Annotated in this window: 42 protein-coding genes and 1 tRNA gene; 20 read left to right on the top strand and 23 right to left on the bottom strand. The window is 43.0% G+C overall.

Going from position 1 to position 42403, the window contains the following annotated elements; all coding sequences use genetic code 11:
* Nucleotides 1-20: 20 nt before the first annotated feature.
* The 3 genes from M917_RS05425 to M917_RS05415 form a co-directional block, all read right to left on the bottom strand.
* On the bottom strand, nucleotides 21-734 hold the full coding sequence (locus M917_RS05425) for a LysE family translocator (protein ID WP_021813779.1): 714 nt from the start codon (nucleotides 732-734) through the stop codon (nucleotides 21-23).
* A gap of 191 nt (nucleotides 735-925) precedes the next feature.
* Entirely contained in the window at nucleotides 926-2149 is a 1224-nt protein-coding gene (gene argE, locus M917_RS05420) for an acetylornithine deacetylase (protein WP_021813778.1), read from the bottom strand.
* A gap of 12 nt (nucleotides 2150-2161) precedes the next feature.
* Nucleotides 2162-2815 (bottom strand): UPF0149 family protein, encoded by a 654-nt coding sequence (locus M917_RS05415; RefSeq protein WP_021813777.1) that lies wholly within the window; start codon nucleotides 2813-2815, stop codon nucleotides 2162-2164.
* Nucleotides 2816-3027: 212 nt separating this feature from the next.
* Between M917_RS05415 and M917_RS05410 the strand changes: the two genes are divergently transcribed.
* Nucleotides 3028-3468 (top strand): hypothetical protein, encoded by a 441-nt coding sequence (locus M917_RS05410; protein ID WP_021813776.1) that lies wholly within the window; start codon nucleotides 3028-3030, stop codon nucleotides 3466-3468.
* Between the two features lie 99 nt (nucleotides 3469-3567).
* Nucleotides 3568-4029: a cell division protein ZapA gene (locus M917_RS05405; RefSeq protein ID WP_021813775.1), complete on the top strand. Its 462-nt coding sequence runs from the start codon at nucleotides 3568-3570 to the stop codon at nucleotides 4027-4029.
* Nucleotides 4030-4111: 82 nt separating this feature from the next.
* On the opposite strand, the gene M917_RS05400 is transcribed toward M917_RS05405, so the two are convergent.
* The 4 genes from M917_RS05400 to M917_RS05385 form a co-directional block, all read right to left on the bottom strand.
* The gene (locus M917_RS05400; RefSeq protein WP_040642033.1) at nucleotides 4112-4408 is read right to left on the bottom strand and encodes a hypothetical protein; all 297 of its coding nucleotides are present in this window, start codon (nucleotides 4406-4408) and stop codon (nucleotides 4112-4114) included.
* A gap of 138 nt (nucleotides 4409-4546) precedes the next feature.
* The gene (glyS, locus tag M917_RS05395) at nucleotides 4547-6640 is read right to left on the bottom strand and encodes a glycine--tRNA ligase subunit beta (protein WP_021813773.1); all 2094 of its coding nucleotides are present in this window, start codon (nucleotides 6638-6640) and stop codon (nucleotides 4547-4549) included.
* A 9-nt stretch (nucleotides 6641-6649) separates the two neighbouring features.
* A complete protein-coding gene (gene glyQ, locus M917_RS05390) occupies nucleotides 6650-7636 on the bottom strand; it encodes a glycine--tRNA ligase subunit alpha (protein WP_200861740.1) in 987 nt (328 codons plus the stop codon).
* Nucleotides 7637-8074: 438 nt separating this feature from the next.
* Complete coding sequence (locus M917_RS05385; RefSeq protein ID WP_021813771.1) at nucleotides 8075-8287, bottom strand: PspC domain-containing protein; 213 nt, start codon at nucleotides 8285-8287, stop codon at nucleotides 8075-8077.
* A 520-nt stretch (nucleotides 8288-8807) separates the two neighbouring features.
* On the opposite strand from M917_RS05385, the gene nadR reads away from it, so the two are divergent.
* The 3 genes from nadR (at nucleotide 8808) to M917_RS05370 (ending at nucleotide 11437) form a co-directional block, all read left to right on the top strand.
* On the top strand, nucleotides 8808-9914 hold the full coding sequence (gene nadR, locus M917_RS05380) for a multifunctional transcriptional regulator/nicotinamide-nucleotide adenylyltransferase/ribosylnicotinamide kinase NadR (protein WP_264629453.1): 1107 nt from the start codon (nucleotides 8808-8810) through the stop codon (nucleotides 9912-9914).
* A gap of 129 nt (nucleotides 9915-10043) precedes the next feature.
* Nucleotides 10044-10775 carry a nicotinamide riboside transporter PnuC gene (pnuC, locus tag M917_RS05375; RefSeq protein ID WP_021813769.1) on the top strand — a complete coding sequence of 244 codons (732 nt, stop codon included), beginning with the start codon at nucleotides 10044-10046 and terminating at the stop codon, nucleotides 10773-10775.
* A gap of 209 nt (nucleotides 10776-10984) precedes the next feature.
* Nucleotides 10985-11437, top strand: coding sequence for an Mpo1 family 2-hydroxy fatty acid dioxygenase (locus tag M917_RS05370; RefSeq protein ID WP_021813768.1), 453 nt, complete (start codon nucleotides 10985-10987; stop codon nucleotides 11435-11437).
* Nucleotides 11438-11635: 198 nt separating this feature from the next.
* Here the strand turns inward: M917_RS05370 and M917_RS05365 are convergent, their stop codons facing one another.
* Together M917_RS05365 and M917_RS05360 are read right to left on the bottom strand one after the other, a co-directional pair.
* Complete coding sequence (locus M917_RS05365) at nucleotides 11636-12247, bottom strand: nitroreductase family protein (protein ID WP_021813767.1); 612 nt, start codon at nucleotides 12245-12247, stop codon at nucleotides 11636-11638.
* 218 nt (nucleotides 12248-12465) lie between these two features.
* A complete protein-coding gene (locus M917_RS05360; RefSeq protein WP_021813766.1) occupies nucleotides 12466-13179 on the bottom strand; it encodes a pirin family protein in 714 nt (237 codons plus the stop codon).
* Between the two features lie 396 nt (nucleotides 13180-13575).
* On the opposite strand from M917_RS05360, the gene M917_RS05355 reads away from it, so the two are divergent.
* On the top strand, nucleotides 13576-14232 hold the full coding sequence (locus tag M917_RS05355) for an IS1595 family transposase (RefSeq protein WP_021813765.1): 657 nt from the start codon (nucleotides 13576-13578) through the stop codon (nucleotides 14230-14232).
* 133 nt (nucleotides 14233-14365) lie between these two features.
* Here the strand turns inward: M917_RS05355 and M917_RS05350 are convergent.
* Nucleotides 14366-14440 (bottom strand) — tRNA-Gly (locus M917_RS05350).
* Between the two features lie 431 nt (nucleotides 14441-14871).
* Here M917_RS05350 and M917_RS05345 point away from each other — a divergent pair.
* From M917_RS05345 to M917_RS13700, 5 genes are all read left to right on the top strand, one after another.
* On the top strand, nucleotides 14872-15684 hold the full coding sequence (locus M917_RS05345) for a M48 family metallopeptidase (protein WP_021813764.1): 813 nt from the start codon (nucleotides 14872-14874) through the stop codon (nucleotides 15682-15684).
* A gap of 367 nt (nucleotides 15685-16051) precedes the next feature.
* A complete protein-coding gene (locus tag M917_RS05340) occupies nucleotides 16052-16372 on the top strand; it encodes a BolA family protein (protein ID WP_021813762.1) in 321 nt (106 codons plus the stop codon).
* 60 nt (nucleotides 16373-16432) lie between these two features.
* Entirely contained in the window at nucleotides 16433-16792 is a 360-nt protein-coding gene (locus M917_RS05335) for a SirB2 family protein (protein WP_021813761.1), read from the top strand.
* A gap of 165 nt (nucleotides 16793-16957) precedes the next feature.
* A complete protein-coding gene (locus M917_RS05330; RefSeq protein ID WP_021813760.1) occupies nucleotides 16958-17359 on the top strand; it encodes a hypothetical protein in 402 nt (133 codons plus the stop codon).
* A 48-nt stretch (nucleotides 17360-17407) separates the two neighbouring features.
* Entirely contained in the window at nucleotides 17408-18496 is a 1089-nt protein-coding gene (locus M917_RS13700) for a J domain-containing protein (RefSeq protein WP_021813759.1), read from the top strand.
* Between the two features lie 132 nt (nucleotides 18497-18628).
* Here the strand turns inward: M917_RS13700 and trxC are convergent, their stop codons facing one another.
* Together trxC and M917_RS05315 are read right to left on the bottom strand one after the other, a co-directional pair.
* Entirely contained in the window at nucleotides 18629-19069 is a 441-nt protein-coding gene (gene trxC / locus M917_RS05320) for a thioredoxin TrxC (RefSeq protein WP_021813758.1), read from the bottom strand.
* A 129-nt stretch (nucleotides 19070-19198) separates the two neighbouring features.
* Nucleotides 19199-20071 carry an MBL fold metallo-hydrolase gene (locus M917_RS05315; RefSeq protein WP_021813757.1) on the bottom strand — a complete coding sequence of 291 codons (873 nt, stop codon included), beginning with the start codon at nucleotides 20069-20071 and terminating at the stop codon, nucleotides 19199-19201.
* A gap of 266 nt (nucleotides 20072-20337) precedes the next feature.
* Between M917_RS05315 and M917_RS05310 the strand changes: the two genes are divergently transcribed.
* The 4 genes from M917_RS05310 to M917_RS05295 all read left to right on the top strand — a co-directional run bounded on the left by M917_RS05310 (nucleotide 20338) and on the right by M917_RS05295 (nucleotide 23615).
* Nucleotides 20338-20739 carry an ArsR/SmtB family transcription factor gene (locus tag M917_RS05310; protein ID WP_264629452.1) on the top strand — a complete coding sequence of 134 codons (402 nt, stop codon included), beginning with the start codon at nucleotides 20338-20340 and terminating at the stop codon, nucleotides 20737-20739.
* 51 nt (nucleotides 20740-20790) lie between these two features.
* Nucleotides 20791-22515: a SulP family inorganic anion transporter gene (locus tag M917_RS05305; RefSeq protein ID WP_021813755.1), complete on the top strand. Its 1725-nt coding sequence runs from the start codon at nucleotides 20791-20793 to the stop codon at nucleotides 22513-22515.
* Nucleotides 22516-22662: 147 nt separating this feature from the next.
* A complete protein-coding gene (locus M917_RS05300) occupies nucleotides 22663-22989 on the top strand; it encodes a beta-lactamase hydrolase domain-containing protein (RefSeq protein WP_021813754.1) in 327 nt (108 codons plus the stop codon).
* Between the two features lie 293 nt (nucleotides 22990-23282).
* Nucleotides 23283-23615, top strand: coding sequence for a TIGR01244 family sulfur transferase (locus M917_RS05295; protein WP_021813753.1), 333 nt, complete (start codon nucleotides 23283-23285; stop codon nucleotides 23613-23615).
* 9 nt (nucleotides 23616-23624) lie between these two features.
* On the opposite strand, the gene M917_RS05290 is transcribed toward M917_RS05295, so the two are convergent.
* Entirely contained in the window at nucleotides 23625-24545 is a 921-nt protein-coding gene (locus M917_RS05290; protein WP_161626692.1) for a LysR family transcriptional regulator, read from the bottom strand.
* Between the two features lie 130 nt (nucleotides 24546-24675).
* Here M917_RS05290 and M917_RS05285 point away from each other — a divergent pair, with 130 nt between their 5' ends.
* On the top strand, nucleotides 24676-25422 hold the full coding sequence (locus M917_RS05285; protein WP_021813751.1) for a glutathione S-transferase family protein: 747 nt from the start codon (nucleotides 24676-24678) through the stop codon (nucleotides 25420-25422).
* 67 nt (nucleotides 25423-25489) lie between these two features.
* Here M917_RS05285 and M917_RS05280 read toward each other — a convergent pair whose 3' ends face one another.
* Nucleotides 25490-26938, bottom strand: coding sequence for an alanine/glycine:cation symporter family protein (locus M917_RS05280; protein WP_021813750.1), 1449 nt, complete (start codon nucleotides 26936-26938; stop codon nucleotides 25490-25492).
* Nucleotides 26939-27195: 257 nt separating this feature from the next.
* Nucleotides 27196-28776: an alkyl hydroperoxide reductase subunit F gene (gene ahpF / locus M917_RS05275; protein ID WP_021813748.1), complete on the bottom strand. Its 1581-nt coding sequence runs from the start codon at nucleotides 28774-28776 to the stop codon at nucleotides 27196-27198.
* A 385-nt stretch (nucleotides 28777-29161) separates the two neighbouring features.
* Between ahpF and M917_RS05270 the strand changes: the two genes are divergently transcribed.
* Complete coding sequence (locus tag M917_RS05270; RefSeq protein WP_021813747.1) at nucleotides 29162-29410, top strand: YdcH family protein; 249 nt, start codon at nucleotides 29162-29164, stop codon at nucleotides 29408-29410.
* A gap of 108 nt (nucleotides 29411-29518) precedes the next feature.
* Here the strand turns inward: M917_RS05270 and ahpC are convergent, their stop codons facing one another.
* Entirely contained in the window at nucleotides 29519-30085 is a 567-nt protein-coding gene (ahpC, locus tag M917_RS05265) for an alkyl hydroperoxide reductase subunit C (RefSeq protein ID WP_021813746.1), read from the bottom strand.
* Between the two features lie 305 nt (nucleotides 30086-30390).
* Between ahpC and M917_RS05260 the strand changes: the two genes are divergently transcribed.
* Complete coding sequence (locus M917_RS05260; protein ID WP_021813745.1) at nucleotides 30391-31299, top strand: hydrogen peroxide-inducible genes activator; 909 nt, start codon at nucleotides 30391-30393, stop codon at nucleotides 31297-31299.
* Between the two features lie 215 nt (nucleotides 31300-31514).
* Complete coding sequence (locus M917_RS05255; protein ID WP_021813743.1) at nucleotides 31515-32189, top strand: HD domain-containing protein; 675 nt, start codon at nucleotides 31515-31517, stop codon at nucleotides 32187-32189.
* Here the strand turns inward: M917_RS05255 and M917_RS05250 are convergent.
* From M917_RS05250 to M917_RS05220, 7 genes are all read right to left on the bottom strand, one after another.
* Nucleotides 32164-32769, bottom strand: coding sequence for a methyltransferase domain-containing protein (locus M917_RS05250; RefSeq protein ID WP_021813742.1), 606 nt, complete (start codon nucleotides 32767-32769; stop codon nucleotides 32164-32166). The two genes, M917_RS05255 and M917_RS05250, sit on opposite strands and share 26 nt — an antisense overlap.
* A 79-nt stretch (nucleotides 32770-32848) precedes the next feature.
* On the bottom strand, nucleotides 32849-33517 hold the full coding sequence (locus M917_RS05245) for a M48 family metallopeptidase (protein ID WP_021813741.1): 669 nt from the start codon (nucleotides 33515-33517) through the stop codon (nucleotides 32849-32851).
* A gap of 2 nt (nucleotides 33518-33519) precedes the next feature.
* A complete protein-coding gene (locus M917_RS05240) occupies nucleotides 33520-35118 on the bottom strand; it encodes a DUF1513 domain-containing protein (protein WP_021813740.1) in 1599 nt (532 codons plus the stop codon).
* Between the two features lie 3 nt (nucleotides 35119-35121).
* Nucleotides 35122-36273 (bottom strand): imelysin family protein, encoded by a 1152-nt coding sequence (locus tag M917_RS05235; RefSeq protein ID WP_040642031.1) that lies wholly within the window; start codon nucleotides 36271-36273, stop codon nucleotides 35122-35124.
* Nucleotides 36274-36379: 106 nt separating this feature from the next.
* The gene (locus M917_RS05230; protein WP_021813738.1) at nucleotides 36380-38023 is read right to left on the bottom strand and encodes a di-heme oxidoreductase family protein; all 1644 of its coding nucleotides are present in this window, start codon (nucleotides 38021-38023) and stop codon (nucleotides 36380-36382) included.
* A 260-nt stretch (nucleotides 38024-38283) separates the two neighbouring features.
* The gene (locus M917_RS05225) at nucleotides 38284-39744 is read right to left on the bottom strand and encodes an imelysin family protein (RefSeq protein ID WP_021813737.1); all 1461 of its coding nucleotides are present in this window, start codon (nucleotides 39742-39744) and stop codon (nucleotides 38284-38286) included.
* A gap of 366 nt (nucleotides 39745-40110) precedes the next feature.
* Nucleotides 40111-40767 carry an OmpA family protein gene (locus M917_RS05220; protein ID WP_021813736.1) on the bottom strand — a complete coding sequence of 219 codons (657 nt, stop codon included), beginning with the start codon at nucleotides 40765-40767 and terminating at the stop codon, nucleotides 40111-40113.
* A gap of 418 nt (nucleotides 40768-41185) precedes the next feature.
* Between M917_RS05220 and M917_RS05215 the strand changes: the two genes are divergently transcribed.
* Nucleotides 41186-42148 carry an acyltransferase gene (locus tag M917_RS05215; RefSeq protein ID WP_040642030.1) on the top strand — a complete coding sequence of 321 codons (963 nt, stop codon included), beginning with the start codon at nucleotides 41186-41188 and terminating at the stop codon, nucleotides 42146-42148.
* Nucleotides 42149-42403 lie beyond the last annotated feature (255 nt).

Below are 42403 nucleotides of genomic sequence, written 5' to 3'. Positions count from 1 at the left end.
TTATAACAACCAGAAATAATTTATGCCATAAAACCTTTTATGACGTCAGTCAATAAAGCAGCAGCGATTACTATAAATATGACGCCGCAAATACGATTGAGCCATGCCAAGCGATGCCCTACCTCTAGCCAGCCTGCTAATTTTTTGCCACCCATCATGTATATCATTTGCCAAATCGTCTCACTCATGAATAGACCAACCGTCAACAAGATATATTGTGGCCATAGCGGCGCACTAAAATTAATAAATTTAGGGAAGAAAGCCGCAAAAAATAAAATAGCTTTGGGGTTCGATAAAGACACCCAAACACCAGCACGAAATAACTTGATATTACTTGGTGCCATGATAACTGCCGCACTCGATAATGAACGTGCATCTGGATAGCTGCGATCCAAAGCTTCAGCTGCGGCGCTCACCTCTTTAGCGTCTTGCATCAAGCTGCTATTGTTGTCAGCATCACGCCACGTAGTCACACCCAAGTAAACCAAATAAGACGCACCAACAGCTTTGACAATCTCAAGCAACCAAGGCGATTCGCGACTGATAACATCAATACCAAGCAATGTCGATAACAGCAGTATAAATAATCCTAAGCTCAGTCCTGCTAGCGTCCATAAGGTACGTTTAACGCCGTAATTAAGCCCGTACTGAAAGGCCAATAGCATATTTGGACCAGGAGTGGCTGATATCAAAAAAACACTGGCAAAATATACCATAAAAAGCTGAATAGACATTGTATTGCCCCTATGCCATGAGGTAAATACCTATACTTAAGCACTTTAATCTAAAATATGGAGTAGAATTGAAGGCAGAATGGGTAGTTTATAAGAAGATTGCCCCATACAATAAAAAATAAACACCGTCATTTAGACGGTGTGTTTTATAGTAACTTATATTAAGAACAAATGTCTAGTTATTCTAGATGCTATTTCACCGCACAGCTTTTTAACAGCTTCTGTAAAAATCTATCACAGCGTTCCATTTCGCTAATAGCCACATACTCATCCGCTTTATGTGCCTGTTCGATACTCCCAGGGCCGCAGATAATCGTTGGAATGCCGCTATTTGTGAATTGACCGCCCTCAGTCGCGTAAGCCACTTTATGGCGTTCATCATCGCCGGTTAGCACGGCTATCAACGCTTGTAATTCAGCACTGTCATTATCAGTCATCGCAGGCACGCTTTCTTCTTGCACGAGCTCAATACCCGTCTCTGGTGCGCGCGCTTGCATTTGACCATTTAGCTCTGCAACCTTCGCTTGAATTGGCACAAGTACATCTTCTTGCGTCATGTGCGGTAAGTTACGATAATCAAAGGTAAATTCACACAGATTTGGCACAATATTGGTCGCTGTACCGCCATGGATAGTGCCCACAGACAAGGTTGAATAAGGCACATCAAACAAACCATCGTTATCATCGCGACCGCTTATTTCTTCTGCCAAGGTATCGACATAACCGATTAAACGGCTGGCATAGCTAATAGCGTTGACACCCTGCGCCGTCAGTGATGAATGCGCAGACTTACCATGGACGCGGCACCGATAGACTGCAATGCCTTTATGTGCGACCACCATCGCCATATTGGTCGGCTCACCAACGATACAATAATCAGGCGTGATACCGCGCGCTTTTAGGTCTGCTAATATCAATGGCGCGCCTAAGCAGCCCACTTCTTCATCGAATGATAAAGCCAAATGCAAGGGACGACGTAGCTGCCCGCTGTTCGATAGTTGTACGGCCTGTGGCAATATCGTCAACGCACAAGCAATAAAGCCTTTCATGTCGCAAGCGCCGCGACCGTAAAGCTTGTCGCCGCGAATCGTTGCCGTAAATGGTTCAGACGTCCACTCTTGCCCATCGACTGGTACGACATCCGTGTGTCCTGACAGCACCAGACCATTATTTACCTGATCCGCCTGCTCGCCTGCTGGTACCGTTACAAATAGATTGGCTTTATTTTTGGCATCATTAAAGGTCAAATCTACCGCGAGACCCAATTGCTCACAATACGCTTTTACATCGTCAATCAGTGCGAGATTCGAGTGGCGACTGACCGTATCGAAACCAATCAAGCGGGTTAGCCAATCGATACTTTGCACCGGATAAGCTGCATCGGACTGGGTTTGACTGCTATTATTTATAGTCATAAAACACATCCTTTACGATGGGTTGTTTTGATTCATGATATCAATCACGGGCGGGATTGGTTTTGGTCGCTTACCTTCTGCTTGCAGCTCTTTGGTTGTCTTGGCATCGATAGCAAGACCAGAAATCAGCGCGATGTCTTTGACAGGTTTACGCGGGCGGGTGGCAAAGCTCACTGGTACCATACGGGCAAATTCATAAAGATACAAATACGACTCTTCGCCACCTTCAAAATCTTCATCATCTTCAAGACGAATCGCGCCAATTTTGGCCAAATCTGTGAGCATCTCATTTTCCTCACTTGTGAGGCGACAATCAGTAATACCAAAGCCCGTCATAAAACCATTTGCCCACTGTTTCAATGCTATCACACGCTCGTATAAATCGTGTTCATCATCAGGTATCAGTGGCATATAAGAATAGGCGTCATCTTTATCCTTCAGTTGAAACACAATATCTTCAGCTTCTTCAGTCAACAGCGTCAATGCAGGCTCTGGTAATGAAGCAAAACTCAGCTCCTCAAATACCTTTGCCCATACAGTTTCATCAGGGGCATTACAGGCCGTCATTAACCCTGTCATGAGGCCATGCACTTCACTGATAGACACGTCCGTCCAGTCGTCAAAAGCGGTCAGCCAAGTATTCCAGCCAGAGATATTGTCATTCATGATAGATGTCCTAGTAATTAATTATTGCTAAAAAAATAGAAGTAGACGCAGCGCACTGTCATTGACAAGGCCACAGCTAATAGAAATAAAAAGGCCAAGCCTAATACGTGTAATTACTTTGTTGATATAGATATTATGCGGTCACCTATGGCATTATTAAACGCAGAAAACAAAATTCATCCACGCTTACTTGTTAAGGATAAAAACTGACTATGTATGACCAACTTAGAATATTAGAAAAAATGGTACTCGACATCAAAAAACAGTATCAGCTTGTCAGTGCTGAACTTAGCAGCCTCAAACAAAACCCCGTTACTAATACACAAGAGCTTGCCGCCTTAAAAACCAAGCTTGATACCACTTATACTGAACGCGATGGTGCCAAAAAACAACTAAATGATCTCGACAAGCGCTACCAAAACCTTGCAGAAGCGCATCATATGATCGGTGAAGAGCAAGACAAACTGCAAAAACAAATCAGCCAATTGCAACAGCAAAATAGCGAGTTGCAACAACACAATAATGAGCTAAAACAGCAATATAATGATATCAAACAACAAAATAGTGAACTGCAAAAAAAGAACCAACTGGCAGCCGAGCGTACACAAGTCGTATTACAACGCCTCACCCGTATCGATCAAGCAGAGAGTTAACGAATTACAGTCACGAAGGCGGAGACCTACTGCTTACCAGACCCTGCTGTTACTCCCTTATATCACTCATTTCACTGACCAGACATTGTAGGATTTATCATGACCGATAACCAAAGCAAAACCATAGAAAAACAGCCAAAAAACCATCAAATAAAAGACAACCCAGTACAAAATTCAGGATTACAACCGCAAAAGGCTGCCTCAACAGAATCAACTGCCTCAAGCGCGGCGTCACAACCTACTACTAAAACGGTCAAAACTTCTGAACCCCAAATCAAAAAAGTAGATATTGCGATTGCTGGCGTTACCTATCCAATTTTTTGCCCAGTACATGAACAAGAGGAGCTACGCTCAGCGGTCTCTTATATCAACAACTACGCACTGGATCTAAAAAGAGACGCGCCAAGCCTTAGCCAAGAAAGCTTGTTGGTGTTGTGCTGTTTGGATTTGTACGAAAAAATTCATACGACTCAAAGAAATGATGAAGATCGTATGCAGCAAGACAAACAGTCAGAAGCCCTACTCAATAAAATCATGAAAGACGCACATTCTATTTTATAAATAAATCCTAATATATTAAATGCAGAAGCGCCTAGCTAATCAAGCTAAGCGCTTTTTTAAGGTCAATCGGTCAGTGACTTACCTATACATGAGGTGTGTAAACCTTACCTGCATGAAAGTCTGCTTGATGCTCATAATTGCAAAAGAACAGTTCTTGATTGGCTGCAATATTGCTATCGTTGTTTTCGGTCAAACTCGGCTTGCTCTCAAGTACGCCGCGATATTCAGCCAAGCTATTGCCACAAAAATTGCACTGACGCGGTGTGGTCACATCACCTTCTTTTGGCATCATGCTCTTGGGTGCGCGTGGGTACATAAACTTATAAAAAGCCCACATTGAAGCCCAGATAATGAGGATTACAATAATAACAGCCAACACGGCAGTGCTCCTTCGAGTATGGATTAAGACATTATAAACTTAATGATGCAGAATGATCGCATAAAAAACTGGCTCAATGTGGCCAGTTTTTTATATTAAAAATAACATAACAAGATTAATAATCTAGTTTTAGAGGCACTACAGCTGCAACTCGCTGATATCAGCCACGGTTAAGAACAAGGCGCGAACCTGCTTGAGCAATGCTAAGCGATTGTTTTTGAGTGCATCATCTTCACTATTTACCATGACACCGTCAAAGAATTGAGTCAACGGTTCATCTAAGCTAGCAAGCGTCTGCAATATGTGAGTATAGTCCGCGTTCTCAAGTAGCGGTGTCACTGCCATTTGCGCTTGGTGAACACTGCTATACAAGCTTTGTTCGGCAGGCTCAGATAATAGTGATTCATCGACTGTGTCAGCGACTACTGTTGCTGACTTAGCTAATATATTGGCAACGCGCTTGTTTGAATCCGCCAACATCGACGCTTGTGGCAGCTGGCTAAATGCTTGTACCGCACGGATACGCTGATCAAAATCAAGTGGCATGTGCGGATTGATCGCTTGTACTGATTGAATCGTATCAACGCTAACGCCTTGCTCCGTATACATCGCTCGATAGCGCGAGTTGAGGAACGTCATGACTTGGGTAAAGGTATCACCCATTTTGGCAATCTTGCTACCCTCAGTATCACTATAGCCTCTAATCGCTTGCTCAACCAACGCGACGAGGTTAATCGGTAACTGCTTTTCGATTAAAATACGCAAAATACCAATGGCAGAACGACGCAAACTAAACGGATCTTTTGAACCTGTCGGCGCTTGGTCAATCGCAAAAATACCGACGAGCGTATCTAAACGATCGGCTAATGCTAAGCAAATACCAATTTGCGTCTGTGGTAATACATCACCACTAAACTTGGGCAAATATTGCTCTTCTAAACTCGCTGCTATCGCTTCTGGCTCATTATTCAGACGCGCATAATACGTACCCGCGATGCCCTGCAATTCAGGATATTCACCAACTAAAGAGCTGGCCAAATCGGCTTTGGATAAAATGCCCGCACGTACCGTCTCATCAATACTAATATCACGACCTTGCTGCTGCATCAAGGTAGCAATGAAGGCCGAAAGCTTAGCGATACGCTCAGACTTCTCCCAAATCGTACCCAGCTTGTCTTGGAATACGCGATTTTTCAGGCTTTCTGTGAGCGCAAATAATGGCTGCTTTTGATCTTGTAAGAAGAAAAACTCGGCATCAGCCAAACGTGGACGTACGACTTTTTCATTGCCCTCAATGATCTGATTGGGATCCTTAGATTCAATATTGGTGATAAAAATAAAGTAAGGCTGTAGTTTGCCCGCTTTATCCGTCAAACAAAAATACTTTTGATCGGCTTGCATGGTCGAGATGAGCGCTTCTTGTGGCACTTGTAAAAAGCGCGGCTCAAAGCTTGCTCGTAGGGCAATTGGAAAATCGACCAAGGCGGTCACTTCGTCCAATAAATCTTGCGGTACGATAGCGTCTGAGTTGACCTCATCAGCCAATGCTTTGACTTGGTTTTTGATCAGCATTTGACGCTTATCAAAATCAGCCACGACTTTTAGACCAGCAAGCAGTTGTTCATAATCATTGGCGTGCGCAATGTTATGGTAATCTGGACTGTGGAAGCGATGACCACGGGTTTGCGTACCGGTCTCATGTCCTTGGATAGTGGCAGGAATCACCGCCTCATCCTGCATCAATACCGCCCATTGTACTGGACGCACAAACTCATTGCGGCTTGCGCCTGAGCGCATGCGCTTAGCAATCGGTAGATTATCCAGCGCGGTTTGAAAAATCGCAGGCAACAGCTCAGTGGTCGCTTGGCCATGAATGGTTTGCTCATAACCAACATAATCACCCTTATCGGTGCTAATAGTCGTCAGCTGGCTGGCATCGATACCTAGGCCATTGGCAAAACCCATTGCCGCACGCGTTGGATTGCCCTCTGCGTCAAATGCCGCCTTAATCGCTGGCCCTCGTTTTTGCTCAGTGCGATCCGGCTGTTTATCGCTAATACCTTGAATCTGAATCGCCAAACGACGCGGGGCGGCAAAGGCTTTGATACTATCAAACGTAATATCAGCTTCATTCAATTGCTCAGTGACACTTGCTTGTAGCGCATCACGTAACGGTTTTAGGCTCTTTGGAGGTAGCTCTTCACACCCCAGTTCAAATAGAATAGTACTCAAGGGATGCTCCTATTTCTTGTTAGTCGATTGATTGTTGTCAGTATTTTCTATTGCTAAGCCTTCTGTTGCCGCGTCTTCTTTTGGCAAATACTTATCGAGCGCATCAGCGCGATGGGCTTCATCGGCTAATGGGAAACCAAGTTCGGCACGAGCCTCAACATAACCAAAAGCAACCTTACGTGCAAGCGTACGCACGCGCAGAATAAAGCGCTGACGCTCAGTGACAGAAATGGCACCACGCGCATCAAGCAAGTTAAAAGCATGAGACGCTTTTAATACCATCTCATAGGCTGGCAACGGCAATCCTGCTTCGACCAACTTATCCGCTTGTTGCTCATAAAAGTCAAACATCTCACCCATCATCGGCACATCAGCGTGCTCAAAATTATAAGTAGACTGCTCAACCTCGTTTTGATGAAAGACATCACCATAAGTGACACGGCCAAACTCGCCATCTGCCCATACCAAATCATAAACACTATCGACGCCTTGCACATACATGGCCAAACGCTCAAGGCCATAAGTGATCTCGCCAGTAACAGGGAAACATTCAATACCGCCCACTTGCTGGAAGTAAGTAAACTGCGTCACTTCCATACCGTTCAGCCAAATCTCCCAACCAAGCCCCCACGCACCAAGCGTCGGCGATTCCCAATTGTCCTCAACAAAACGCACGTCATGAACCAAGGGATCAATACCGATGGCGCGTAGTGAGTCCAAATATAGCTCTTGAATATTAGGCGGGTTAGGCTTTAGCACCACTTGGAACTGATAATAATGTTGCAGGCGGTTTGGATTGTCACCGTAGCGTCCATCGGTCGGACGACGTGATGGCTGTACATAAGCCGCATTCCAGCGTTCAGGGCCTAACGAACGCAAAAACGTCGCCGTATGAAAAGTGCCCGCGCCGACTTCCATATCGTAAGGCTGCAAAATAACGCAGCCCTTATCGGCCCAATAATTCTGTAAAGTCAGGATTAAATCTTGAAAAGTCATCGGTTGAGTATCTTTATCTTGTGTCATCGAGGGTGTCGCTTGGGATGTCATAGTTTGGGTTTTCATAGTAACGCCACTGTGGAATGAGTATGATTAAATAAATCTCTGATAGCACTCGTCTGGCCTATTTGGCAACGACTCTATTTGCCTGCTCACCTTACTAAAAATTGACTATTTTATCCATATTTACGTTAACTAAATTTACATCGTGGGTAAAAAACTCAGTTATTTGCTTTATTTATAGACAACTTCTTATTTGGTCGCTCCTAAATAAAAAAATACCCAAATGCGTTAGCATCTGGGCAGGAGGAAAAGTATGTCATTGGCATCCTGATTGATCAGGCTTTTTGTTTTTTGAAGAGCTAAACTATCAAGGAACTATCATTCTAAACGACTTGCGTTCTAAACTGTTTGGATAGAATTACTACTAGATCAATCCTATTGATAAGACTGATTGCTAGCCTTTGGCATAACGATCCACAGAATTATATAGATCAAAATACCGGGTACTCCTGCACTTAGTGACGAAATAATGACAAATAGCAATCTAACCCAAGTCGCTGACCAGCCGAAATATTCAGCAACGCCGCCCATTACCCCTGCGACCATCTTACTGTTCTGTGAGCGATGCAATTTTGCTAATTTAGCCAAAGTGAATACCTCTTTGTTATTTATCTATTATTTGTTTTTCTATTACTGTTTCATGCACGATTACTTTTCACATATAAACGGTTTTAATATTAAGTCTTAAAGATATTTAGTCTTTTTAACTTATAAACGATTGTATCAACTATTTAGAATCTATCTGTTGAAAGTGTAGACGTTCTTTGTGAGTTTATGCTACTTAAGCTTACCCTAATCTGTCATAGAGCCTCATAACCTCCTGATTTTAAATAGTTATTTCAAAATGTTTCAAATCACTCTTTGTTGCGCCGATCCTACGCATTTATTTTGCGCCCTCTATTATTTATGAATTTAATCAAATAGATAAGTGGCATCTGCCTAGTAGTAAGAACACGCAAAACCAGATTTTAAATAGTAAATTAATATTTAATTGGAATATTTGCCTGATGAAAAATATTTCAATCATGAGCAAAGTGATTTCTAAGAAAGTAACAATAAAGCCATATTTACAATAACCTACCTGTAAATCGTCTCGAACCTTTATACCATGCTGATAAACGACTCAACTATTACATCGTCCGACAATAAAGCCAAGGTGAGGAAAAATATGTATGACTCTGGATTAATGATTGGGCATTTTGAACCCCTACATCTGGGACAAATGCGCAGCATATTGGATGCGGCAGGACAAGCAAAGACGTTACATATCGTCATTATGTTGCATCCCTCGCCGCATCCAGACTTCACGATCACTTTACAAGACAAAGCACGCTGGCTACAGATGGCTTGTGCCGATTTGCCGTTTATTCATATTCATACTACTCACGAAATTGAGCTGCCACTTCATGAACATTTTGCGGATGTCAGTATCGATGTGGCGGCCAGTAATGCTAAGTTGCAACGGTTGACAGAAGCGCTTGCATTGCCACCAGAGACAGTATTATTCGTGGCTGACAATCATCCGCTGGTACAAAGCAATGTTCGCGAACAGTTACTCTTGCAGGTTGTCACTACCCCACTACAGTCTGAGTTTGACTCTTATGCCATTGCTCAAGATCCAGTAGCAAATTGGTCAGCGATTCATCCACAAGCGCGCGGCGACTATACAAAGACGGTCGCTATCGTTGGTGGCGAAAGCTCAGGCAAAACCACACTGGTGCATAAGCTTGCCAATTATTACGGTGCCAGCTTTGCATTAGAAATGGGACGGCTGTATGTCGGCACAGATTTGGGCGGTAGCGAAGTCGGCTTACAGTATAGTGATTATGGGCCTATTGTGCTCAATCATGCGCAAGCGATACGAGATGCCGTAGCCAATGCGACCGCGCCCATCACCATCGTTGACACTGATTTTGTGACCACGCAAGCATTTTGTGAAGAGTACGAGGGCCGCACCCATCCTTTTGTGGCAGCATGTATCGATGAGTTTCGTTTAGACCACACCATCATGCTAGACAATAATACGCCATGGATTGATGATGGTATGCGCTCTTTGGGTACGCCTGAAGCGCGTGGACGTTTTGAGCAGCGATTGGTCGATATTTTTGCTCGTCACGGTATCGAGCCACAAATGATTGACAAACCCGACTACGATGCACGCTATCAGCAAGCATTGTTATTTATCGATCAACATATCTATGGCAAAAAATCATAACATGCACTTATAAGTGCTCTATTTATAATAGGGCGTGTTGAAGGTTCAACACGCTCTATTCATTTGTTTAGCTAGCGCTTCGCAGTTAGCACTTTGTTGCAGTCATTATTTATCTTAGAGGAAAGAGCTATGCGTATTCAGCTATTGGACAACATTACTGGTAAGTGGGCGATGCAGTGGATTGTTATTTGGTTTATGTGCGGCGTCATTGCCTTGTCCGCAGGTTTTTGGCTCACCACGGACCATACAACACTCGATATGTTTTATTTGGCCGTCTCATTTATTGGCTTGGTATGTGTGGTTTCGCTGTCCTTCCGCAAAAACGTCATGGGCAATGGCTTTGGTATGGGGGCAACCGCTGGCGAAGTAATCGTGCAAGCGACCTCTGGCGCTGTTGGTCTGATGCTCGCGCCGCTTTTTAACTTTTTTACCCATGTCTACGGAATATTCTACTGGTCGAAGCACACTGATCCTGATGGTGACATGATCCCTAAGTCAGCGAGCAAAGCAGTTTGGTTGATTACGGCAGCATTTATTATTATTGGTCTTGCTCTTTTCCCAACGGTAAATAACTTATTGGCGAGCTATGGTTATGCGGTGGTCGAGGATGATAACAGTAAATTTTTAGGGTTCATCTCTTTCTTTTGGATCAACGTTATTGCGTTTGTACTGTCTATTACGGCTCAGGCCGCTATGATTTTACGTTATTCATTTAACTGGTGGTTATGGATTGTCGTGAATTTCGTTTGGCTCATCGTCAACCTTATGTCAGGCAATTATATCTTTGCCATTCAAACCATGATTTATCAAGTGAATGCGTTTATTGGTCTTTACGAATGGCATCGCAGCGAACAAGGCTGAGGATAGCCTTGTTCACTAAAACTTTAGATATTCGAGACCAATGTTGCTACCGCCGCGCCAACAATACGAGTAAGTTTGACTGCGGCGTCTATCAGATAAAATGGTAGATTGGCTCAATTAATGCTACAACTGATATTAAGCACTGCATTAGCGTTCAGCTCAGCGACTGCTATCAGCTTATCATTTCAACTACTAACAGGGAGGTTAGTATGTCTCGTAATCAACCACGCATGTCTAAACGTACGCTAGAACAATGGCTCAGTGAATACTCTGTCAGTCACCAAAACTTGATTAACAAAAAAATCCATTGGCTGTGTGTCCCCACCATCTTTGTCAGCTTGCTAGGTATGGGGATGTCACTTTCGGTCTGGTTTACTTTGGTTCTCAGCGCTCTAGTATTATTGTTTTATATGCGCCTATCTACACCGCTGTTTTTGGCAATGGGTATGTTCATTCTCATTTGTTTATCGGTTATGGCCGTATTGCCATGGGGCTTTAAAGTCTGGGCAGGTGTCTTTATCGTCGCTTGGATTGGACAGTTTATTGGTCATAAAATCGAAGGGAAAAAACCATCATTCTTTGAAGATTTACAGTTTTTGTTGATCGGTCCAGCATGGGTCGCCAATAATCTGATGCGCCGCAAACAGAGTGAAACCAGCTGATGGAATTGAAGCTTAAAAATTCATACCTGCCGCATTTTAACGGTTATTGACTGTATTTAATCACTTTTGCCTTCTTTGCATTTTTTAAATAAAAAAAGCGCCGCCCAACCATTCGTTGAGCGACGCTTTTTTATTTATGTATCTATCAAACACACGACTTATTTGGGAAGTTACCTACAAATAAGCCGACAGGTTTAATTACGCACCAAACACTTTCATACGCTCATCAAGTGGCTTGAACTCTTTATCGCCTGCTGGCTGTGCAATAGCACCAAATACCATTTGTGCTTTAAGTTCCCAGTCTGCATCGATGTTCCAAGCACTAGCAACTCTTTCATCAATGATAGGATTGTAATGCTGCAAATTTGCCCCGACATCGATACTGGCTAGTGCCGTCCAGATGACATACTGGTGCATGGCGTTGGTTTGAGTTGACCAGATTGGGAAGTTGTCAGCATATAAAGGCGCTGCTTCTTGCATGCCTCTGACAACGCCCTGATCTTCGAAGAACAACACAGTACCAGCGCCAGCTCTAAAACCTGCAATCTTTCCTTCGGTAGACTTAAAAGCCTCCTCGTCACCAACGATAACACGTAAAGTCTCTTCGGTTATATCCCACAGTTTTTTATGGTCATCGCCGAACAAAACGACGATACGCGTTGATTGTGAGTTAAACGATGATGGCGTATGCAAAATAGCATGCTCAACCAGCTTGACGACTTCATCGTTAGATACTGGTAGTTGGTCGCTTAGTGCATAAATTGAACGACGTTTCTCTGCAAGTTGCTGTAATACTTTTAAATCTGACATAGTACTTCTCCACGTTGTTGTTATAAATAATCTAAATTTGGTCACTCTCAACTATTAATCCCTATGATTAAAAGTTGAAATTTAAACGACACATATAATCTGCTTCATTATGAAAATAATTCAATGAAACCCCTATTTTATTTTTGTAAATAAACCTAGCCCTAAGGCTATTTTTTAAAAGCTAAATGGATAAATAGCTCTTTGTTAGAAAGAGTTTGTTAAAGGGTAATAGGTACTTCCATCACCAATACCTTCGTATCTTCTGCTACCTCTATCCTGAAGCTGTCAGTATCCCAAATGCAAAGACCATCGCGTGTAGCTAATGTGTCATCGTTTACGGTTACTTTACCACTGATAACAAAGACATAAACACCGTTATTAGGGTCTTTAAGATGATAATTTTCGCTAACACCTTTATCGAAATCACCCATGCTAAACCATGCATCTTGATAAACCCACACACCAGCATCATCAACATTGGGTGACAATATCTGATTAAATTCATTCGGCTGCATAAGCTCACTCATGCGCACTTGCTGATAACGCGGGACGACGTTCATTTTATTTGGCATGACCCAAATCTGCAAAAACTGAACAGGCTCATCCGTATCGCCATTCATTTCACTGTGCGTAATCCCCGTGCCTGCTGACATGACTTGAATCTCGCCAGTCTCGATAACGCCTTCATTGCCGATATTGTCGCCATGCGCAAGCTTGCCAGCCAATGGGATACTGATAATCTCCATGTCACGATGCGAGTGCTTACCAAAACCTTTACCACCAATGACAAAATCATCGTTGATGACCCGTAAGACTCCAAAACCCATACGCTCAGGATTATAGTAATTAGCAAAACTAAAGGTATGTTTGCTCTTTAGCCAGCCATGGTTTGCATCACCGCGAGAATTTGCTGCATGATAAATCGTTTTCATAATATTTCTTTTTTTACCAGTAGGTTAAATATTCATAATACTTGTTACTAATACATTTTTTGAATACAGAAACCTATTAAAATTGTTGAATATGATTAGATAACCAGTGATAAACGCAAATTGCTATTCTTACCTTTCAAACGTAACGTTACCTATCAAGAAATGCAATGATAGCACATCTATTAGCATAACTAATAAAAATTAAATTAGGTTAAGTTAATCTTACAAAAAGTAAAATAAGTAGAATCAATTATTCGCTTAGAAAGCGATTCACTATCAATATCACTCATTGGTTGTGCGAGCACTATAGTTGAAATACCTTAGAGTCGCTACAGTATGGCTGGTGTAAATTTTTTGCGGGGCTGTAGTAGATAAGCACTATGCTAGACTACTTTTATGAAGATAACCCGTTGTAAACTAAGTAAAAAAGAGCAGCAACGACTGTTAGAGTTTTTTACGGCTGAAGTAACCGCTAGAACAGCCGCAGATTTACTCAATATTCAACCTAATACTGCGGCACTTTTTTATCATAAAATAAGACTCGTTATAGAGTATTATTTATCTCTTGAAGCAGATGACATCTTTGACGGTGAAGTCGAATTAGATGAAAGTTACTTCGGCGGTGTACGTAAAGGCAAAAGAGGTCGAGGTGCTGCTGGTAAGACAGCGGTGTTTGGTATCCTAAAACGAAATGGTAAGGTTTATACCATTGTCGTAGCAGACACCAAACAAACCACGCTAATGCCCGTTATCAAGCGTAAAATCAAGCCTGACAGCTTTGTTTATACTGACAGCTATCGAAGTTACAATGCCTTGGATGTGAGCGACTTTAAACATTTCAGAGTCAATCACTCTAAAGAGTTTACTTGCGGTAAAAACAATCACATCAATGGTATTGAGAACTTCTGGAATCAGTCTAAACGAACACTCAGGAAATATAATGGAATCGATAAGAAGAACTTCCATTTATTTTTAAAAGAGTGCGAGTTTAGATTTAACTATGGGTCACCATCTAATCAGCTTAAAACCCTGAGAAAATGGTGCGATATTTAATCCTTATCTACTACAGCCCCTTTGTTTTTAAGTCATTCTCGTTCAGATTGAGAACATGCCCTAATCAAATTTCACGCATAAAAAAAAAGCCTCACTATGAAGTGAGGCTTTTGGTGCTTTTTCAAGCCATATTTGGAGCGGGAAAAGAGATTCGAACTCTCGACCCCAACCTTGGCAAGGTTATGCTCTACCACTGAGCTATTCCCGCTAAATATCAAATCGTAATGTCGTTAAAGACTACGTCTTGATAGGCTGGCTATTCTAGCAAATATTCTGCATGTGTCAATATATTTTTTAAACTTTATTGCTAATATTTTCGTTTTAAGTGTCTATCCTAAGACAAAAATTCACGTAAGTAATTGATTTCATATCAACTACTGCTATGAAATAAAATTGTTTTTTCTTTCTCGTCTCTTGGGCGCTTACAATCATACGTTGTGTTGTTACTATTTCTGCCTTGGTTTTGTCTTGTTAACATTATTATACTTATGGCTAATGACAGTTCAGGTAAAATTTTACTGTTTCGGTAGATGGGCAAGCGCTCGTAGAATATTAATAAAAGGCTGCTTTTTACCTATTTTTTTCAGTATCTGGTTTGTGCAATTTTACTTTTTACCATTTATAGCGAGGATATTTATTATGAAGAAATTATTAACCACTACGGTGATGGCGGCGTCATTGTCAGCATTAAGTCTGACAGGTTGTACAAGTACGACCAATACTGGCGCGGTTGGCGTTGACCGTCAGCAGTTGCTCTTAGTCTCTAGCGAGCAAGTGTTGCAGTTATCAGCACAAAGTTATGCTAAGACTCTACAGGAAGCCCGAGCACGCGGTTTGCTAGATACCAACAAGGCACAACTCAATCGCCTAAAAAACATCTCTAACCGTTTGATCGGTCAAGTTGGTGTCTATCGCCCAGATGCAGCGAAATGGCAATGGGAAGTGCATACCATTAAGTCAGATCAGCTAAACGCCTTTGTCATGCCAGGCGGTAAAATTATGTTTTACTCAGGTATCATTGATCGTTTGAATTTAACAGATGATGAAATTGCCGCGATTATGGGTCACGAGATATCGCATGCACTACGCGAGCATTCACGTGAACGCCTATCACGCCAATACGCTACACAAACCGGTATCGGCGTTGCTGCTAGCATTTTTGGCTTATCACAAGGTCAGGCAGAGCTAGCAAACGTCGCAGGTGATTTGGGTTTGAGTCGTCCCCATAGTCGCACCCAAGAAGCCGAAGCCGACCAGATTGGTCTAGAGCTGATGGCACGCGCAGGTTACAATCCACAAGCGGCGATTACTCTGTGGCAAAAAATGCAGCGCGCCAGCCAAGGCGAGCCACCACAGTTCTTGAGTACTCACCCATCAAGTAGCAACCGCATTGCTGAACTACAATCATTGATGCCTAAAGTCATGCCACTGTATCAAAAGGCGCGTCGTTAGTTGATTTTAAGCATGCTGCTTTGAGTGAGCACTGTTTTAATAGGAACTGTTAGAGCATAAGAGCAGAGTACAAACGATAAATTGTGCTCTGCTTTTTTATGTAAAAAATGAGAATACGCTTTAGAAACAGGCGCTACGCAATAGCCTGCCATACAGCCAATCGCCTCTGCTATAATGGACACGACACGCCATTTTTACGCGGCTAAATACCATTAAATATAGTCAGGTCGATATAAAAAAGCGTCAGCAAGACTGGGATACATTTTTTGTAGCCTCTGGCAGCAACGGCACAGCCAGCAAGAAAAAATTGTGCCAGTCTCGCGTCATCATATCGTGTATCGACTATACAATACATTAAAGGATTGTTATGAGTGCCACCCCTACCGCTAATGCGCTGGAAGCTGAACTACAAGCATTACAACCGCAATATTTAGAGCTGATAAATGAGTCGATGGATCATGCGGGTTATTTTGAAGGTAAAGAAAGTCATTTTAAACTGACTATCGTCAGTGATGCCTTTGATGGCAAAAGATTGGTCGCTCGTCATCAATTAATATATGGACAAGTTACCTCGTTATTGACCTCTCAAGGTGGCCAAGTACACGCTCTGGCCATTCACGCTTACACGCCAACAGAATGGCAAGGTCAAAGCCCTGATAGCCCGTTGTGCGCTGGACAGAACAAATAGCAAACGGTATCTAAGTATAAATACGCTGAAAAACTGCCATTTTAGAGGAAACGATATCCAATGAAACATTTACATATGCTGATGGCCGTACTGGTTGTTGTGTTGTTTTTATATCAGAGCTACTTAGTATTAAGCGCCAATAGACAAGCACCTCGTGCGGTCAAAATAGCCAATCATATTGTCTATGCCCTCGTGATTGTGTCAGGCGCTGTCATGTTAATGCAGCTAATGAGTGCCAACGCACCCGTACAATGGGTATTTGCCAAAATCATCTTACTGGTTGCAGCCATTAGTTCTAGTATAAAGGCGTTTAATACTCATGCGACGCCAACGCAAAGAAAGACCGGCATTCTCATTGCCGCTGTGGCTTATATTGGTATCGTCATACTTGCCTTTAGCAAGCCTGAAAACTTATTTTGATAAGTGTTCGAAAGTAGCGCTGAGCGTCGCACAAATTGTCATATTCGAGCGTGTTGAGCATTCACAAATAGGGTTAACAAATATTAAATAGTCAATATCTTAATCCGGTTAATTTTGCTATCTTAAATAAACACAAATACCATAATTCGGCTTGATGGAGCAGCTATGAAAACCTTTACTACAGCGACATTACTGGCGGCAGCTGGCGTTTTCGGTCTCTCAGGCTGTGCCACTACGAGTAATATAACACCGCAATATGTACCGCCAAGCACTTATCAAAACTATGACTGCCAAGCGCTCAACCAAGAGTATGTCCGTGTCAATCGCTATGTAGACGCGGCGCGTAACGAGCAATCAACCTTATCCACCTCAGGTGTCGGCGTTGGGGTTTCTGCAGGACGCTGGGGGATCTCACCCAACATCAGTTTTGGCGTTGGCAAAAGCAACGATACCAAAGCGCGCGATGCAAAATTATCGCGGCTATACGGCGAACGTGATGCCATTGTACAAACGGCTCGTATTCAACGTTGTAGCTTTGCCAACGGCGTCAAGATTTATGGCGAGTAACGATTAATGTTTACTTAAGCAGTATTCACTTAACAAGATCATTTAAATATGAACACCCTTCATACCCACTATGACACTTTAATGGTGTCGAGAAGTGCTTCTCCAGAAGTTATAAGAGCTGCTTTCAAATCGTTGTGTCAAAAATATCATCCGGACAAAAATAATCATGCAGATGCTGATCGGATCATGCAGCAGTTCAATGAAGCCTATAGCATTTTATCAAATCCTGTTGAACGTAATAAATATGATAAACAACTGTTAGATTATGAAGAAAATGCTAATCAGGCCTCTCAACAAAAGAATTATAGGCACTTCTCAAATGAAGAGTCTTCCAATACTTCAAAGCGAAAAAACAACGTCGTCATAATCAATATTCCAGATTCAATATCGTTTAGTAATGCAAAGCATCATGTAAATAATTTTTTATCTAAAGCGAAACCTTTACTTCTAAAAACTCTCAAAGTCATATTTTATATAGTCATCTTAATAACTTTAATAAACGTATTTGTCACATACATTGGCGATTCCAATTCAAACGACGCAACAAATGATTTATATGATGCACAAAGAGAAGTACAAGATGCTGCAAGAGAACTAGATGAAGCTGTACCAGAGTTAGATGACTATGAAGATTATTCTTATGTACCCGATATACCAGAAGATATACTTGATACCTCAGAAAACACTTTTGTTGATGATAGTGAACTACAACAAGTACTGAGCACGAATTATAAAACTCATGCGCCAAATGGTGAGATTTTTCCTTCCTCGGCAAACTATGTAGCTGGCTACCCACAACTTAATGATAATGGAGCTTCTATACTTACTATTGATAACAGTCAAAATACCGAGGCTATTTTTGGTAAGTTATATTATTTAGATGAGACAGAAGATCTAGCAGTACGTCACTTTTATATTCAAGGCGGTGGTGGGTTTAATATTCGCAATATTAGTCCTGGATACTATGATGTTAGGTACAAAGACCTTGAAAATGGGCATATATCTAAATCCGAACCTGTTCTCATTGAAGAATATGAAGATTACGATAGCGTAAGGTTTAGTGAAATAACTATGACTTTATATAAAGTTTCCGATGGAAATATGGAAACTTACGCTATCCCAGAGAATGAATTTTAGTTCTGACTAAATTTAATAAAACGAAAAAAGCCAACACATTAGCGATGTATTGGCTTTTTGCATATCTATCGCTCTAAATGTAATGGACAAAGCAGAGGTAATGGACAAAACTCAAGCAAGAAATCTTGGACGTTATGAAGCTCGCAAGCTCCGCACCCATTGGACAATTTGGTCACTCGGTAATGCGCCTGACTGCCGCGCGATTTCTTTGCCATTTTTGAAAGCCACCATAGTGGGCAAACTACGGATGTTATAAGGTGCTGCGGCTTGCTCGTATTTATCGGTTTGTATCTTGGCAAAGACCACTTGCGGTAACTGACCGGCCGCCGCTTTGAACTCTGGTGCCATCATTAGACATGGTTGACACCAGCTCGCCCAAAAATCAACGATGGTCAATACCTCATTCTTTTGAATGACTTTATGAACCGTTTGTGCGCTCAGCTCGTGAGGGCAACCTGTCAATAACGGTTGGCTACATTTACCGCAATTCGGTGCGGCAGTTAGCTTTTCCGCGGGTACACGATTGGTCGCTTGGCAATGCGAACAGACTAAATGAGGGCTTTGCTCACTCATTATAAGACTCCTATATAAATCGTATGGATACTCATCCACAATATATCGGCACTATGGCTTACACGATGGCTTAGTACTGTGACCTAGTATTACTTACGATAACAGCTTTGATGTGTCATCTCACTTGTTTTATTGTCCAAGGACATTAATCGGTATTTTTAAATAACGCGTACCATTGTCTTCTGGCTTTGGAAAGTGGCCTGCATCAATGTTGACTTGTACTGATGGAATAATAAGGCGCGGCATCTCCAAAGTTGCATCGCGGCGCTCACGCATCTGCACAAACTCAGCTTCATTAATCCCATTTTTCACATGAATGTTGCCCAGTTTTTGTGCAGCAACCGTAGTCGTTGGACAATGTTTGCGACCTTGACTCGGATAGTCATGACACAGATACATGATCGTGTCCTCTGGAAGCGCCAACAGCTTTTTGATCGAATGATACAGGGTTGTGGCATCTCCTCCTGGGAAGTCGCAGCGAGCCGTACCCACGTCGGGAGCAAACAACGTATCGCCAACGAAGACCACGGTTTTTTCTTTATCAACGGCCATATAAGCCATATCAGCACGTGTATGGCCGGGTACGTACATGGCGGTAATGGTGATGTCGCCTAGTGCTAGTGTCTCTCCATCATCTGTCAAAATATCAAACTGACTGGCATCAGTACGAAAGCTGGTATCAAAATTAAAAATTTGTTTAAATATTTTTTGTACTTCGGTGATATGTTGGCCTATGACCAATTTTCCGCCCAGCTTTTCTTTTACATGGATAGCAGCGGACAAATGGTCTGCATGCGCATGGGTCTCGATAATATAGAGCAGCTCCCAACCATGCTCATTTACAAACGCAATGACTTCATCAACACTATTAGTTCCCGTACGACCTGACTTTGAATCGAAGTCTAGTACTGGATCAATGATGGCACACACTTGCTGCTGTACATCCGCAAGCACGTGGGTATAAGTTTCTGTGTCGCTGTGTAAGAATGAATGAACTTGCATGGCTACCTCTTTGCTTTATATAGGAATGTTTTATTTTCCAATGAATTCTTAAGTATACTGTGCTTGTTTATCATATTGGCATGCATATACTCAGTGATGATGAATACCAATATAGCAACCATAAAACAATTTATCAATTTATATAATGTAAATAATGATAACTTGCTATACCTTGTAATATCATTGATAATTCACTATCTATAAACTATACCCTTTTTACCTATGCCTCATATAAGGAGCTCGCTCTGACTACGTCCACTTCAGCATTGAGCACATCTACTACTGGCGCGAGTAGTGATATTTCTCCCAGCGTAACAGACTTCGCGCCCAAAGACTCTGCACCTAAAGATTGTGCACCCAACGACTTAGCTGAGCAAATGCAACAAGCATCCATGCAAGCCAGCCAACTATTGAAGTCGTTATCACACCCTGATCGCTTATTGCTCTTATGTCAGCTGACGCAAGGAGAATACTGCGTGAGTGAGCTTGAGAGCTTAGTCGGTGTTGGTCAACCAAGCTTATCACAGCAACTGGGTATCCTACGCAAGGATGCGCTGGTCTCAACACGCCGTGAAGGCAAGCAAATTTACTATAGCATCGCAAGTGACGATGCTTTAGCGGTGCTCGAGCTGCTTTATCAACGTTTCTGCGCCAAAAACGACGGCTAGCTTACGGCCAATGCTTGGCTTTGATTAACTTTTATTGTGATGACTATTGCTATGCCTTCTATCGCCGCTCGTCTGATTCCCATTTGGTTGCGTCAATACCAATTGTCCGCTTTGCCAACTGATGTCATCGCTGGATTGGTCGTCGGTGTGCTGGTCATTCCACAAAGCTTGGGTTACGCAGTACTGGCAGGATTACCACCCGTCTATGGATTATATGCGGCGATTGTCCCTGTCATTGTTTATGCATGGATAGGCTCTAGTAATATTCAAGCAGTGGGGCCTGTCGCTATCACTGCAATCATGACTGCCAGCAGCCTGCATCCTTATGCAGCAGAAGGCGCTCAGCAGTACGTACTCATGGCAAGCTTGCTGTCATTGACGGTTGGTGTGCTGTTATGGTTGGCAGGTCAGCTCAAGCTTGGCTGGATTATGCAGTTTATCAGTCGCGGCGTTTCGGCTGGCTTTATCAGTGGTGCCGCGGTGCTGATTTTTGTCAGTCAGCTTAAGTATCTGACAGCTATTCCTATCGCAGGGAACGGTTTAATTGGTTATTTATCGAGTATGCAGATGTATGCGCAGCAGCTACATCCACCAACTTTTATTATTGGCATGACAGCCTTTGCGCTTTTGGTTGCCAATCGCTACGGTAGTAAATGGGTGTGGCAATCTTGGCTATCCTCATCTTATGCCAAATGGGCCGAACGTCTATTTCCGCTTATTTTGTTGGGTGTTGCCATACTATTGAGCATCAGCCTGCACTGGACGACGAATGGCGTGGCAACGATTGGCAGTATCCCGCAAGGGCTGCCGACCTTTACCCTTCCCTATGTGCCAAACTTTGGTGAAGCGCTCAACTTATTACCTAGCGCAGGGCTAATGGCGCTGATTATTTTTGTTTCCAGCAGCTCAGTCGCTAACAATTATGCTCGCCTGCGCAGCGAGTCATTTGATGCCAATCGTGAGCTGACTGGATTAGGGCTTGCCAATATGGCTGGCGGATTTTTTCAAAGCTTTACGGTTGCTGGCGGATTTTCGCGAACAGCTATCAATGCCGACTCAGGTGCCAAAACGCCTGTCGCCAGTCTAATGACCGTGGTGGTGATGATTGCCGCTTTAATCGCTTTTGGTAATGCTTTAGCACCGCTGCCTTATGCCTTATTAGGCGCAACCATCATGGCATCCATCATCGGTCTCGTTGATATGACGACCTTTAAATCAGCATGGCAACGTGACCGCTTGGATGCTGCCAGCTTTATGGCAGCATTCATGGGTGTACTGATATTTGGATTAAATACTGGTCTGGTCATTGGTCTGATGGTGTCGTTTGCTAGCTTGATTTGGCAATCAAGCAAACCGCACGTCGCGATTGTGGGTCAACTGGCAGGTACGGGACACTTTCGCAACATCAATCGTCATAACGTAGTGACTTTTAGCAATTTACTCATGCTGCGTATTGATGAGAGCATATTTTTTGGTAATAGCGAATCTGTCCATCGCCGTGTCGTACAAGCCACCCAGCAATATCCAAAAGCTCATGAGATTATCCTCATAATGTCAGCGGTCAATCACATTGATTTGACGGGGCAAGAGATGCTTATTAGTCTCAATCAGGAGCTTTTAGTTCAAAACAAGCATCTGAACTTTAGCTTTATCAAAGGGCCTGTAATGGATATCATTGAACATACACAGATTATCACCGAATTGTCAGGCCACGTTTATCTTAGCACCATGGATGCAGTAGATGCCCTAAAGGATACATATAGCCCCATAATTTAAATGTTGTCAAATCCACTATTGTTATTGTCTGTGACAAAATACAAGTATGATAAAAGCTGTGTTATGCTAAATTAGCATAAAGAAATAACGCTTAGCTATAACACTTTATACCCTATCGCCTTTTAATATATGTGACCGAATCTACTTATGACCGATAATGTAACTATCTATAAGCAAATTTACCCGAGCCAATGCGTAAAAATTGCTGAGCTTGGTTATCGTTCCGTGCTCAATATTCGTCCCGACGCTGAAACAGAGACCCAGCCCAATAGCTGTGACTTGGCCAGTGCAACGGCGAAAGCCAATTTGACCTATCATCATCTGCCCTTCGATGATGAGCGATTGAGTATGGCTACTGTCGAACAGTTTGCGACCTTCTATCGTGCAATGCCAAAGCCTATACTGATGTTTTGCGGGACAGGAGCACGAGCCAAGCTGCTGTATCAAAGTGCGTTGATGCAAGGGTTACTATAGTGAGTTCAGTATAAAAACGATTCAGCGGGACTGGTATAAATTTTCGCCAGCCTCTGTCTGCGAAGGCACAGCAAGCCAGAAAAATTTACACCAGTTCAGTGTTGCAATACTTAGCATTAAAATATAATGTCTTTATTTTATTTAGAATTGACTATATAAAGAGTAATTATAAGCAATATTATGACGCTTACATATCGCCCCTTTAGAAAACCACTCGTTCAGCTTACGCTTAAACGCTGTGTTTCTAAATCAAATCTGTCATTCTTTCATAGACAAAATAAAAAGGAGCTCTTATGAGCCATCAAATAAGTATTACCGGACAAATCACTCCTGACCAAGTACCAATGATTGCCGAAAATGGTTTTAAAACCATCATCAATAACCGTCCAGATGGCGAAGAACCGAATCAGCCGACCAGTGCTGAGATTGAAGCCGCTGCCAAGAAAGCAGGACTTGCTTATAAAGAAGTGTCATTTGCGGGTAGCGAGCTGAATCAAAACCATGTCGAAGAATTTGCTGATTTCTTTAATCAAGCCGAGCAGCCAATGTTGATTTTTTGCCGTACTGGCAATCGCTCAACGGGTATCTATGAAGCGGCAAAGCGCATGGATTTGTTGGACGACTGATACGCCTGTCTATGACATAAGATAGATCTCACACACATTTGCCAATTGCGCCCGTCCAAAATTTGGATGGGCGTTTGCTGCTATCACCATCTCAATAATGACTTCTGGTAGCTGCGGTAGCCTAAATGGCAATGGATTATTATCATCCGTCAAGGGAGTCATCTGCCCCATACTGCTCTGTGCTACGACAGTAACGCCCTGCCCTGACAGCACCAAACTTGCGATTGCTCCCACACTATTGGCACTACACACCACTTGACTAGCTATGTTTATTTGGCTCAAGCCTTGAATGGCAGCATGATGAAAATGACAACTTTCATCAAAGAGTATCAAAGGCACACTGGCTTTACTCAGATAGCTTTGCTTCAAGCTTTCAGTATTACCGTCAAACGCCCACACTCCTTGATCCTTTTGTAAGAATCGCCCTGCTTCCTTAGCCGATGACCGCGACACGATAGCCGTGTCTAACATGCCAGCGCTTAGCATGTCGCGCAGCTTTATTGAGTTGTGGCAATGGATGTGAATTGGCAAATTCGGTACGCACTCGCGTATGTTTGTAATGATTTTAGGCAAAATAACGTGGGCGTAATCATCAGGGCAACCCAATTGTAAAGGCCTGATAATCTGTTTGCTATCACGCATTTGCCGCAAAGCATCATCGTGTAAACTAATAATATGCCGCGCGTATCCAAGTAACAACTTACCATCTTCTGTCAGCTCAAGCAGCCGTCCTGATTTTACAAATAGCGTTTTGTCAGTCTGCTCAGTGAGCTTGTACATTTTTTGACTAACCGCACTTTGACTGCGGTGCATTTGCTCGGCTGCCTGTGTGTAGCTACCTGTCTCGACCACTGCGATAAAACAGCGTAATGCTTCTATATCCACTTGATACCCTCTATTAAGAGCTTGTGTGCTTACTAAGATTAGCACAGTGTTTGCTTTGTAAAATAAAATTAAATCCTTGAATCTCTTATAGGTGTTATCAGAATTTTGCACTGGTAAGTCGCTAACGTTAACGACATACTGAAACTCTACCCATCAGTCTAAATAGGTCGTTATCATGCAAAAACCTCTCCTTATCATCGGTAATAAAAACTACTCCTCTTGGTCGCTACGGGCGTGGTTACTCTTAAAAGCTTTCAATGTTGACTTTGATGAGCAGCCGATTGAGCTGTTTCATCCATCCGCAACACCTATTCTCAATGAACATGCGCCAACAGGTAAAGTACCGGTTTTGGTCTATGGTGAAGGCGATGAAAAAGTCACCGTTTGGGATACGCTGGCCATTGCGATGCATATTAATGAGTATTTAACGGATATCAATCTTTGGACAGGCATCAGCAAGTCTGACACTAACGCTCAAACTGACAATCAAGATAGAATCAACAGCGCCTATTGCCAAAGTATCATTGCCGAAATGCACTCAGGATTCATGAGTATTCGTAATGAGATGCCAATGAACATCAGAGCGACTGCTAAAATACAACCGAGTACGGCTTGCTTAGCAGATATTGCTCGCATTGAAACCATCTTTGCTGAGTGCTTAAAGGATCGACCAGAAGACAGTTTCTTATTTGGCGCTTTCACGGCTGCTGATGTCTTTTTCGCCCCAGTGGTGCTGCGATTACAGACTTACGCCGATGCGTCCAATATTACTTTACAGCCATTAACCAAGCAGTATTGTCAGACCTTAGTCAATCATCCGCATATACAAGCATGGCAAAAATCAGCGTTACAAGAGACGCGTATTATTGAAGAAGATGAAGCGGGTGAGATTTTGTCACTTGTGGGCGTACTAGCCAATTAAACGAAAAAACCACTCTAACGTTAGTTAAAGTGGTTCATTTTTTCATAAAATATAAAGCGTATGCGTATTACTGTTTTTGATCTAACGCTTCTTTTACTGCCTTTTTACCCCATGCACTCAAATCAAGATCCAATTTTTCATACTCTTGTGCATCGAATAATGGTTCTTTAACTCCTGATCTTAATTGACTTGCAAAGTCGTCAAGTAGACGCTTGGCACGCGGGAAGAGCATGATCAAGGCCAACAAGTTGGCTAACGCTAGCACACCCATTAGCGGGTCAGCGAAGAAGAACACGGCGGTTGCTGTAGGTGCTACTGCGCCCAAGAACAATATCGCAATCACGACAACTCGTAACACCAAGGTCGCCATTTTGATGTTCTTTTTGACCAAGAAGTTAATCGCATTTTCACCCATGTAGTAGTTATACATGATAGAACTCAATGCAAATAACAATAGCGAGATGGTCAGAACATATTGTGACCAGTTGCCCAGCTGAGCCGTGAGCGCTTGCTGTGCCAGTACAATACCATCGACTTCAGTACCTGGCTGATAAACACCACTCAGCAAAATCATAAATGCCGTAGCACTACACACGACGATCGTATCAATAAACACTGATAATGACTGCGAGATACCTTGACTGACAGGATGCGTGGCATAAGCGGTGGCGGCAATATTCGGCGCCGAACCCAAACCAGCCTCATTAGAGAACAGGCCGCGCTTCATGCCTTGCTCAATCGCCACACCAATACCACCGCCAACGACAGATTCAATGCCAAACGCATTTTTGACAATCATCACCATCAATGCTGGCAGTTCTGTGAAGTTGAGTACGATAATAATCAGCGCCATACCAATATAGATCAATGCCATCACAGGAATGACAACGTCGGCTACTTTTGCAATACGCTGGATACCGCCAAAGACAATGAATCCACCTGCAACAACTAGCACCGCACCTGATATCCAGCGATCAATGCCGAAACTTTCAAGGGCAGAACCTGCTACCGTATTGCCTTGGAACGCCACAAAACCAATTGAGAACGACAGGAGTAACGATATAGCATAAATGACAGCCAGCCAGCGATAATCTTTACCTAAACCATGTAATATATAGGTTGCAGGGCCGCCGCGAAAATTACCATCATCGTCTCTGCGCTTGTAAAGCTGAGCCAAGCTACACTCAACGATACTGGTCATCATGCCGATGAGGGCCACAACCCACATCCAAAAAACTGCACCAGGACCACCCAAAGAGATTGCAACGGCAACACCAGCAATGTTACCACCGCCAACACGTCCACCAATAGAAACGAGCAACGCCTGACGGGCAGAAATACCGTCGTCGCCGACTTCATCCGTCCTAAACACACGGAACATGCGTTTAAAATATCTAAACTGGGCGAACCTGCCCACAATGGTAAATAATAAACCGAAAATAACCAACATAGGCACGAGTGCCCAGCCCCACGTTAGATCGCCGACTATGGCAAAAAAAGCTTCAATATATTCCATACCTATTTTCCTTATAGTTCATGACGCTATGATAGGCTTTGTTAGGCTTATTATCGCATCTAAGACCCATATTTGTAACGCAAATGGCGCATTTGTAACGTAAATGATGACATTTTTTGAGAGAAATTGCTTTGTTCACTCATCCAAATGACTGGTTTCTCAGCTTTAGGCACCATTCTATAGAAAAATTGCTATATAAACACAAAAAAACCACCTCAAGCGAGGTGGTTTTTTCATCTAAACTAAAGCTAAATAACTTACTGCATAACCAAGTATTCAAACGCTGATAATGCCGCTTTTGAACCTTCACCCATCGCAATGTTAATCTGCTTGAATGGAACCGTCGTCACATCACCACAAGCAAAGATTCCTCTACGATCCGTACGGCAACGCTCATCAATCTCAATCTCACCAAAGCGGTTTAAATCAACAAACCCTTTGATAAACCCAGTATTGGGCACCAGACCGATTTGTACGAACACCCCTGCTAACTCAATCTCTTTGGTCTCGCTCGTGTTACGGTCTTCATAGACAATTGAACTGACTTTACCATCGGTTGCTTTAATTTCTTTGGTTGCGGCACTGGTGACGATATTGATATTGGCCTTTTCTTTAGCTTTGTTAATCAATACCTGATCGGCTTTTAAACCATCAGCAAACTCAAGCACCGTGATATGTTTTACGATACCAGCAAGGTCTAGCGCTGCTTCAATACCTGAATTACCGCCACCAACGACAGCCACTTCTTTGCCTTTGAAGAACGGACCATCACAGTGCGCACAGTACGCCACGCCTTTACCGACATTTTCGTCTTCACCTGGTACGCCAAGTTTACGCCATTGGGCACCCGTCGCTAGAATGATACTGCGAGTGTTAAATATCTCACCTGTATTGAGATGGATGCTATAGTTTTCGTCTTTGGTTTCACCAATCTCTTTGACACTGACATGCTCTTTGAGCGTGATGTTGTATTCGCCCAAATGTTTGACAAAGTTGGTCGATAGGTCTGTACCATTGGTGAGCGGCACAGAAATTAAGTTTTCGATATCTTGGGTGTCTTTGACTTGGCCGCCGATACGGTCAGCCACCATGGTCACTTTTAGCCCTTTACGAGCCGTATAAATAGCGGCAGCAACCCCAGCAGGACCTGCACCAATGATAGTCACGTCTTGCTGCTCTAGTTGCTCAGCATCGTCATCACTGGCCTCGTTCAACAAGTCAGGATATTGCTCTTGTAGTTTTTCGATCAACTTAGCCGTGTCAATTTTACCATTAGCAAAAGGCTTGCCGTTTAAAAATACCGCTGGTACACCTTGGATATTGTTGGCATCGACTTGCTCTTGGAACAATGCACCATCGATCATCTCGTTGCTGATATCATCATTGAGTAGCGCAAATTGATTGAGCGCTTGCACCACATCAGGACAGCTATGGCAAGATAGCGACACATACGTTTGGAACTGTAACGGCTTATTAAAGCGTTTGACGAGCTTTTGTACGCCTTCATCTAGCTTTAGAGTATGACCACCCGCTTGCAAAATTGCCAAAATCAACGAAGTAAATTCGTGACCGCCTGGAATACCACTAAATACGATACCCGTGTCGTTCAAAGCGCCATCGATATGACTACGAACCGCAAAGCTGATCGGACTTGGTAAGCTATCATCGGTCGCTGTGCTGTCAAAATTGATTTTGTCAGTCGTACCCGCGATTTTAGTCAAAAAGTCGATCAACTCGGCACGTTTACTATGTTCACCACCACCCAATACAAAGCTAATAGGACGGGTCATGTTTTCGCTATAGGTTTCTACCGCGTCTAATAAATTCTGATCTATCATGTTTGTTCCTCATTATTACTGAATATGTAACGGTAACTGTCATATCACGCGTTGAAATATGGATTATTTAATACTCATAATTTGTCTAAAAATTTACAGGCTTATGCCTTTTGATGTCCCTATTATCATTGGTTACAAGCCTTTAGACAAGCTGAGAAACTCAAACCTTGTGTTTTATAAAACAAATCATAAATCATAGTATTCAATTAAATTTAAATACATAGAAGGATTATTGCTATAGCACCGATATTCTTTTTTCGCTACAATCAAATGAGATCGATAACGATTTGTATTCAAAATACTTAGGTATTACTATCACAAAAAGTCTTAATAACAATGCGCGATTGCTTATCGCAAGCTTGCGCCTCATAACAAGGATGAGCAGATGAGAAAAACCGAAACGTTTCAGGATAACAAAGAGATTATCGCTGAGCTTAAACAAAAAGATAGCCATTTTGCGAGTATATTTGATGAGCATACTCAGCTCGACCAGCAGATCAATCATCTTGAAAAAGATGTGATACAACACGCCAGTCGTGAAGAAGAAATAGAGCAAATGAAGCGACGGAAGCTTCATCTTAAAGATGAGATTTATAGAGTGATTGAGAAAAACAAACCACAGACGCAACATTAAAAAAACCCCACCAACTGAGGTTGATGGGGTTTTTATTCATAGTATCCATATAGTATTTATGTAGAATACAACTGTAATATCCAATACTACGAATTTTTAAATCACTGCTTAGATTTTACCAACCAAATCAAGACTTGGCTTTAGTGTATCGCCGCCTTGTTCCCAAGCTGCTGGGCAAACTTCGCCATCGTTTTCACGAACATATTGTGCGGCTTTTACTTTGCGTAGCATGTCTTTTGCGCTACGGCCGATACCACCAGCATGGATTTCAGCTACTTGAATCAAGCCATCAGGATCCACTAAGAACGTACCGCGCTCAGCCAAACCTGCTTCTTCAATCATGACATTGAAGCCACGAGTGATTTTACCAGTAGGATCGCCGATCATTGGGTAGTTTACTTTACCGATTGCGTCTGAAGAGTCATGCCATGCTTTGTGCGTGAAATGCGTATCGGTTGATACTGAGTATACTTCTACGCCCAAGCCTTTTAGCTCGTCGTAATGGTTTGCCATGTCTTCAAGTTCAGTTGGGCAAACGAAAGTAAAATCAGCTGGATAGAATAAGAAAATTGCCCAGCTGCCTTTTACGTCTTCTGAAGTGATGGTTTTGAATTCACCATTTACATATGCATCTGCTGAAAATTCTGGGATTTCTTGATTAATAATAGACGCCATGATTGGCTCCTTTATAGTTAGGTTGATTGAGATTTATTTATACAATTAACTGAACTAACCCTATATGCTATCTGGGCTACCTGACAAACTATACGCGAATTCTATCGTTAATCCAGTTAAAAGTTTTTAATGTGATGTTTTGTTTTATTAAACTTGTTAAACTATTATCTCTGCTTTTCATCATCAGTGTACTATACGTAAGTGACTATTTTATTAAGAACTTCAATAATACATTACATCGACTGAGTATGTCAGATGAGCCAGCATCATAAATTGCGCTAAAAGCCCATTAATAGAGAGGTTTTATGATTACTTTACGTCAGCTTGAGTTTGCCTTAGCCGTGGCCAAACATCGTCATTTTAAGCGTGCGGCAGAAGACTGTAATATCTCACAATCTGCGCTTAGCTTGGGTATCGCAGAATTAGAAAAACAACTGGATACCCAGATTTTTGAACGTAATAATAAACAAGTCTTAATCACGCCTATCGGTGAAGACATTCTGACTCGAGCGCAGCGGGTCTTTTCTGAAGTGCATGATCTGACCACACGAGCGCATAGCCATCAATCTCCGCTGGCCTACCCGATGACGGTTGGCATTATTCCGACCATTGCTCCCTATCTACTCCCCAAAGTATTGCCTGCGCTGCGAAAGCACTATCCAGAGTTTCGGATGAGTATCGTTGAACAACAAACGGAGCGCCTACTCGAACAAGTGCGTTACGGTCATATTGATACGGCTATCATCGCCCTGCCTTATGCCGTAGATGGGTTGCACAGTTTTGAGTTTTGGAGCGAAGATTTTTTTGCGGTATTTCCAAAAAATGACGTGCATGCCACGCTTGAAACCATCAATGCCGATGAGCTGACCACTGCCAATCTCATGTTATTGGGTGAAGGCCATTGTTTGACTGACCAAACGCTGTCTGTTTGTCATTTTGACCGCACGCAAATGAAATCCAGTTTTTCAGATGCCAGCCTCAACACCCTTATTCAGATGGCGCTTGCCAACATGGGTACGACATTGGTGCCGCAGATGGCGCTCGATCAACTGCATCTACAAAACCAAAATGCGGTCGCGGTGCCACTAGCAGAAGAAGGGCCACATCGTCATATCGCCTTTGTCACCCGTCTGAACTACGCCCGCGTCGATGATGTCAATTTGCTGGGTAAAGTATTTAAGCAAGCGTTTGAAGAGGCTACTGATAAAAAATAGCGATCATTTTACTGATAAGGCGTGTCCTCATTTTGAAAATAGTTATAAAAATGAGATAAATTGAAGCCAACCAAGGAAAATAGCGCTGATAATATCGGGATATTAACCAGCTATTTGACAAAGTTTGGCGAATATTTAGCCATTTTTAAGCCATTTAGTTATTCTCGTTCAAATTGAGGACACGCCTTAGTCTTACATAAAAAGTCAGGTTTATTATGAACGAGTTTTCGCCAATAGATGCTGAGCTGGGTAATCGATTTACTCTGCATTTATTGGCCATTAATACTGATGTCACGTCAGCGCAAGCAAAGACACTCTGGCTGGATATCGCAGCTCGTTACAATGAAATCCAGCGCGATTATCATACTTTGCGTCATATTCAGCAGTTGTTTGCACAGTTTGACAAAATCAATCACAAACTTAGTAAACCACATATCATTGCCTTAGCGCTCTATTATCATGATGTTATATACGATCCAGCGCGTTCAGACAATGAGCTAAAAAGTGCCGCATATGCGGTAAAGACGTTGACGCGCTATCTAACTGATAATCAATGCCAATATATCTACGCACTCATCATAATGACCGCAACGCATCAACTTGATGAGTTAGCCGATCACCAAAAACGCAGCGATGCGGCTTATCTATTGGACATGGATTTAAGTATTTTGGGTGTTCCTTGGCCTGACTATGAACGCTATGCGCAAGCCATACGCCAAGAGTACGTGCATGTTCCAATAATGGATTACCGCATCGGACGAATAACGGTTTTAGAGAGATTATTGGTGCATCCACAACTGTATCTCACTGAATATTATCATGAACGCTTAGAGATGCAGGCGCGGGAAAATATCGCGCGTGAGATTAGGTTTTTACGTGCATCTGAATAAACAACTCACTCCCCTGCCGCGCTGGATGTGAGTTACGACTGGGCTCCATGATTTCAATCTCAAAATGGGTCTCAAAGCGCTGCTGATATTCTTCTTTCGTGCCACCGAATGGCGGTTCATCTCGTCCAAAGTCTTTGTCGAATAGCAAACCAACCAGTTTACCATTAGGCTTGAGCAGTGCCGCCATCTGCTGGACATATTCATCACGGCGCGACGGGTCTATCGCACAAAAAAAAGTCTGCTCAAGTACCCAATCAAACTGACGTTGTTCAAACGATAAATTAAAGAAGTCGGCGCAGAGTAAATGCTCCGCTGGAAAGTCAGGATAACGCTCAGCAAACGCTTTAATCGGCGCCAGCGCAAAATCGACTAACGTCACATTGGTAAACCCTCGCTCATGCAAGTAGCCAACCTCATAAGCATTGCCAGCGCCCGCTACTAAAATGGCTTGATCTTTAGCCGATTCGGGTAGTTGGTCAATGTAAGCTTTTAGGGGCGGTGACACTTCTCCCATATCCCAACCGATACTGTCTTTCTCATAACGCTGCTGCCAAAATTCGGCTTGACTGACATTTTCCATATGACATCCTTGTGTGTTTACCGTTATAACTTATCATATCAGGCTTACTAAAGTTTTTGATAACGCTGAGGTAATATAGTTAATCTAACTTACCTGTTTTACCTGTCAGCATATTGTGCCAGCGCTGATAGTCTGGCATCGCTGTCGCCACCGTTTGCCAAAACGCGCGGCTGTGATTGGCATGATGCAAGTGGCACAGCTCATGGACAATGACATACTCGGTACACTCTATAGGATAGGCGGGCAGATAAACGGATAGCCAAATTCGGCGCGCGCGCGTGTTACAACTGCCCCAGCGCGTGTGCATTTTTTTCAGGCGTATCTCATTCGCGGTTACTCCAACGATGGGTTGCCACTTATCAAATAACGCCGTTGTGACTGCAGAAAGTTCTTGTCGATAATACGCGATTTTTTTATCATGATTCAACACAAGCGGTTGTGCAATACCCCAAAGCAATAGCGAACTGTCTGCCGTTGAAGTTTGAGATGTAGGTAACTGTTTGCGCTGATGTTGCTCTAATACTTGTGGATGGTTTGCAATCGCCCATGGCACGCGCTTAGCAACGGCTTGCCTGATTTGGTCAGGACTAATAAATATCGGTACAGATACCATCAAGGTGTGAGGCTTTAGACGAAAATTGATGTTTTTGACGCGCTTTTTGGTGACGTGCAGCTCAATACCAGCTTGTGCCAAGCGCTGGATGTCACGTTCTAATAAAAGAGTATGGTATTCTGAGGATACACTCATTTTCAAAGCGCTTGCAAGTGATTGTCAAAAGACATCAGGTGTAATTGACTCTCTGCCATCACACGCCCAGCACCATCACTCGGACTTTTATCTGCCGCAGGTACATCGCTTATAGATAACGTGGTCAACTGGCCTTGTCCATCACTAACAATAAAACCTGCTTTTTCACTGTGCTCGTGAGTTTGCTTAGGCTTGCTACTGCTATTGTTTAATAAAACCGATGCCCCTGCGCAGTCCGGCAGACTGACTGTATCTATCAAGGTACGGGTATTTAAATCGAATATGGCTGCACAGCCACCAATCGGCGTGGTCACACATAGCAGATTGTGCTTACTATCAACTGACACACTGGCAATATACTGATGAAAGCGCTGCCACTGATTATTGGGCATGGTTAGAGGCCTAAAGTCAGTCTCACCGCGTTTATGGGTAAGTACTAATGGCACATTGATGTGCTTTGCGCCTTGAAACTGAATACCAATCATCACCGTACCATCATCGTGCATGGCTAAATGACGCACGCTCATTTGATTGTGCTCTGGAGCGATTTGCTCAAGTAACGACCCATCATGACGGTTGAGGTAAACCAACGAGGGGCGCATAGTGTCTAGATTTAACTCTTCGCGCGACGCTCTTTCAGTTTTGATACCCCCATTGGCAATCACCAAAGTGTTACCATCTGGATGCATTATCAGCTCATGTGGGCCAATGCCACGTGAATCAAATTCGGCTATTTTTTGATAATGATTGTGAGCATCGTAGATACCAATTTTGCCGTCTAAGCTTATCGTGTCATTCTCAGTCACATATAGCTTTGTGCCATCCAAACTATAGCAAGCATGCCCGTAAAAATGACGATTGGCTGAGGCTTGAATAGCAGACTTTACTTGTCCCGTTGCTGTATCTAATACCCAGAATTTTTCACTAGGACGACGGCCCATTACAACGACATCACGACTTTGGCGGGTATTACTTTGGTTGTTATTGTTATTACCGTAATTAAGCTCGTGTTGAGCATCAGCAACTGGTTGAACGACGATATCGTGGACACGTTCAGGCATAGTCGTCTGCCAAACGATTTGTCTATCCGCATCGATACCAACCACGCCAAAATCACTGGCATTGGTGGTGTCATTTTTACCTTTTACTGGTACGATATTTTTTGGCATAGAAGCCACGCCGCTGACCCAATAAATAGGTCGCGCCAGCAAGGTAGTGGTATGTATCGCACTAAAATCGGTAGCACTACTGTCGTACCCTTTGTTTTCTGTCGAGTAAGTATGGTAAGCCTGTCGCCATGCAGCAGCCCCCTGTTGACAAGCGTAGCGCAAGCGCATAAGTGGCGGCTTAGTAGCTGATGGCAATGAATGCAATTGAGCGCGCGCACTTGTCACATAATCCTGCAAGCGTGCGTCAGGTTGACGCTGTTTGCGATAGCGGTGATGGATACCGACCAGAGCTACCGTGCCCATTACTGTCAATGCTGATGTCGCCAGCAGCTCCTGACCTAATGCCCCATTGAATCGTCTGTCTTTTAATTCAGACGATTGGCAGGAATTTTCAGTCAATGACGTCGCTGTCTTAGCTTTTAGAGTCTGCATCTTCTAATCGCCATCAGTACTGTTAAAGCCCACACGGATACCGAGTGTCGGGATCAGTTGACGCTTAATCAAACGCGTGACGGTAATAAGATGGTCATGCAATTTTTGCTGTGTGGCTTTATCCGCCGTGGTTAAGTCTTCTGGTATCTGCGCCAATAATGTCGTGGTATCGGCAAGTGCAGTCGATAAACTATCAGCCACATTGTTTTCGTTATTACTGCTCAAAATAGCGGTTAAGACTGGATCGGTCAGCACTGTATTTAAAGTGGCCAATTTAGCATTAATAATAGCGCGGCTTTGGCCAGCAGTGGCAGCTGGCACATGACCTTTGGCCTTGCCCGCTAAACCCAAAGGTTGCTCAATGGCATTCGATTTCATGGTCTCAACTAAGGACAATAAAGAGTTAAACCACTGATTCAATCCTTGATCGCTTTCAGCTGTTTTATCAATCGCCAATAGTTCGGTTGCATTTTGCTGCCAGTTTTTTTCGATGTCTTTTAGACGTGTGCTCAAGGCACTGCTTGCACTTATCACGTAAGCGCATTGACCCGCATCCAGACTATCATTGGCATATAACACTTCTTCCAACCCTGGTACGCCTTGAACAATAGCGCTTTCGTTAGCAAGCTGTTCAGGGGTTAGATTTGGATTGGCAGCGATAAGCTCAGCGACACCGCTGTGTACCAGTCCGCGCTCGTCAGGATAGTAATTGATATACAGATTGCTCATGCTGGCCGTTGCAGGACCAAAATTAATCATCTCAGCACTCGACCACGCTTGTGCCAATACAAGCCATTGGTCGCGCAGCGCTTGTAACTCAGTGCCATCTACTGGCGCTTGCTGACAGTGCTTTTGTGCTAGATCATACAATATATCACTTTGCTTGGCTGCATCAGCATAGGCTGGAATGACAATATTATTTGCCACATGGGTCAGGTAGGCTTTTTCAGTATCAGCGCTGATGTCTACGGCCGTCATTTGAACAGCACTATCACCAGTACCTTCTACCGAACTGGCAGAGGCTGTGCTGTCTTGTGCAACTTTTTGGCTGTCCACATCTGGGGCTTTATTTTCATCAGCAGGTTTTACACAGCTGATAAGGAGTCCAGCGCTTAAAGCAGATAACGCCATCGCTAAAGCATGGTTTATTTTCATAGATTTCTCAGTAATGTTATAAACAACTTGATAAGGCAAATAATCTTATTACAGTCAGCTTAAAATAAAAGAGTGGCGTATAAAAGGATTTTGCTGGGATGCATTTTTATAATGACTTCAAAAAGGCATTTAATTCAGCACGTCCTTTTTTATCTAGCTCAAGTACTCTTTTTTGTTGCTTTTGCGCTTCTCCGCCATGCCATAGCACCGCTTCCATGAGCGTGCGAGCGCGGCCATCGTGCAAAAACGTCGCTTGGGGATCAACCGTCTGAGCAAGACCAATGCCCCACAATGCTGGCGTACGCCACTCATAGGAGTTGGCTAAAAACTCAACTTGGACATTTTTGGGTGGCAATTTACCTGCAATCGTACGGTCAGCCAAATCATCACCCATATCATGCAGCAGCAAATCTGTATAAGGGTAAATCACTTGCCCGTGTTGCTCAAGGTGATCATCGTCAGTTTTCGGCAGCTCATATCTTGGGGTATGGCAACTTTGACAGCCCATATCATAAAATCTTTTCTTGCCCGCTAGCACCAGTTTGTCGTCGGCATTGCGGCGATGCGGTACGGCTAAATTGCGTGTATAAAACTCCACGAATTTCGCCACTTCATCATTCACCTCAATGGGCGGTTTACCATTGCCTTGCTCATCAGCCCCAGTTGGCGCATTCATGCAAGCAGTTTGCATTGGCATACAAGACTCATGCGGACGAATATTGGAAGTCAATCCCATATCTTCATTAAAGGCGCTTTGGTTTTGGGTAATGAGCTTGGTTTGACCCGCTTTCCAACCAAAACGTCCGAGCGCATGTTTGCCAGTTTGCGGATCCATTACCCAGTTGAATTTACCACTGATATCGCCATTGTCGCCATTCGTTTTGATGGCTTGATTTTTGATGGCATCGTCTGGAATCTGCTCTAGCAGCCCAAGCCCAATCATTGGCAAGGCAACGCGCGGCGATACCATCAGCTCATCATCAAATGGACCATAACCGGAATTGGTCAATGTAAAGGTTGGCGCCCGCAATGTCTCAATATGACCATCAGCAAACGTGACGGGTTTATCCGTCCACTGTACCGCGATTCTCGCTTCGGCAGGCACACCTTGAATACCGCGATCTTGCAACTGACCGCCATACATTGGATGGGCAACTTTTTCGATAAATGAATTCTGCAACTGCTGCCGCTGCTCATTGGTGGTCGCTGGCATAGCAAGGCGAATGAGCAAACTGTCGGCATCGTCCTCAGCATTCAGGGGTGCATGACCTCGACCATCTTTTACATGACAAGACTGACAAGCAGCGACATTGAATAGTGCGCCTAAACCATCGCGGCTGTCGGTGCTAGCAGGAGCGATCACCCACGGTTGCTTGAAAAAGGCATTGCCAATAAAAAAGTTCCCTTTGCGCGAAGCTGGTAAGTTTGAAGAAGGTTTAGAGTAGCTCTCAGCACTGCTAATACTCAGTCCCGTATCACCTCCCTGCTTAATTTCTTGCGGATCAAAACTTATTAACTGCCGCATGGGTATACCAGCCAGCTTTTCTATGGTTTGGACACGTTGAGGTGTTAAAACTGGATTTTTCTCAGTATGAGCAGCATTATCCACCACATTGTCCGCTGGTTGACAGGCGCTCAGAGACAAAGCACATAAAATACCCAACGTCAGCTTCGATGGGGTGGTTTTAATGAGCAAAAAAGAGGAAATAGAGACAGATTTTTTGACTTTCAAGACAGTCGAGGTGTTCATAGAGAGTACCTTAGTTCTAACGTAGAACCATCAAAATTGCGTGCTATAGGGTGCTTCACTTCTAGTCGATAGATTACAGCGGCACACTGACCTAACAGGCTATTTTAATACGGTATAAAAAACACGTTGCCAACTGCGGTCGACAACGTGTGTATTATACCTAATTATTTTTCTATCAAAATAATTCTTATTAGCTTATAACGAATTATCCAGCATTATAAATAGATATAGCCAACCATTTTAAGCGTATTCATCTTCACTTAAAACTGCGAACCTGCGTCAGCGTCTAGGTTATCAATGCCAACTGCTTTGGCGGCATTTTCAATACCAGCAGTCAGTTCTTGTAAACTGTTGATACTGTTTTCAATCCAACTGCGACGAACGTTTTGTTCTTCAGCTGAAATACCCTGTTCGCTTACTTGACCGGCTGTAGCGATCATCTGGTCAACTTTGATATTTTCTTTTTCGCCTTTTTCAACAATCACGTTAAAGGTGGCTTCTACTTTTGCAAAATCAGCCACCAATTTATCGGCAGCTTCTTGATTGCCCGTATCGACAAGATAGTTTTTGACGCCATAACCACCGACGGTTTTGCCATCGACAGTTCTATAGCTACCATTAAAGACATTTTGGATACCGCGAGCATTGTTGGCATAGCTCAAATGCGTCAGATCGCTAAAGCATTCATGCTCATCTTCGGTTGAGCCTGTGACAAAAGCGACTTGCATACGCTCAGAAGCAAGCTCACCCAATGCTAAGCTGCCCATCTGGTACATAATCTGACGCAGACCGTTATCGTATTTTCGCGCTATAAAGTCGCTGCGGAGAGTATTCTCGCTTTCAGGCTGCCATTCGGCTTCCATCGCCGTTAGATCATTCACTAATAATTGCGTGGCTGCTTTTAAGAAATCGCCACGACGTGTACATACACTGGCATCTTCATTGACTGTATCGCCGCTGGTGCATTGACCCGCTTCAGTTGCATAATCACTCACTGGACGATTGCCTGCCCCTTCGCCAACACCGTTGGTATCTTGACCCCATAGCATAAACTCAATGGCATGATAACCAGTCGTCACATTGGCTTCACTACCACCAATCTCATTCATTTTTGCTAACAACTCAGGCGTAATCGTGCCAGTATCTTGTTTAACACTGCCAACCGTAATGCTATCGCTATTGATAATATTATCTTGACTGTTGTACTCACCTTCATAGCCATCACTGACATAATCAATCAGCGCTTCATCAAGTGGCCAAGCATTTACTTGTCCTTCCCAGCTATCTATGCTGGCTATGGCACGCTTATCGTTGGCAGTGACAAAGCCTTCATCAAAACGGAAAATTTCAGTTTGTGAGTATGGCTGACGCGCTGCTTTATAGGCAGATTTTGCAGCATTAAGATTTGCTTGAGTTGGGGTTGCCACGTACGTTTCGACTGCTGTCTGTAGCACTTTAGCAGTGTCTAACGAGTCTTTATAGGCAGCGTGCGCCATGTTTGCATAGCTTATCACCAGCCGATCGGTATGAGCTTTATCAGCAGCTGACATGTTTGCCGTATCAGCTGCTTCTGTATTCTGCACCTCAGTCTGCGTCTCTGCATTAGGGGCAGTGTCTTCTTCAGTTTGCTTAGTACAACCCGACACCATCAACAGCCCTGCAAGCGCAGCAGCCAAAGTAGTTGGTAAAATCTTACGGCTCGTTACGGTGGTCATTGTCATACACATCCTCAAGAAATATAGCAAAAGAAAATTGGGTTGGATTAAATCGAATAGGTTATATTGCCACAATAATATCTTAGCTATGCATATTACTTATTTACCATATACAATAAAATGCTTAATATTATAGCAATATAAAATCTTTATGAAGTATAGTTTTATTGATAATCATTATCAATAATTAATAATTAATTTCATATCGTTATCATCCTTTATCTGTCATTGATACGCTGAAATAAACCAATCAAAAGTACATATTAGATAGAATTCAGCACAAAAAAAAGACCAGCTCAGGGCTGATCTTTTTTATAAATGAAACTAAAGCATAAAGTCGTTATATAAAGAATACTTATATAAAACTATCGATTAGTTGACACTTTGTGGTGAGTTAATAGTTAGCTCAACACGGCGATTTTGCTGACGCCCATAATCAGTATTATTATCAGCTACCGGACGTGATTCGCCATAGGCAACAACATTTATACGGTTAGAAGCAACACCGCGTGCTGTTAGATAATTTGCAACTGAATAAGCACGATCACGCGATAGACCCATATTGTATGAAGCTGAACCTTGGCTATCAGTATGACCTGCGATGTTTACCGTAGTCTTGTTATACTGGTTCATCGTTGAAGCCAACTTATCAAGCGTTGGTTTGAAAGACGAGTTTAGCGTAGCATCATCAAATGAGAACGTAATGCTACCTGGCATAACCAAATCGATGTTACCTGTGGTTGGGTTTTGCTCAACCGTCACGCCTGTACCAGCCATTTGTTGCTCAAGCTGCTTGGCTTGACGCTCCATATAATAGCCAACACCAGCACCCAAAGCTGCGCCAATAGCTGCATCACGACCAGTTTTATCACCACCTGTTGCTTTTGAAATCGTTGCGCCACCTGCCGCACCAACCAAAGTACCAAGTGCTGTTTTATTCAAACGTTGTTGTCCAGTGTTAGGATCAGTCACACAACCACTGAGAGCCAAACCTGATGCTACTGCTGCAATCATTAATGTATTACGCATAATGTATTTCCTCTTAAACTTAAAATTTAAGTTGATGAATAAATTGTGTTTTTTATAAATATCTTCCGATAATCCTTTATAGGTGCATATATGCACTCGTGATTATTATGGCAATTACAATTTTATCGTGTGTAATATTTTGTCACATCTATGTATAAAAAGTGCAGAAAGCGTTTGCTGTTTTCATACTTTCTACGCCTTCGTAAGTGTTATTACAAGTCACGTTTACACCCGTACACCATAAACCGTTTCTGCTAAAATTATGCCACAGAATGAGCCATGGTTATGCGGTGTACATAGAGGCTATGAATCCAGCCTCACTTTTATAAATAGTGTTTGCGTTATTGATAAAAACCTATGAATTAACAAACCCATGATGAATAACTATATTGATAAGCTTGACCGAAAAGGAATGAGCATGCGACTAACCTCTACGATTCAAAAAATGCACAAACGTAGCCCTAAGCTGGGAAAAGCAGTTTCGCTTGCAACAGCAACTGGCGTCATCGCGGCCAACAGCTTCGGTGGTAGTATTCCTTTATGGTTGATGGGGCTTGGCAAAACACTTACTGGCGCACCGATTGCGGACAAAGCAGTGATCAAAATTGCCACTTACTGGATCAGTAGCAATAGTGCCTTAATCGACAACATGCTGCCGCGCAAAGACTGGCGTATCAACTTGCCTGCTGACGTTCATATCAATGGTAAATATTTGCTTGTCAGTAACCATCAGTCATGGGTTGACACCAGTATCGTGCAATATATTGGCGAAAAACGTCTGCCATTGACACGATTTTTTACCAAATTTGAGCTGATATATATTCCCATTGTTGGCCAAGCTTTTTACTTTTTAGACTTCCCAATGATGCGGCGATATTCCAAAGAAGCCGTGGCCAAAAACCCTGCCCTAAAAGGTAAAGACATTGAAGAAGCAAAGCGGGCTTGTGCGCTTTTGAAAAACAAACCATTTACCTTATTAAATTATCTAGAAGGTACTCGCTTCACCAAGATCAAGCACGCTCAGCAGCAGTCGCCCTACACGCATTTGCTCAAACCACGAGCAGGCGGCCTGTCATTGGCGATTAATGCGCTAGGCGCAGACATGGATGGTATATTAGATATGACCATTGTCTATCCGGATGGCGTACCAACTTATAGTGATCTATGGAAAGGTAACATTAAGCGCTTAGGCGTTGATGTCAGACATATCAAGATACCTGATGCCTTGTTTGCTGGCATTCAAAATGGTGGCTACGAAAATGACGACTCTGTGAAGGCGCAAATGTTTGCATGGGTTGAGCAAATATGGCGTGAAAAAGATCAGCTGATTACGGATATGCTGGCTGAATTTGAAACCAACCCCAAAACCGAAAAGACGTAAATATGATTAATTCTCCATAATAGTCAATGGACTATAAAAGAGAGGCAGAGAGACTGAGATAAATTTTTTGTAGTCTATGTCTGCGAAGGCACAGCAAGCAAGAAAAATTTATCTCAGTCTTGCATCATAATGTCGTGTATCCATTTTATTTATTGTCAACTATATAATAAAAGATGGGTTGTTTTTTAGAACCATTCATTGATAATGGGAGCAGTGATAAGCGTTTACTTTTACTGACTCAATAGTCGCGTATTT

The sequence above is a fragment of the Psychrobacter aquaticus CMS 56 genome, assembly GCF_000471625.1.
GTDB lineage: Bacteria > Pseudomonadota > Gammaproteobacteria > Pseudomonadales > Moraxellaceae > Psychrobacter > Psychrobacter aquaticus.
The sequence above is the reverse complement of the archived record's forward strand: the minus strand, read 5'-3'. Positions and strand labels throughout refer to the sequence as shown.

What these genes read in the sequence shown, in the direction of transcription:
- M917_RS05410 (WP_021813776.1), top strand. Translation starts at nt 3,028, where the DNA reads ATGTATGACCAACTTAGAATATTAGAAAAAATGGTACTCGACATCAAA.
- M917_RS05335 (WP_021813761.1), top strand. Translation starts at nt 16,433, where the DNA reads ATGAAACATTTACATATGCTGATGGCCGTACTGGTTGTTGTGTTGTTT.
- pnuC (WP_021813769.1), top strand. Translation starts at nt 10,044, where the DNA reads ATGCGTATTCAGCTATTGGACAACATTACTGGTAAGTGGGCGATGCAG.
- M917_RS05230 (WP_021813738.1), bottom strand. Translation starts at nt 38,023, where the DNA reads ATGAACACCTCGACTGTCTTGAAAGTCAAAAAATCTGTCTCTATTTCC.
- M917_RS05365 (WP_021813767.1), bottom strand. Translation starts at nt 12,247, where the DNA reads ATGTCAGATTTAAAAGTATTACAGCAACTTGCAGAGAAACGTCGTTCA.
- M917_RS05255 (WP_021813743.1), top strand. Translation starts at nt 31,515, where the DNA reads ATGAACGAGTTTTCGCCAATAGATGCTGAGCTGGGTAATCGATTTACT.
- M917_RS05220 (WP_021813736.1), bottom strand. Translation starts at nt 40,767, where the DNA reads ATGCGTAATACATTAATGATTGCAGCAGTAGCATCAGGTTTGGCTCTC.
- M917_RS05345 (WP_021813764.1), top strand. Translation starts at nt 14,872, where the DNA reads ATGAAGAAATTATTAACCACTACGGTGATGGCGGCGTCATTGTCAGCA.
- M917_RS05225 (WP_021813737.1), bottom strand. Translation starts at nt 39,744, where the DNA reads ATGACAATGACCACCGTAACGAGCCGTAAGATTTTACCAACTACTTTG.
- glyQ (WP_200861740.1), bottom strand. Translation starts at nt 7,636, where the DNA reads ATGACTTTTCAAGATTTAATCCTGACTTTACAGAATTATTGGGCCGAT.
- M917_RS05370 (WP_021813768.1), top strand. Translation starts at nt 10,985, where the DNA reads ATGTCTCGTAATCAACCACGCATGTCTAAACGTACGCTAGAACAATGG.
- nadR (WP_264629453.1), top strand. Translation starts at nt 8,808, where the DNA reads ATGCTGATAAACGACTCAACTATTACATCGTCCGACAATAAAGCCAAG.
- M917_RS05405 (WP_021813775.1), top strand. Translation starts at nt 3,568, where the DNA reads ATGACCGATAACCAAAGCAAAACCATAGAAAAACAGCCAAAAAACCAT.
- M917_RS05235 (WP_040642031.1), bottom strand. Translation starts at nt 36,273, where the DNA reads ATGAAAATAAACCATGCTTTAGCGATGGCGTTATCTGCTTTAAGCGCT.
- M917_RS05355 (WP_021813765.1), top strand. Translation starts at nt 13,576, where the DNA reads ATGAAGATAACCCGTTGTAAACTAAGTAAAAAAGAGCAGCAACGACTG.
- M917_RS05295 (WP_021813753.1), top strand. Translation starts at nt 23,283, where the DNA reads ATGAGCCATCAAATAAGTATTACCGGACAAATCACTCCTGACCAAGTA.
- M917_RS13700 (WP_021813759.1), top strand. Translation starts at nt 17,408, where the DNA reads ATGAACACCCTTCATACCCACTATGACACTTTAATGGTGTCGAGAAGT.
- M917_RS05425 (WP_021813779.1), bottom strand. Translation starts at nt 734, where the DNA reads ATGTCTATTCAGCTTTTTATGGTATATTTTGCCAGTGTTTTTTTGATA.
- M917_RS05285 (WP_021813751.1), top strand. Translation starts at nt 24,676, where the DNA reads ATGCAAAAACCTCTCCTTATCATCGGTAATAAAAACTACTCCTCTTGG.
- M917_RS05245 (WP_021813741.1), bottom strand. Translation starts at nt 33,517, where the DNA reads ATGAGTGTATCCTCAGAATACCATACTCTTTTATTAGAACGTGACATC.
- ahpC (WP_021813746.1), bottom strand. Translation starts at nt 30,085, where the DNA reads ATGGCGTCTATTATTAATCAAGAAATCCCAGAATTTTCAGCAGATGCA.
- M917_RS05240 (WP_021813740.1), bottom strand. Translation starts at nt 35,118, where the DNA reads ATGCAGACTCTAAAAGCTAAGACAGCGACGTCATTGACTGAAAATTCC.
- M917_RS05415 (WP_021813777.1), bottom strand. Translation starts at nt 2,815, where the DNA reads ATGAATGACAATATCTCTGGCTGGAATACTTGGCTGACCGCTTTTGAC.
- M917_RS05330 (WP_021813760.1), top strand. Translation starts at nt 16,958, where the DNA reads ATGAAAACCTTTACTACAGCGACATTACTGGCGGCAGCTGGCGTTTTC.
- M917_RS05305 (WP_021813755.1), top strand. Translation starts at nt 20,791, where the DNA reads ATGCCTTCTATCGCCGCTCGTCTGATTCCCATTTGGTTGCGTCAATAC.
- M917_RS05270 (WP_021813747.1), top strand. Translation starts at nt 29,162, where the DNA reads ATGAGAAAAACCGAAACGTTTCAGGATAACAAAGAGATTATCGCTGAG.
- M917_RS05300 (WP_021813754.1), top strand. Translation starts at nt 22,663, where the DNA reads ATGACCGATAATGTAACTATCTATAAGCAAATTTACCCGAGCCAATGC.
- M917_RS05315 (WP_021813757.1), bottom strand. Translation starts at nt 20,071, where the DNA reads ATGCAAGTTCATTCATTCTTACACAGCGACACAGAAACTTATACCCAC.
- M917_RS05260 (WP_021813745.1), top strand. Translation starts at nt 30,391, where the DNA reads ATGATTACTTTACGTCAGCTTGAGTTTGCCTTAGCCGTGGCCAAACAT.
- M917_RS05280 (WP_021813750.1), bottom strand. Translation starts at nt 26,938, where the DNA reads ATGGAATATATTGAAGCTTTTTTTGCCATAGTCGGCGATCTAACGTGG.
- ahpF (WP_021813748.1), bottom strand. Translation starts at nt 28,776, where the DNA reads ATGATAGATCAGAATTTATTAGACGCGGTAGAAACCTATAGCGAAAAC.
- M917_RS05360 (WP_021813766.1), bottom strand. Translation starts at nt 13,179, where the DNA reads ATGAAAACGATTTATCATGCAGCAAATTCTCGCGGTGATGCAAACCAT.
- M917_RS05215 (WP_040642030.1), top strand. Translation starts at nt 41,186, where the DNA reads ATGCGACTAACCTCTACGATTCAAAAAATGCACAAACGTAGCCCTAAG.
- trxC (WP_021813758.1), bottom strand. Translation starts at nt 19,069, where the DNA reads ATGAGTGAGCAAAGCCCTCATTTAGTCTGTTCGCATTGCCAAGCGACC.
- M917_RS05340 (WP_021813762.1), top strand. Translation starts at nt 16,052, where the DNA reads ATGAGTGCCACCCCTACCGCTAATGCGCTGGAAGCTGAACTACAAGCA.
- argE (WP_021813778.1), bottom strand. Translation starts at nt 2,149, where the DNA reads ATGACTATAAATAATAGCAGTCAAACCCAGTCCGATGCAGCTTATCCG.
- M917_RS05250 (WP_021813742.1), bottom strand. Translation starts at nt 32,769, where the DNA reads ATGGAAAATGTCAGTCAAGCCGAATTTTGGCAGCAGCGTTATGAGAAA.